The 57671-nt window shown below is 51.8% G+C and carries 59 protein-coding genes (2 of these 59 running past the window's edge); 18 read left to right on the forward strand and 41 right to left on the reverse strand.

Features of this window, described 5'->3' with window-relative positions:
- The 4 genes from EDC56_RS08820 to EDC56_RS08835 all read right to left on the reverse strand — a co-directional run.
- A protein-coding gene (locus EDC56_RS08820; RefSeq protein ID WP_123712157.1) for an aspartate kinase crosses the window boundary here: on the reverse strand, window positions 1-467 show its start. The gene continues 754 nt to the left of window position 1, outside the view; 467 of the gene's 1221 nt are visible here — the first part of the coding sequence; the start codon lies at window positions 465-467; its stop codon lies beyond the left edge, outside the window.
- Window positions 468-564: 97 nt separating this feature from the next.
- Window positions 565-3165 (reverse strand): alanine--tRNA ligase, encoded by a 2601-nt coding sequence (gene alaS / locus EDC56_RS08825; protein ID WP_123712158.1) that lies wholly within the window; start codon window positions 3163-3165, stop codon window positions 565-567.
- 119 nt (window positions 3166-3284) lie between these two features.
- Complete coding sequence (locus EDC56_RS08830) at window positions 3285-3473, reverse strand: Trm112 family protein (protein WP_123712159.1); 189 nt, start codon at window positions 3471-3473, stop codon at window positions 3285-3287.
- 103 nt (window positions 3474-3576) lie between these two features.
- On the reverse strand, window positions 3577-4416 hold the full coding sequence (locus tag EDC56_RS08835; RefSeq protein WP_211333624.1) for a M23 family metallopeptidase: 840 nt from the start codon (window positions 4414-4416) through the stop codon (window positions 3577-3579).
- A gap of 72 nt (window positions 4417-4488) precedes the next feature.
- Between EDC56_RS08835 and greB the strand changes: the two genes are divergently transcribed.
- The gene (greB, locus tag EDC56_RS08840) at window positions 4489-5007 is read left to right on the forward strand and encodes a transcription elongation factor GreB (RefSeq protein WP_123712160.1); all 519 of its coding nucleotides are present in this window, start codon (window positions 4489-4491) and stop codon (window positions 5005-5007) included.
- 8 nt (window positions 5008-5015) lie between these two features.
- Here greB and EDC56_RS08845 read toward each other — a convergent pair whose 3' ends face one another.
- From EDC56_RS08845 to EDC56_RS08905, 13 genes are all read right to left on the reverse strand, one after another.
- A complete protein-coding gene (locus EDC56_RS08845; protein WP_123712161.1) occupies window positions 5016-5843 on the reverse strand; it encodes a M90 family metallopeptidase in 828 nt (275 codons plus the stop codon).
- A 65-nt stretch (window positions 5844-5908) separates the two neighbouring features.
- Window positions 5909-6319, reverse strand: a complete 411-nt coding sequence (locus EDC56_RS08850; protein ID WP_123712861.1) for an SMI1/KNR4 family protein — start codon at window positions 6317-6319, stop codon at window positions 5909-5911.
- Window positions 6320-6367: 48 nt separating this feature from the next.
- Complete coding sequence (gene lipB / locus EDC56_RS08855) at window positions 6368-7048, reverse strand: lipoyl(octanoyl) transferase LipB (RefSeq protein ID WP_123712162.1); 681 nt, start codon at window positions 7046-7048, stop codon at window positions 6368-6370.
- A gap of 1 nt (window position 7049) precedes the next feature.
- Window positions 7050-7322, reverse strand: a complete 273-nt coding sequence (locus EDC56_RS08860) for an HP0495 family protein (protein ID WP_123712163.1) — start codon at window positions 7320-7322, stop codon at window positions 7050-7052.
- Window positions 7323-7563: 241 nt separating this feature from the next.
- Window positions 7564-8742, reverse strand: a complete 1179-nt coding sequence (locus EDC56_RS08865; RefSeq protein WP_211333625.1) for a D-alanyl-D-alanine carboxypeptidase family protein — start codon at window positions 8740-8742, stop codon at window positions 7564-7566.
- Window positions 8743-8902: 160 nt separating this feature from the next.
- A complete protein-coding gene (locus EDC56_RS08870; protein ID WP_123712165.1) occupies window positions 8903-9829 on the reverse strand; it encodes a septal ring lytic transglycosylase RlpA family protein in 927 nt (308 codons plus the stop codon).
- Window positions 9830-9914: 85 nt separating this feature from the next.
- Window positions 9915-10895, reverse strand: coding sequence for a lytic murein transglycosylase B (gene mltB / locus EDC56_RS08875; RefSeq protein ID WP_123712166.1), 981 nt, complete (start codon window positions 10893-10895; stop codon window positions 9915-9917).
- 45 nt (window positions 10896-10940) lie between these two features.
- Entirely contained in the window at window positions 10941-12086 is a 1146-nt protein-coding gene (rodA, locus tag EDC56_RS08880; protein ID WP_123712167.1) for a rod shape-determining protein RodA, read from the reverse strand.
- A 41-nt stretch (window positions 12087-12127) separates the two neighbouring features.
- Window positions 12128-13972, reverse strand: coding sequence for a penicillin-binding protein 2 (mrdA, locus tag EDC56_RS08885; RefSeq protein WP_123712168.1), 1845 nt, complete (start codon window positions 13970-13972; stop codon window positions 12128-12130).
- A gap of 100 nt (window positions 13973-14072) precedes the next feature.
- The gene (gene rlmH / locus EDC56_RS08890) at window positions 14073-14543 is read right to left on the reverse strand and encodes a 23S rRNA (pseudouridine(1915)-N(3))-methyltransferase RlmH (RefSeq protein ID WP_123712169.1); all 471 of its coding nucleotides are present in this window, start codon (window positions 14541-14543) and stop codon (window positions 14073-14075) included.
- A 5-nt stretch (window positions 14544-14548) separates the two neighbouring features.
- Window positions 14549-14887 carry a ribosome silencing factor gene (gene rsfS / locus EDC56_RS08895; protein WP_123712170.1) on the reverse strand — a complete coding sequence of 113 codons (339 nt, stop codon included), beginning with the start codon at window positions 14885-14887 and terminating at the stop codon, window positions 14549-14551.
- Between the two features lie 80 nt (window positions 14888-14967).
- Window positions 14968-15648 (reverse strand): nicotinate-nucleotide adenylyltransferase, encoded by a 681-nt coding sequence (nadD, locus tag EDC56_RS08900; protein WP_123712171.1) that lies wholly within the window; start codon window positions 15646-15648, stop codon window positions 14968-14970.
- On the reverse strand, window positions 15629-16885 hold the full coding sequence (locus tag EDC56_RS08905) for a glutamate-5-semialdehyde dehydrogenase (RefSeq protein WP_123712172.1): 1257 nt from the start codon (window positions 16883-16885) through the stop codon (window positions 15629-15631). Before EDC56_RS08905 ends, nadD begins: the two co-directional genes overlap by 20 nt.
- Before the next feature lie 384 nt (window positions 16886-17269).
- Here EDC56_RS08905 and EDC56_RS08910 point away from each other — a divergent pair, with 384 nt between their 5' ends.
- Window positions 17270-18904: a cation:proton antiporter family protein gene (locus tag EDC56_RS08910; protein ID WP_123712173.1), complete on the forward strand. Its 1635-nt coding sequence runs from the start codon at window positions 17270-17272 to the stop codon at window positions 18902-18904.
- 102 nt (window positions 18905-19006) lie between these two features.
- Window positions 19007-19981 (forward strand): calcium/sodium antiporter, encoded by a 975-nt coding sequence (locus EDC56_RS08915; RefSeq protein WP_123712174.1) that lies wholly within the window; start codon window positions 19007-19009, stop codon window positions 19979-19981.
- A gap of 83 nt (window positions 19982-20064) precedes the next feature.
- On the opposite strand, the gene EDC56_RS08920 is transcribed toward EDC56_RS08915, so the two are convergent.
- From EDC56_RS08920 to mpl, 6 genes are all read right to left on the reverse strand, one after another.
- Window positions 20065-20325 carry a DUF5062 family protein gene (locus EDC56_RS08920; protein WP_123712175.1) on the reverse strand — a complete coding sequence of 87 codons (261 nt, stop codon included), beginning with the start codon at window positions 20323-20325 and terminating at the stop codon, window positions 20065-20067.
- A gap of 110 nt (window positions 20326-20435) precedes the next feature.
- The gene (locus tag EDC56_RS08925) at window positions 20436-20882 is read right to left on the reverse strand and encodes a Dabb family protein (protein WP_123712176.1); all 447 of its coding nucleotides are present in this window, start codon (window positions 20880-20882) and stop codon (window positions 20436-20438) included.
- A gap of 22 nt (window positions 20883-20904) precedes the next feature.
- Window positions 20905-21159 (reverse strand): YkgJ family cysteine cluster protein, encoded by a 255-nt coding sequence (locus tag EDC56_RS08930; RefSeq protein WP_123712177.1) that lies wholly within the window; start codon window positions 21157-21159, stop codon window positions 20905-20907.
- A 44-nt stretch (window positions 21160-21203) separates the two neighbouring features.
- Window positions 21204-23771: an efflux RND transporter permease subunit gene (locus tag EDC56_RS08935; protein WP_123712178.1), complete on the reverse strand. Its 2568-nt coding sequence runs from the start codon at window positions 23769-23771 to the stop codon at window positions 21204-21206.
- A gap of 186 nt (window positions 23772-23957) precedes the next feature.
- Complete coding sequence (locus tag EDC56_RS08940; protein ID WP_123712179.1) at window positions 23958-24563, reverse strand: flavin prenyltransferase UbiX; 606 nt, start codon at window positions 24561-24563, stop codon at window positions 23958-23960.
- Entirely contained in the window at window positions 24560-25927 is a 1368-nt protein-coding gene (gene mpl, locus EDC56_RS08945) for a UDP-N-acetylmuramate:L-alanyl-gamma-D-glutamyl-meso-diaminopimelate ligase (RefSeq protein WP_123712180.1), read from the reverse strand. The genes EDC56_RS08940 and mpl overlap by 4 nt, the downstream gene beginning before the upstream one ends.
- A 151-nt stretch (window positions 25928-26078) precedes the next feature.
- Here mpl and EDC56_RS08950 point away from each other — a divergent pair, with 151 nt between their 5' ends.
- Together EDC56_RS08950 and EDC56_RS08955 are read left to right on the forward strand one after the other, a co-directional pair.
- Entirely contained in the window at window positions 26079-26561 is a 483-nt protein-coding gene (locus EDC56_RS08950; RefSeq protein WP_123712181.1) for a GreA/GreB family elongation factor, read from the forward strand.
- A 153-nt stretch (window positions 26562-26714) separates the two neighbouring features.
- A complete protein-coding gene (locus EDC56_RS08955) occupies window positions 26715-27032 on the forward strand; it encodes a hypothetical protein (protein ID WP_123712182.1) in 318 nt (105 codons plus the stop codon).
- An 80-nt stretch (window positions 27033-27112) separates the two neighbouring features.
- Here EDC56_RS08955 and EDC56_RS08960 read toward each other — a convergent pair whose 3' ends face one another.
- Entirely contained in the window at window positions 27113-28315 is a 1203-nt protein-coding gene (locus EDC56_RS08960) for a hypothetical protein (protein WP_148059362.1), read from the reverse strand.
- A 354-nt stretch (window positions 28316-28669) separates the two neighbouring features.
- On the opposite strand from EDC56_RS08960, the gene EDC56_RS08965 reads away from it, so the two are divergent.
- From EDC56_RS08965 to EDC56_RS08980, 3 genes are all read left to right on the forward strand, one after another.
- Entirely contained in the window at window positions 28670-29563 is an 894-nt protein-coding gene (locus tag EDC56_RS08965) for a LysR family transcriptional regulator (RefSeq protein ID WP_123712184.1), read from the forward strand.
- A gap of 187 nt (window positions 29564-29750) precedes the next feature.
- Window positions 29751-31340 carry an SGNH/GDSL hydrolase family protein gene (locus tag EDC56_RS08970; RefSeq protein ID WP_123712185.1) on the forward strand — a complete coding sequence of 530 codons (1590 nt, stop codon included), beginning with the start codon at window positions 29751-29753 and terminating at the stop codon, window positions 31338-31340.
- A gap of 289 nt (window positions 31341-31629) precedes the next feature.
- On the forward strand, window positions 31630-32253 hold the full coding sequence (locus tag EDC56_RS08980; protein WP_123712187.1) for a MarC family protein: 624 nt from the start codon (window positions 31630-31632) through the stop codon (window positions 32251-32253).
- Window positions 32254-32279: 26 nt separating this feature from the next.
- Here EDC56_RS08980 and EDC56_RS08985 read toward each other — a convergent pair whose 3' ends face one another.
- A complete protein-coding gene (locus EDC56_RS08985; protein ID WP_123712862.1) occupies window positions 32280-34010 on the reverse strand; it encodes a bifunctional protein-serine/threonine kinase/phosphatase in 1731 nt (576 codons plus the stop codon).
- 303 nt (window positions 34011-34313) lie between these two features.
- Between EDC56_RS08985 and nirB the strand changes: the two genes are divergently transcribed.
- Both nirB and nirD read left to right on the forward strand, forming a co-directional pair.
- The gene (nirB, locus tag EDC56_RS08990; protein WP_123712188.1) at window positions 34314-36851 is read left to right on the forward strand and encodes a nitrite reductase large subunit NirB; all 2538 of its coding nucleotides are present in this window, start codon (window positions 34314-34316) and stop codon (window positions 36849-36851) included.
- 26 nt (window positions 36852-36877) lie between these two features.
- Window positions 36878-37195, forward strand: a complete 318-nt coding sequence (gene nirD / locus EDC56_RS08995; RefSeq protein ID WP_211333626.1) for a nitrite reductase small subunit NirD — start codon at window positions 36878-36880, stop codon at window positions 37193-37195.
- Window positions 37196-37434: 239 nt separating this feature from the next.
- On the opposite strand, the gene EDC56_RS09000 is transcribed toward nirD, so the two are convergent.
- A complete protein-coding gene (locus EDC56_RS09000; RefSeq protein ID WP_123712190.1) occupies window positions 37435-38394 on the reverse strand; it encodes a manganese-dependent inorganic pyrophosphatase in 960 nt (319 codons plus the stop codon).
- A 402-nt stretch (window positions 38395-38796) separates the two neighbouring features.
- Between EDC56_RS09000 and ppa the strand changes: the two genes are divergently transcribed.
- Together ppa and EDC56_RS09010 are read left to right on the forward strand one after the other, a co-directional pair.
- Window positions 38797-39330: an inorganic diphosphatase gene (gene ppa, locus EDC56_RS09005; RefSeq protein ID WP_123712191.1), complete on the forward strand. Its 534-nt coding sequence runs from the start codon at window positions 38797-38799 to the stop codon at window positions 39328-39330.
- A gap of 324 nt (window positions 39331-39654) precedes the next feature.
- Complete coding sequence (locus EDC56_RS09010) at window positions 39655-40266, forward strand: hypothetical protein (RefSeq protein WP_148059363.1); 612 nt, start codon at window positions 39655-39657, stop codon at window positions 40264-40266.
- 75 nt (window positions 40267-40341) lie between these two features.
- Here EDC56_RS09010 and EDC56_RS09015 read toward each other — a convergent pair whose 3' ends face one another.
- On the reverse strand, window positions 40342-41601 hold the full coding sequence (locus tag EDC56_RS09015) for a valine--pyruvate transaminase (protein ID WP_123712193.1): 1260 nt from the start codon (window positions 41599-41601) through the stop codon (window positions 40342-40344).
- A 159-nt stretch (window positions 41602-41760) separates the two neighbouring features.
- The gene (locus tag EDC56_RS09020) at window positions 41761-42228 is read right to left on the reverse strand and encodes a DUF695 domain-containing protein (RefSeq protein WP_123712194.1); all 468 of its coding nucleotides are present in this window, start codon (window positions 42226-42228) and stop codon (window positions 41761-41763) included.
- A 273-nt stretch (window positions 42229-42501) separates the two neighbouring features.
- Between EDC56_RS09020 and EDC56_RS09025 the strand changes: the two genes are divergently transcribed.
- Window positions 42502-43671 (forward strand): helix-turn-helix transcriptional regulator, encoded by a 1170-nt coding sequence (locus EDC56_RS09025; RefSeq protein ID WP_123712195.1) that lies wholly within the window; start codon window positions 42502-42504, stop codon window positions 43669-43671.
- Window positions 43672-43802: 131 nt separating this feature from the next.
- On the opposite strand, the gene cobO is transcribed toward EDC56_RS09025, so the two are convergent.
- On the reverse strand, window positions 43803-44411 hold the full coding sequence (gene cobO, locus EDC56_RS09030) for a cob(I)yrinic acid a,c-diamide adenosyltransferase (protein ID WP_425452458.1): 609 nt from the start codon (window positions 44409-44411) through the stop codon (window positions 43803-43805).
- A 326-nt stretch (window positions 44412-44737) separates the two neighbouring features.
- Here cobO and EDC56_RS09035 point away from each other — a divergent pair, with 326 nt between their 5' ends.
- On the forward strand, window positions 44738-45172 hold the full coding sequence (locus EDC56_RS09035) for an Hsp20 family protein (RefSeq protein WP_123712197.1): 435 nt from the start codon (window positions 44738-44740) through the stop codon (window positions 45170-45172).
- Between the two features lie 83 nt (window positions 45173-45255).
- On the opposite strand, the gene EDC56_RS09040 is transcribed toward EDC56_RS09035, so the two are convergent.
- The 5 genes from EDC56_RS09040 to EDC56_RS09060 all read right to left on the reverse strand — a co-directional run bounded on the left by EDC56_RS09040 (window position 45256) and on the right by EDC56_RS09060 (window position 50327).
- Window positions 45256-45612 carry a nuclear transport factor 2 family protein gene (locus EDC56_RS09040; RefSeq protein ID WP_123712863.1) on the reverse strand — a complete coding sequence of 119 codons (357 nt, stop codon included), beginning with the start codon at window positions 45610-45612 and terminating at the stop codon, window positions 45256-45258.
- 243 nt (window positions 45613-45855) lie between these two features.
- A complete protein-coding gene (locus EDC56_RS09045) occupies window positions 45856-46275 on the reverse strand; it encodes an HIT family protein (RefSeq protein WP_123712198.1) in 420 nt (139 codons plus the stop codon).
- A 62-nt stretch (window positions 46276-46337) separates the two neighbouring features.
- Entirely contained in the window at window positions 46338-47414 is a 1077-nt protein-coding gene (gene rlmM, locus EDC56_RS09050; protein ID WP_245980673.1) for a 23S rRNA (cytidine(2498)-2'-O)-methyltransferase RlmM, read from the reverse strand.
- Window positions 47415-47546: 132 nt separating this feature from the next.
- A complete protein-coding gene (locus EDC56_RS09055) occupies window positions 47547-47831 on the reverse strand; it encodes a hypothetical protein (protein ID WP_123712199.1) in 285 nt (94 codons plus the stop codon).
- Between the two features lie 30 nt (window positions 47832-47861).
- Window positions 47862-50327, reverse strand: coding sequence for a hybrid sensor histidine kinase/response regulator (locus EDC56_RS09060; RefSeq protein ID WP_162844133.1), 2466 nt, complete (start codon window positions 50325-50327; stop codon window positions 47862-47864).
- Window positions 50328-50603: 276 nt separating this feature from the next.
- On the opposite strand from EDC56_RS09060, the gene EDC56_RS19940 reads away from it, so the two are divergent.
- The 3 genes from EDC56_RS19940 to EDC56_RS09075 all read left to right on the forward strand — a co-directional run bounded on the left by EDC56_RS19940 (window position 50604) and on the right by EDC56_RS09075 (window position 52674).
- Window positions 50604-50735 carry a hypothetical protein gene (locus EDC56_RS19940; protein ID WP_281273344.1) on the forward strand — a complete coding sequence of 44 codons (132 nt, stop codon included), beginning with the start codon at window positions 50604-50606 and terminating at the stop codon, window positions 50733-50735.
- Between the two features lie 415 nt (window positions 50736-51150).
- On the forward strand, window positions 51151-51561 hold the full coding sequence (locus EDC56_RS09070) for an ExbD/TolR family protein (protein WP_123712202.1): 411 nt from the start codon (window positions 51151-51153) through the stop codon (window positions 51559-51561).
- Between the two features lie 156 nt (window positions 51562-51717).
- A complete protein-coding gene (locus tag EDC56_RS09075; protein ID WP_148059364.1) occupies window positions 51718-52674 on the forward strand; it encodes a hypothetical protein in 957 nt (318 codons plus the stop codon).
- A 59-nt stretch (window positions 52675-52733) separates the two neighbouring features.
- On the opposite strand, the gene EDC56_RS09080 is transcribed toward EDC56_RS09075, so the two are convergent.
- Together EDC56_RS09080 and EDC56_RS09085 are read right to left on the reverse strand one after the other, a co-directional pair.
- Window positions 52734-53192: an NfeD family protein gene (locus EDC56_RS09080; RefSeq protein ID WP_123712204.1), complete on the reverse strand. Its 459-nt coding sequence runs from the start codon at window positions 53190-53192 to the stop codon at window positions 52734-52736.
- Window positions 53193-53197: 5 nt separating this feature from the next.
- Window positions 53198-54127 (reverse strand): SPFH domain-containing protein, encoded by a 930-nt coding sequence (locus EDC56_RS09085; protein WP_425452459.1) that lies wholly within the window; start codon window positions 54125-54127, stop codon window positions 53198-53200.
- A 335-nt stretch (window positions 54128-54462) separates the two neighbouring features.
- Here EDC56_RS09085 and EDC56_RS09090 point away from each other — a divergent pair, with 335 nt between their 5' ends.
- Window positions 54463-54711, forward strand: coding sequence for a hypothetical protein (locus EDC56_RS09090; RefSeq protein ID WP_123712206.1), 249 nt, complete (start codon window positions 54463-54465; stop codon window positions 54709-54711).
- Window positions 54712-54777: 66 nt separating this feature from the next.
- Here the strand turns inward: EDC56_RS09090 and aqpZ are convergent, their stop codons facing one another.
- The 5 genes from aqpZ to EDC56_RS09110 all read right to left on the reverse strand — a co-directional run.
- Window positions 54778-55479: an aquaporin Z gene (gene aqpZ / locus EDC56_RS09095; protein WP_123712207.1), complete on the reverse strand. Its 702-nt coding sequence runs from the start codon at window positions 55477-55479 to the stop codon at window positions 54778-54780.
- Window positions 55480-55633: 154 nt separating this feature from the next.
- The gene (locus tag EDC56_RS19590) at window positions 55634-55789 is read right to left on the reverse strand and encodes a hypothetical protein (RefSeq protein ID WP_162844134.1); all 156 of its coding nucleotides are present in this window, start codon (window positions 55787-55789) and stop codon (window positions 55634-55636) included.
- A gap of 234 nt (window positions 55790-56023) precedes the next feature.
- Window positions 56024-56494, reverse strand: a complete 471-nt coding sequence (locus EDC56_RS09100; protein WP_211333627.1) for an FKBP-type peptidyl-prolyl cis-trans isomerase — start codon at window positions 56492-56494, stop codon at window positions 56024-56026.
- 109 nt (window positions 56495-56603) lie between these two features.
- A complete protein-coding gene (locus tag EDC56_RS09105) occupies window positions 56604-57293 on the reverse strand; it encodes a 16S rRNA pseudouridine(516) synthase (protein WP_123712208.1) in 690 nt (229 codons plus the stop codon).
- 60 nt (window positions 57294-57353) lie between these two features.
- Window positions 57354-57671, reverse strand: the final stretch of a protein-coding gene (locus EDC56_RS09110; protein WP_211333628.1) for a mechanosensitive ion channel family protein. It continues 1242 nt past the right edge of the window; the window shows 318 of its 1560 coding nt (coding positions 1243-1560); the start codon falls outside the window, past its right edge; it ends in the stop codon at window positions 57354-57356.

Genomic DNA, 57671 nt, shown 5'->3' on the forward strand with positions numbered 1-57671 from the left:
GAGGTGTCTGAACCGCCTCGACCGAGCGTGGTAATGTTACCGTGCTCATCACTGCCCTGGAAACCAGCCACCACCACCACACGACCCGCCTTTAAATCAGCGCGCATCTTCACCTCATCGATACGCTCAATACGCGCCTTGGTGTGCGTGCTATCGGTGAGAATCTGTACCTGCTTACCGGTATAGGACTTAGCTTCTAGACCACGATCGATCAGCGCCATGGTTAACAGCGCGATGGTGACCTGTTCCCCGGTGGAGACCAATACATCCATCTCTCGAGGCTCGGGATGACTGGAGATTTCAGCGGCCAAGCCCAATAATCGATTGGTCTCACCACTCATCGCCGACACCACGACGACGATGTCATGCCCCTCGGCGCGAAACTTTGCCACTTTATTGGCTACCGCCTTAATGCGCTCTATTGAGCCCACTGAGGTGCCGCCAAACTTCTGTACTAATAGGCTCATAGCGATGCTCTACCCTGCTAAGATATCTTTCATGTCGATATTATCGTTATTCTTTGAGGGTGCCAAATCGGGCTCGCCACAGGGCGAGCCCACCACCCTACTGTTCGAGCTGCTGCTGCGCCCAAACCTTTAGCTCATCGATAGCCGCAGGCAGGGCTGCGCTATCACCGCCGCCACCCTGTGCCATTTCAGGCTTACCGCCGCCTTTGCCACCGATCGCTGTCGCCAGCTGGCGCAACATGTCGCCCGCTTTAATCGACTTAGCCTCTGCCTTAGTCACACCTGCCGCCAACGCAACCTTGCCGTCGTTGACGCCCGCTAAGACGATAGCCGCCTTACCCAGCTTGTTCTTCAGCTGATCGATAGTGTCGCGCAGGGCCTTTGCTTCCACACCTTCAAGCTTAGCAATCAGAATTTTGATTCCCGCCACTTCGAAGGCCTCACTGGCCAGATCACTGCCCGCGGCACTCGCCAACTTGGCCTGCAACTGCTGAATCTGCTTCTCCAGTTGACGGTTAGTTTGTACTAGGCCTTCCACCTTAGTCACCACGTTATCTCTATTGCCTTTAACGGTAGCTGCGATCGTCATCAGCTCAGCATCGGTTTGCTCGAACAGGGCCATGGCCTGAGCTCCGGTGACCGCCTCTAGTCGACGTACGCCAGAGGCGATACCGCTCTCGCTAACAATACGGATCAAACCTATATCGCCAGTGCGCTCGACGTGTGTGCCGCCACAGAGCTCGACCGAGAAGTTCTCTTCTCCCATGCTCAGTAAGCGCACCACGTCGCCATACTTCTCGCCAAACAACGCCATCGCGCCCTTTTGCTTCGCCGACTCCATATCAGTGAGCTCGACCGAGACCGCTACGTTAGCGCGCACCTGTGCGTTCACCATCTCTTCAACAGCACGAAGCTGCGCGGGCGTCACCGCCTCGAAGTTAGAGAAGTCAAAACGTAAGCGCTCCGAAGTGACCAACGAGCCCTTCTGTGCCACCTGCTCACCGACGACCTTACGCAATGCTGCGTGCAACAAGTGGGTCGCTGAGTGGTTGACGGCAATGGCTTTGCGTACGGCACTATTAATACTTGCAGTAACGGTGTCACCCAAGCTTAGGCTACCCTCTAGTACAACACCATGGTGCAGATGATGGCCGCCGGCCTTGGTGGTATCAGTGGCTTCGAAGCGTGCAGCATCGCTGCTGATATAGCCACAGTCGCCAACCTGGCCGCCAGCCTCAGCGTAGAACGGCGTACGATCTAGCACGATCACGGCCTTACTGCCTGCGACGACTGAATCGACACGCTCGCCTTCAACCAACAATGCAACGACTTTAGCCTCAGCCGTGCTATCCGTGTGACCGGTGAACTCTGTGCTACCTTCCATCTTGAAGCTTTGGTTGTAGTCGAGTTCGAAGCTTCCCGCGCCCTTGGAGCGCTGACGCTGTGCCTGCATCGCCAGCTCATAGCCTTCCATGTCCAGCACCAGCTCACGCTCACGCGCAATATCGTTAGTCAGGTCGACAGGAAAGCCATAGGTGTCATAAAGCTTGAACACCACATCACCGGGCAACACATTATCTTGCAAGTCATCGATCGCCGCGTTGAGAATGGCCATGCCGTTCTCCAGCGTCTTGGCAAACTGCTGCTCTTCGGCGAGGATGATCTTCTCGATCTGCGCCTGCTGCTCAACCAATTCGGGATAGGCGTCGCCCATCTCCTTGACCAGTGTCGCCACCAACTTGTAGAAGAAGGCAGAGCTAGCTCCGAGCTTATTACCGTGACGGATCGCGCGGCGCATAATCCGGCGAAGAACGTAGGCACGCCCTTCGTTACCCGGCAAGATACCGTCCACAATCAGGAAGGCACAGGAGCGAATATGGTCGGCGACGACACGCAACGACTTGTCCTCCATGTCGGTCGCACCAGTCTCTTTCGCTACTGCCTGCAGCAGCGCCTGAAACATATCGATTTCGTAGTTAGTGTGCACGCCCTGCATGATCGCAGCGATACGCTCTAAGCCCATACCGGTATCGATAGAGGGGTTAGGCAGCTCCGCCTGGCCGCTGGCCGAGCGCTCGTACTGCATAAAGACCAGGTTCCAGATCTCAATGTAACGATCGCCATCGTCATTTGGCGAGCCCGGTGGCCCACCAAAGACATCCTCACCGTGGTCATAAAAAATTTCGGAGCTTGGGCCACAGGGACCGGTATCGCCCATCTGCCAAAAGTTATCTTCATCGAGACGAGAGAAGCGCTCAGCACTCACACCCATCTCTTTCAGCCAAATATCTTCGGCCTCTTGATCGGAGATATGCACGGTGACCCAGAGTTTCTCCTCCGGCAGCTGTAACACCTCGGTCAGGAACTCCCAGGCGTACTTGATCGCTTCACGCTTGAAGTAATCACCAAAACTAAAGTTACCGAGCATCTCGAAGAAGGTGTGATGACGAGCGGTATAGCCGACGTTCTCTAGATCGTTATGTTTACCGCCAGCACGCACACAGCGCTGAGAGCTGGTCGCTGTCTTATAGGGGCGACTCTCCTGACCGAGAAACACATCTTTAAATTGCACCATACCCGCATTGGTGAAGAGTAGTGTCGGGTCATTACCCGGTACTAGCGAACTACTGGCAACACGTTGGTGCCCCTTACTCTCGTAAAACTTTAAAAAAGCCTCGCGTATTTCAGTACTCTTCATCGTCACACATCCGTCAAAATCTAAACTAGTCTAGCGGCCAACCACCGCCAGCACGGCAGTAAAAGGCCAAATTATAATGAAATCCACCGCACTCTGGGTAGTTTCTTCAGGCACCCAAACTATCGGGCCTCTTTCTCCGCCTCAGTCAAGGCACGCGCCTCGGTCTCCAGCATCACCGGAATGCCATCGCGTACAGGGTAGGCTAGGCCACTGGCATAGCAAATAACCTCAGTCTTCTCAGCATTTAGCTCTACCGGAGCCTTGGTCACAGGACAAACCAGGATGCTCAGCAATTTTTTATCGATCATCTTGTTACCTTCTCATCATGGCCGTCTATCGACGACCGATCTTTCATTGTCATGGCCGAGCAAAGTCTCGGCAACTCTCTATGCCTTTTTAGCTATCGCCTATTCAGCGCATAGCGGGCACCATTAATTGGGCATCGACACGGCGATCAAACCAGTTCATACGCCAGTCCAGATGTGGCCCTGTCGAGCGCCCCGTCGATCCCACTTCGCCCAGCAAGTCGCCCTGCTGTAACTGCTGCCCGACTTTCACATGTAGTTTACTCAGGTGTAAGAAGGCCGACGAGAGGCCGCGACCGTGATCAATAATCACGGTGCCGCCCGAATAAAACATATTCTTATGGGCAAGAGTAACCACCCCTGCCGCGGGTGCGATCACCTTCGCCCCCACCGGTGCCGCGATATCAATACCGTAATGCGGTCTAGCCGGCACGCCATTATAGACACGCTGCGAACCAAACACACCTGTAATTCGCCCCTTAATCGGCCAAATAAAGCGCTGATGCCAAGCCGTCTGATCTAAATCTGCCTCTCGTGCACGCTTCACCTGCGCCGCCTCCTCTCGAATACGTTGCAACTTCTCCTCGCTGGGCTGCATAATCGAGCGCTTAATACCTTCGATACGCTGCATCCGATACTCTCGTTTAGCCACTGGGTAGGTCTCAGCCTGCTCTACACCATTAGCATGACGAAACACCACCGTCACCCCCTCAGCCGCATCCCGGTCTAAGCCGAAGACAAACCGATGTTGCTGATCGAGCACCACTTCTCGACCATCGATAAAGACACGGCCATCACGGTCGCTGCGGCCAAAAATCACCCCTCCCTGCTGCAGTTCCCCGCTCAAGGTGATTTTTGCCAACGGCTCGTCAGCTGCGGCCTGCCCTGCCCATAAACAGATGACACTACAGATGAGGGCGACGATATAACCTTTTTGCTTGTTCAATCATTTGCTCCGAAAAATGTTATTGTGCATAGCTAATCAAACGACTTTTGACCACTCAACTCGAGAGCTGACATGGGACGCTATCGCCCACCCCGACGCTGGGGTTCAAACTATATCTCTAAATTTGGTGAGAAGGTACTCAAGGATGAGCTGCACCAGCTCTGGAAGATCGAGCGCCCCCTTGTTACCCAAGCTGTTCACGAAGCCGCCCTCAACGGTGACCGCTCTGAAAACGGCGACTACATCTACGGCAAGAAACGCCTGCGCGAGATCGATAGCCGCGTTCGCTATCTGACCAAGCGTTTAGAAGCCGTCACCGTTGTCAGTCAACCACCCAGCAACCAAGAAAAAATCTATTTTGGCGCCACCGTCACGATCGAAAACGAAGAGGGCGAGACACAACGCTACACCATTGTCGGCCCCGACGAGTTCGACCTGAAGAGCAACAAGTTGAGTATGGATGCACCGGTTGCCAAAGCGATGTTCGGTAAGCAAGTCGATGACGAGTTCGCGGTGCACACGCCCAACGGCGAACAGCTCTATTATGTCATCACCATCAGCTACCACTTTCTCGAGCAGCCGATGGAGTAGCAGCCAACTTACTCGACCGGCATACAGCAGTCACGATAGCGACGCTCACTGCCGCAAGGACAAGGCTGATCTTTTCTCGGCTGCACATCCTTTTCGATAGCCAGCACATCCTGTTGATAAAACGCACTGAGCGCGGCAAACAACTGCGGGTGTTTACGCTGCATCATCTTCGGGCGTTCAAAAAAGTACTCTGAAGTCACCGCAAAAAATTCCGAGCGATTGGTCATCGCATAGGGGTCGATGTTGCTGTCGTGCCCCTCTATCTCATGTATTTTATGCGCCACTAGCTCGAACCAGGGGATCGAGAAAGCGTATTCCTTCATCCGCTCAGGGTAGCCGTCACACTCACCGTCAGCCATATCGATAAGATGCACAAACTCATGAATACCGACGTTGCTGCGATCACGGCTATTGGCAAAGCCTTGGTAAAGCGCTGGTCGCGACAGCGCCATCCGCCCCACCATATCGCCAGTGCCGACCATGCCGGTGATCGTCGAATCTGATTGACCGCACTCATAGCGATGATTAAAGGCCCCTGGCAGCAGGTAGACCACGCGTAAATTAAAATAGTGCCAGCCAGGAAAGCCCCACACAGGAATAATCGCACTAGCGGCCACTAACAGGCAGTCTTCATCGCTCACTTCAGCCGGCGCGGCCTCGACTCTGGTCGTTTGTAGAAACAGCAACACACGCTGCTCGAAAAGCCGCTTGTCTTCAGCCGTTAATACCCGATAAAACGCTACCTGTGCAGCCAAGAACGCCGACCATTGCGGCTGCCACTCTAACGCGGCTTCGTCATTATCTCGACCGAAGAGGTGCTTAACCCAGCTGAACATACGCTCTCCTTACTGTTATTGTTAATCATCACAGAGCAAAATAAGAGGCTACTTAGCCACGCAGGCTACCAGACGACATCAGCCAACCACACACCCTTAATCCAGTGCCAAATTGTCGGCCACTCACCTTCCGTCACCTGACCATCTCGCCACAGCACTACCTCGCCCACCTCGTTGACGCAGTAATAGTCACCGCGAGACTCACACAATGGGATAAGCTCACGCGGGACACCGATAGACCAGGCATAGCTTGCCACCTCGGGCAGATAAGTGTGGGAGTTGGGGTCCGCCGCGGTCACCGGCTCATAATAGCCATAGATGACGTCACTCGCCTGCAGCAAGTACTCACGAAAGTCAGCGGGAATGCCAATCAGTATTAGCTCCTCAACGTCGACCAAATCATCGTGCTCTGGTAGTTCTAACGGTACCGAGACCGTCTCATTGACCGCACGCAACATCTCGAGGGCATCGTTCATCTTCATCTCTCACTGTCTATGATTGACCACTCAGCCAATACTAATTAGTTACTGCGAAGGCAGCGTCTTTTCCGTGCACCGCTGCGGATAACCCAACCGTTGGCTCAGCTCCTCGATCATCTGTTGCTCGACACGCGCAAAAAGATCGGCGGGCGCCTCCTCGAGAATCGCACTGACACTGGTCATCTTCATGCCAGCATACCCACAGGGGTTAATCCGCTGAAACGGTGACAAATCATTGTCGATATTTAGTGCCAGACCGTGGAACGAACACCCCCGGCGAATGCGCAACCCGAGCGAGGCGATCTTATCGCCCTGCACATAGACTCCCGGAGCGTCTGCCTTCGGTGCCGCGGCAATGCCAAAGCCCGCCAATGTCGAGACGATACTCTGCTCAATCAAATCAACCAGCTCGCGAACATTCATCGCCAGACGTTTTATATCGATCAGCAGATAGATCACCAGCTGACCGGGACCGTGGTAAGTCACCTGGCCACCACGATCAGCCTGCACCACAGGAATATCGCCGGTCGCCAACAGGTGCTCTGGTTTGCCCGCGCGCCCCTGAGTGAATACCGGCTGATGCTGCAGCACCCACAACTCATCAAGCGAGTTCGCATCACGCCTCTCGGTGAATTGCTGCATAGCGGCAAAAGTCGAGTTATAGTCGACCAAACCAGGCGTTCTGACCACGAGTGGATGGCGGCTGTTAAACGGTGTATCGGTCACGCTATATCACCATGCGAACGCGGCCAGTCGCCTGCAAGTCGGCGTGTATTGCGGCCAACTGTATCTCTCCTGTCGCCGTAATCGTCACATTCACCGAAGCAAACGTGCCCTTGCCACTGTTGCGTACAGTAAACTGACCGTCGAAGCTCTCATCATGCTTCGCCATCACCTCGCAAACAACGACCGGGAAGTCGTGCTCGGCATCGCCGATGACCTTAATTAAATAGTCACAGGGAAACTCAATTTTTGGGGGATCTTGCGGGGCCTTACTCATACCTACCTCATTAAGCGCTTAACGCATCAACGCTTAGCTCATCAATTCACTCGCTCTGCCAACATCTCAATACAGCTTTGTATAAGACACTTTATCGATATACGGCTGTGCATATATCGAGCGGCAGACTCTTTCTTTGCTCATTATACAAGAAGGGCCCTGCTAATGCAGAGCCCTTCTCCAGACAAAAGCGCGGGCAGCCTAGGCTGTCACCCGCACGTCAACGGCTAATCGTTAACGGCTATGAAAAAATACCTCGGAAAAACAAAACGATAGAATCCCATATACGATTAATAAAGCCCGACTGCTCTACCGCCTGCAGCGCCACTAAAGGCTCATTGGCCAGTTCTTGGCCATCCAGTGTAATCACCAAGCGACCCAGTTCCTGCCCGTTTTCAAACGGCGCTTTAATCACATCGTCAATCACCATGTCTACTGACAGGTTTTTACGTTGGCCGCGGGCGATCGTCAGCACTAGATCAGACTTCAACCCCAAGGCCACCGAGTCGCTCTCTCCCGACCAAACTCGTGTCGTCGTCACTTCTTCTGCTGCGCGATAAAGGGTGCTTGTCTCATAATAACGGAAACCGTAGCTCAACAGCTTTTGCGTCTCCTGCACTCGTGCCTCTTCGCTACGCGTACCCATCACAGCAGCGATTAGTCGCATGTCCTGGCGCTTGGCTGAAGCGACAAGGCAATAGCCCGCTTCCTTGGTATGGCCGGTCTTCAAACCGTCGACGCTAGGGTCGCGCCACAACAGCTTATTTCTGTTCGGTGTGCGGATGCCGTTATAGGTAAATTCACGCTCCGAGTACATCTCGTAGTCTTCAGGGAAGTCTCGGATGATGCCCTTCGCTAAACGCGCCATATCGTGTGCAGTACTGTAATGCCCTTCAGCAGGTAGACCGCAAGAGTTAACGAAATGGGTGTTAGTCATGCCCAATAGCTCAGCATGCTTATTCATCACCTGTGCGAAACCGTCTTCGCTGCCGGCGAGGTATTCTGCCACTGCAACACTCGCATCATTGCCCGAGGAGATGATAATGCCGCGATGCAAGTCACCAAGCTTGACCTGCTTACCGACCTCGATCCACATCAGTGATGAACCCTTAAACTTTGGGTTCGATGCCCAGGCGTTACGACTAACCTTTACCAAGTCATCTTTGGTGACGTTACCTTGCGCTTCCTCATAGGAGAGCACATAGCTGGTCATCATTTTAGTTAAGCTCGCCGGCGGTAGTCGTTCATCAGCGTTTTTTTGCGCCAACACAGCTCCGCTGTCGGCATCCATCAACACCCATGACTTCGCAGCCAAATTTGGCTCAGCAGGGATAAGGGAAGGTGACGGCGCCGCTACGGCGGCAACCGATGAGATCACACTGGCACAAACGAGTGTGCAAACCGATAATAACTTAAGCATATTCATCTTCAAATTTGTTAATTGTTTCTGGACCGACAAGCCCACAATGAAAGTTGTATTATTGTAGCCGAATCGGCTACGACTAGTAAGCGCCAAAGCCCGTTAAACTATGACCATAAATTCAACGACAGATTCAACCTTGGCCACAGCATACGCGCTATCAGCGCGTAATTAAGTGACCTGCTGCAAAACCCGCCGCCTGCAGCTTAGCCTGTATTGCTGGCGCCGTCTGCCGACTACTCAGCGGCCCCACTCGCACACGATAAAGCGTCGTCGTGCCCGACTGTGTCGCTGACACCTGTACTGGCTCACTCACCAGCGGTCGAATCGACGCCGCTAATTTATCTGCACTAGCACGATTAGACACCGCCGCGATCTGCAGATAAGGCTGTGCTTTCGCCACAGGCTTGGCAGTGGCATGCGCAACGGCGCCGGCTGTCACCGGCGTTGCCTTCACTTGAGTTTTGGCCCTCGCCTTCGCTGCCTGTTCACGCTGCCACTGATCGGGATCGACATACTCGACCTCCACCTGTGCAACCCCCTTATCCACATAACCTAGCTTAATTGCCGCAGCATAAGAAAGATCAATGATTCGCTTCGAGTGAAATGGCCCACGATCATTTACCCGCACAATAACCTGTTTGTTATTAGCCAAATTCGTGACCTTAACGTAACAGGGGATCGGTAAGGTTTTATGCGCAGCGCTCATCGCATATTGGTTGTAAGTTTCACCATTAGAGGTCTTGCGACCGTGAAATTTAGCACCATACCACGAGGCACCGCCCCGCTCTTTGTACCCCTTTGGGCTCGCTAACACCGAATACTGTATTCCCGCGACTTTATAAGGCGAGCGGTTACCCGCACGCTTGATCGCCTCATGTTTCGGTGTGGCACTGATCAGCGTATGCGCCTCAGGTCGATGTGAGGGCGCACTATCCCTGCCCGGGGTGATGGGTTCATCCCGTATTCCCGACGAAGGTGTCGAGGTGGGTGTACTCATACAGCCACTCATTAACGCCGTTACGATGGCGACAAAAATGAGGCCATAATTGACTTTCACAGGAGCGATCACACCAAAAACCTTCATACAATTTTGCTCTTCACTAACCAAAGACAGCGGGGAAACAGCCGGCTATACAAACAAATAACGCCGTTTCGAGAGCTGGCATACATCAAGGTTTGATCAAAACAGCGATTTCTTGACTCAATTGGTAGACGGCCATCGCATAAAGTTGGCTGTGATTGTAGCGAGTGATGGCGAAGAAGTTAGGCAGCGCCATCCAATACTCATCGCCGTCGGCACCATCCAGCTTCCAGATATTCGCTGGCATATCTTTCGCTAGTCGCGCGTGAGCGGTATAGCCCGATGCCGTTAATTCGCCAACGGTAAAGCGTAGCTTCAGCCCGGTGTTCACCTTGCTGGCATCGGCACCTTTGGCCACCGCGACACGTTCTACTACAGGCTCACCCGCTTTCCAACCATGCTCTTTAAAGTAATTGGCCACGCTACCGATGGCATCGCTGGGGTTGTTCCAGATATCGATATGACCATCGTGATCAAAGTCGACGGCATAGTGACGATAACTACTCGAGATAAACTGTCCCCAGCCCATCGCCCCGGCGTAAGAACCCTTCAGGCTGCGAGGATCGACGCCCTGCTCCCGCGTTAAAATCAGGTAGTGCACCAACTCGGAACGGAAAAACTTCGCCCGAGGTGGGTAGTCGAAAGCCAGTGTCGACAGCGAGTCCAGCACCCTGTAGCGACCGGTGAAACTGCCGTAACGGGTCTCGACACCAATAATTGCAATGATGATTTCCGCAGGCACACCGTAAACCTGCTCGGCACGATCCAGCTCCGCCTTGTATTTTTTATAAAACGCCGCGCCTCGCTCGGCACGATCGCCGCCGAGGAAGATTTTACGATAATCTTTCCACGGTTTCACTCGCTCCGCCGGGCGAGAAATCGCATCGATAATTGACTGCTGCTTCTCCGCTTCACTAAACAGCTCCGTTAGCTCCGCACGTTCAAAGCCGTGCTCGGCCACCATCTCATCGACGAAGCCTGCCACCTGTGGGTTACTGGTATAATCTGCCTGCACCGATAGACTCGGTAGCAATAAAGCCCCTGCAACTAGCCAATTTTTTACGCTCACGTTTTCTCCTACCTCGCATTACGCGGTCAATTCATTGTGAAATATTTAGCGCAATAGCCGCTTCTTATCCGTACTGATCGCCATCAATATGCCAAAGCCCGCCATCAGCGTCACCAGGGCAGTACCACCTTGGCTGACCAATGGTAATGGCACGCCGACGACCGGTAGCAACCCAGAGACCATGCCCATGTTGACCAACATATAGACAAAAAAGGTCAGCGTTATACTGCCCGCTAAGAGACGCCCAAAAGTATCCTGCGCCATGTAGCCTATATGCATACCCTTCAGAATAATCAGCATATACAAGCCCATCAGCAGCAGCACGCCTCGCAAACCAAACTCTTCGGCTAAAACCGCGATGATAAAGTCAGTGTGACTCTCCGGCAAAAAGGACAAGTGCGATTGCGTGCCTTCGAGCCAGCCCTTACCATACCAACCGCCTGAACCAATCGCCGTCTTTGATTGGATAATGTTCCAGCCTGCGCCCAGTCGATCCGACTCGGGGTTGAGCATGGTTAAAATGCGCTGCTTCTGATAATCGTGTAGTACAAAGTGCCACGCCGGATAAGCGCTCGCCGCCACAATAGCGACCGCCGCAGCGATATAACGCCAGCTCAAGCCGGCAAAAAACAAGATAAATAAGCCCGAAGAGGCGATAAGAATCGACGTCCCAAGGTCTGGCTGCTTGGCAATTAATAGCGTCGGCAACATGAGGATAATCAGGCTAACAATGACGTGACTAAACTTCGGCGGTAGCGGACGAGTTGAGAAGTACCAGGCCAGCGTCATCGGCACCACCAACTTCACCACCTCGGAGGGCTGAAAACGCGTCACTCCCAAGTCGAGCCAGCGCTGCGCGCCCTTGGCACCCACACCGATCAACAGCACCGCAACCAATAAAGCGATACAACCCACATAGGCAAAGGGCGCTATCTGCCGATAAAACGACAGCTTAAACTGTGCAACAACAAACATACCAAAGTAGGCAACGCCGAAGAATACCGCCTGACGCTTCACATTGGCGATCTCGCCGCCGGAGCCACTATAGAGGACAAACAGCCCCCCGAAGCTGACAATTAATAATAAAATCAATAACTGCCCGTCGATATGTAGTCGTCGCAACAGGCCGGTATTAGCAGAAAAAGAAGAATCATTAGCGCCCATCTGACGCACGAAATCACTGTTCGACATTGATCACGCCAACACGATAACAAAGAACACTAACGAGTAATTTACAGGTCACTACGCAACTCTCCTTGATCATTAAGTAGGTAAGCATTCATTACGGCGAGCGCTTTCGGGCCCGCTACCGAGCCACCGTGCTCACCGTTTTCAACAATCACGGCAACGGCTATTTTTGGGTCGTCTGCTGGAGCATAGGCGATAAACAAGGCGTGGTCGTGCTGGCGCTTTTCATACTCATCCCGGTTATACAACTCGCCCTGAGGGATACTTACCACCTGTGCAGAACCTGACTTACCAGCCAGGCGATAAGGTGCTCCTTTTAATCGACGCCCTGTGCCTCTGGCTCCGTAGATCACCTCTTCCATCGAGCCGAACACGACATCCCAATTGCTATCCTTGTTCAGCTTAACATCGCTACGCTCCGCCGCCGCAGGGTGAGATGAGTTCATTACCAAACGAGGCACCAGTTGATGCCCTCGATTCGCTAAGATCGCCGTCGACAGCGCAAGCTGCACCGGGGTCGCCAACATATAGCCCTGACCAATCCCTGTCAGCAGTGTCTCGCCTGGATACCAAGACGAGCGGCGATTCTGTCGCTTCCATTCTTTAGTCGGCATCAAACCGCGGCGCTCACTCGGCAAGTCGATACCGCTATATTCGCCCAGGCCAAATTGATGCGCGAAAGCCGACATCTTATCGATGCCTAACTTGTGAGCGAGGATGTAATAGTAAACATCGCAAGACTGCTCCATCGCCATATTGAAGTTAACATGAGTACCGTGCCCCCAGCGCTTCCAGTCTCGATAACGGTGCGTACTATTGGGCAAGCTATACCAACCGGGATCGTTAATCTCGCTCGTCGCCGTCACCACGCCCTCTTCGAGCCCCGCAAGACCAACAATCGGCTTCACCGTTGAGCCTGGTGGGTACTGTCCCTGCAAACTACGGTTAAACAGCGGTAGGTCTAGTGAGTCACGCAACGCCTTATAATTTTTGCTAGAGATGCCGTTGACGAAAAGATTAGTGTCATAGCTCGGCGTCGAGACGATAGCAATAATACCGCCGTTGCGTGGGTCAATCGCGACGATAGAACCCCGCTCCTCGCCCAGCGCCTCAAAGGCCGCTCGCTGCACTTTGTCATCAATATAGAGCTGCAGGTTTTTACCGGGTACTGGGTCGACCTGCTCCAGTGTACGTAACACCCGGCCACGTACATCAGTCTCTACATGACGATAACCCACAGTGCCATGCAAGCTGTCTTCGTAGAACTTCTCTAGCCCGGTTTTACCTATAAAGTCCGTGGCAGCATAGTTATCGCGATCGATCTTCCCCTGCTCGCGCTCATTGATACGCCCCACGTAACCGATAGCGTGGGCGTAGAGTTCACCTTCGGGGTAGTAACGGCTGAGCGAACCCACCACCTCGACACCATCGAAGCGATATCGATTAACTGAAAACTTAGCTATTTCCGCCTCAGTCAGTTTAAAGCGCAGCGGTACCGGGCTAAAGCCTCGATGCTGCTTTAGCCGCTTATAAAAGCGCGCTACATCGTCATCATCGATATCCAGCAGCTGCTGTAGCTCACGCACAGTAGCATCGAGATCTTTGATCCGCTCACGAGTTAAGGAGAGATTATAAGTGGTACGGTTTTCCGCCAGCAGCACGCCGTTGCGGTCGGTAATCAGGCCACGTTTGGGGCTAATGGGTTGTACATGAACACGGTTGCGGTCCGATTGCGTCGAGTATTTTTCATAATCGGTAATTTGCAGGCCGTAATAACGATAGATAATGACGGCGCAGGCAGCCAAGACCAACAGCCCGGCCACCAGTAATCGACTGCTGTAGAGACGGCGTTCACTAATAACGTCTTTAATTTGATCTCTATGTGCCATAACCGCTCTGCATCTCGATTGACTCGGCGAACCTCTGTATCGGTGCTACGCCATTCTAAAGCGACTAATCATTACAGAGATCGTGTTAAAAAACCATGCATTAAGAACGATGATAGGGATGACCTTGATTGATCGTCCAGGCGCGATAAACCTGTTCGGTCAATAACACCCTAACTAACGGGTGAGGCATGGTGAGGGCCGATAACGACCACTTCAGATCCGCTCGTTGCAGACAGTCCCTGCTCAGACCATCTGGACCACCGATCAACAGGCAGACATCGGGCGAATGCATCTGCCAATCGGCAAGATTAGCCGCCAATTTTTCTGTGCTCCAACTCTTCCCGAGCACATCGAGCGCCACGACCTTGCTGCCTGCCGGTACCTGCGCCAGCATTTCCTTGCTTTCACTGGCAATAGCACGGGCGAGATCAGCGCCCTTACCGCGCTTACCTAGAGCGATCTCGATAAAATCGAGCTTAAACGTCGCCGGCAGGCGCTTGCGGTACTCGGCGACCCCCTCTTCGACCCACTTAGGCATCTTCGAGCCGACCGCAATGATACGAATACGCACGGCGGTTATTCTTCCCCTGGACCTGCACCTGACCACAGGCGCTCGAGGTCATAAAGCTCTCGTGCATCTGGCTGCATAATGTGCACAACCACGCTACCAAGATCTACCAGCACCCAATCACCCGTCTCTTGGCCTTCGACACCCAGCGGCATAAAATCGCGTTTTTTGAATTCCATCGCCACGTTGTCACCCAGCGACTTCACATGTCGGCTCGAGGTGCCGCTGGCGATAACTAGGCAGTCGGTGACGCCGGTTAAACCACTGACATCTAGACAAACGACATCTTTGGCCTTGAGGTCATCAAGAAACTCTAGCGCCAACTCTTTAATCTGTTCTGTGTTCATATATCGATCTCTTTCACTTCGTCGCTCTCACAGCGATAATTTTAGTTCAGCGGCACAGCCGCCCATTCGCATCACACCGGCTACCCCGCTTCGAGGTAGAGCCCGTGCTGTTGTATATAGCGAGTCACTGACGGCAATAGCCAGTCCCTCGTCGATTCTCCTGTCGCTATCGCCTGTCGTATCTGCGATGACGAAATATCATAGGGCGTTAGCTCAACGACCAATACCTTGCCGGCGACACTACCGTCCAAACCCTTGACGTCCGTCTCCAGTCGCGTCGCTAGCCAATCCCTCAGCTCCCCATCGGGCAGCTCGCTCATCGACCAACCAGGGCGAGCACAGATGACCAAGTGTGCGTAATCTGTCAGCGCCTGCCAACGGTGCCAGCTACTCAGATTCAATAGCGAATCCATACCCGCGCAAAACGCCAGCCAGACATCATCTCCCTGCTCGCGCCGCATCTCAGACAGCGTCTCCACAGTATAGGAAAGCCCTGAGCGCGCAAACTCTCGGCAATCCAAGCGCAGCTGTGGATAACTCGCTATCGCCAACTCGAGCATCGCAAGACGCTGCGCATCACTGGCCTGCGGCCGAGCGCGGTGGGGCGGCCTCGCCGAAGGCATCAGCCCCAGCGAGTCCACGGCCAACAATCGCTGCAGTTCAAGCGCCGTTTGTAAGTGACCGTTGTGAACAGGGTTGAAAGTACCGCCAAAGACGGCGTGGCGCCCCGTCACAAGCGGCTTATCGCCTAACGTGACCATCGCCGAAGACAACATATTTCTGCGAGGTCAAACCCTCGAGCCCCACCGGGCCTCGAGCATGAATCTTGTCTGTCGAAATACCAATCTCTGCACCGAGGCCATATTCAAAGCCATCGGCGAAACGAGTCGAGGCATTAATCATCACCGAACTCGAATCGACCTCACGCAGGAAACGACGTGCACGGGTGTAATCTTCAGTAACAATGGCGTCGGTGTGCTGAGAGCTGTACTGATTAATATGTACAATCGCCTCATCCATCCCCTCAACCACCTTGATCGATAACACGGGTGCCAAATATTCTGTCATCCAGTCCTCTTCCGTCGCGGCGACAGCCTGCGGCAAAATGGCGACCGTCTCAGCACAACCTCGTAGCTCGACCCCTTTTTCGGCATAACAGGCGGCGAGACGCGGCAGTATATCGGCAGCAGCATTTTTCGCAACCAATAGCGTCTCCATCGTGTTGCAGGTGCCATAGCGGTGTGTCTTGGCATTCAAGGCAATCGCCTCCGCTTTATCGAGGTCCGCCTTGTCATCAATATAGACATGGCAGATGCCGTCAAGATGCTTAATCACCGGCACGCTGGCATCGCGACTGATACGCTCGATCAATCCCTTGCCACCTCGCGGCACAATGACATCGACATATTCAGGCATGGTGATCAGTTCGCCGACAGCTTCACGATCGGTTGTCTCTACCACCTGCACCGCCGCCGATGGTAGCCCGACACTTTCCAGCGCTGTCGCTATACAGGCGGCAATCGCCTGGTTGGCGTTGATCGCCTCACTGCCACCGCGCAAAATGGTCGCGTTGCCCGACTTTAGGCAGAGGCTGGCAGCCTCGACGGTGACGTTAGGACGTGACTCGTAAATGATACCAATGACACCAAGGGGGACGCGCATCTTGCCGACCTGAATACCGCTGGGCATGTACTTCATGTCGCTAATTTCAGCGATAGGATCGGCCAGTGCCGCAACTTGTGATAAGCCTTCTAGCATGGCATCAAAGCGTTCGTCGGTAAGCGCGAGACGATCGAGCAATGCGGCATCAAGCCCGTTACTCTTACCACGCTCAAGATCGATCGCATTGGCGGCAAGAATCTGCTCTTTCGCCAATACCAACTGTTCAACACACGCGGTCAGGGCACTGTTTTTTTGTTCTGTCGACGCCTTCGCCATCGCGCGCGAGGCATTGCGAGCCTCACTGCCGAGGGAGGCCATATAATTTTTTACATTCATCGAGGGTGCTCAAACTGTCACTGGGAAAAATTTGGGGACTGACACGCTCACCATTATCTCATCAATAACGGCGAGATGACATCAATAGAGGGTGATTGATCGACAACCAATTCAGACTCTCCTGTACAGACACAAGGAAAGTGCAGATATCTCCCTGCCACTGTGCATAATTTCTCACAGCTATGGTATTGTCGACTGCAACATCGCCTTAACATAACAGCAACACTATTGACAACAGCAACAGGCAATACTGTCGCTATAGCAGAGGATATGATCACTATTTCGATATTTTTGCAGAACAACGCCGGATTACAACACGCCGCAACGACGCCAATTGGCTCGATAGTACACCCCCTCATTTAGCAGTAAGAGTAAACAGCCCCCTTGGACATTCTGAATTTTGCCCTCATCTTAGGCCTCGCTCTCTGTAGCGGCCTGCTCTTCAAACGACTTGGCCTCCCCCCCATGATCGGCTACCTGATCAGTGGTTTCGTGCTCGGTGAGCTGCCACTGGAAACCCTGTGGCTAGACCCTCTTGCTGAAGTCGGCATCATCTTACTACTGTTTACCATCGGCCTTAAGTTAGAGCTACGCGCACTGGCGATGCCGCAGATATGGGCGGTGACCGGCATACATATGGGTCTCTCCATTGCCGCCTTCACCCTTCTGCTCAAAGGTCTCGCCCTCGCTTTCGGCAGCCCCTACCTTAATGGCGACTGGACGAGCCTCGCCACAATCGCCTTCGCACTGTCCTTCTCTTCGACCGTCTTCGCCGTCAACGTCTTAGAGGAGCGCGGTGAGAGCAGCTCGTTACACGGTAAGATCGCCATCGGCATCCTGGTCATGCAAGACCTGATCGCCGTCACCTACCTCGCCATCAACAATGGCGTCATGCCGAATGCCTGGGCCTTCTGCATCCCACTCATCATCCTTGCACGACCACTGTTACTTCGCATCATGGCCTTCTGCGGCCACGGCGAGTTACTGATACTACTCGGCTTCGCCTACGCCTTTGGCGCCGTCGCACTATTTAAGTTTTCCGGTATCAAGGGCGACCTTGGCGCCCTGTTTATGGGTGTTGTGCTCGCCGGTCACGTCAAGACCCGCGAGTTGGCAAAGTCTCTGCCAAAATTCAAGGAACTGTTCCTTGTCGGCTTCTTTCTCAGTATCGGCAAGGCGGGCTTCCCCAATGCCGATGCCTGGGCGCTAGCAATCATCGCCACCCTCGTCGTCTACGCCAAGCCAGTCCTCTACTTTTTACTACTCAGCCGTCTCAAGCTGCGCGCACGCTCCTCGCTCTTGAGCTCGCTCGTACTGACCAACTACAGCGAGTTCGGTCTTATCATCGCGACGATGGGCGTTAGTACCGGCCTCATTGACCCGCAATGGCCCGCCATCATCGCCCTATCGATCATGCTGAGTTTTACCCTCTCTGCCCAGCTCAACAAGATGGCGCACAGCAGTTACGACAAGCACGGCACCACACTGCGCCGCTTCGAAACCGAGCGTCGCCTGCAACAACAGCAGCCCGTCGACACCGGCCGCGCCGAGATCCTCGTCTTCGGTATGGGCCGTGTCGGTACCGGTGCCTACGACTATCTGCGTGAGCACTACGGCGATGTCGTCTTCGGCCTCGACGAGAGCGCCAAGCGTGCCGTTGTGCACACCACCGCAGGCCGTCGTGTTTATCAGGGTGACGGTACCGATAGAGACTTTCTTGTTCGCTTAGATCGCAAGAAGGTCAAGCTGATCATGTTAGCGATGACCAATCACGCGGAGAATATCCGTGCCGTCACGACGCTACGTGGACTCGGCTACAGCGGTACTATCGCAGCCACCGCCCACTACACCGACCAACAAAATGAACTGCGAGCCATGGGGGTCACCGCCTTCAATCTCTACGCCGAAGCCGGCACCGGCTTCGCCGAACACGTGCACGCCGAACTCAACGAACGCGCCCACCATAAAGACAAGAGTGACGACCATCCACTGCCAGAAAACCCACCCTCACTCAACTGAAGCCTGACGCAGATTGAGCAACGCTCACCCGACAACACTATCGGGTGAGCTACGGAGTGGTTATAATGCGCGGCTCACTCACTTTTGCTCGAGAGGTTTTCTGTGATCGCATTGCTGCCTGCGGCTGCCGCCATACTAGTTGGCTTTATCGTCCTCGTTTGGAGTGCCGATAAATTTGTCCTCGGCGCCTCTAACACCGCCCGTCTATTTGGCTTGCCACCCATCATCGTGGGTGTCGTTATCGTCGGCATCGGCACCTCAGCCCCCGAAATGCTGGTCTCCGCCATCGCGGCAATGCATGGCCAGACAGGGCTATCGATTGGCAACGCCATCGGCTCAAACATCACCAACGTTGGCTTAATCCTTGGTTTCACCGCCATCTGCTACCCCCTTGTCGTCCACTCCCGCATGATCAAACGGGAGATTCCCGTCTTACTCGTCGTGATGGCGGCGAGCCTGTGGTTCCTCTCCGATGGCCACCTCGCTTTTTTCGAGGGTAGCATCCTACTCATCACCATGTTTCTGATGATTGGCTACTCAACCTGGGAGGCAATGAGCCATAAAGACGACCCACTCAGCCAAGAAATCGTCGACGAGATCCCAGAGGAAGTAGGCAAAGGCGCCGCAATATTTTGGCTCATTATCGGCATCACCCTGCTCATCGCCTCCTCAAAAATACTGGTCTGGGGCGCGGTAGAAATCGCTCACCACTTCGGCATCAGCGACCTGATCATCGGGCTCACCATCATCGCTATCGGCACCAGTCTGCCGGAACTGGCAGCCACCTTTGTCGCCGCTCGCAAACAAGAGTACGAGCTCGCCGTCGGTAATATTATTGGCTCGAACACCTTTAACTTACTCGGCGTCATGGGCCTACCCGGTATTATCCACCCCTCCACTTTCGCACCCGAGGTACTCACCCGCGACTACCCGGCAATGATCGCCCTAACGTTATTGTTACTGATTTTTTCTATCAGCTGGCGTCGCGGCAAACCCGGTGGCATCAATCGCTTCGAGGGTGGAATACTGCTCCTCGGTTATATCGCTTATATGGTTTACCTTGGTATGACTGCTTAAACGAGAAACCAAAACGCGATAAAAAAAGCCGCCACCCAACAATGGGTGGCGGCTTTTTTATTCCTCTATAAAGTAACCTTGCACTATTTCAGTAGCGCGTGATCCTCCGGTAACTTACGCGAGATCCACAGCGCCAACTTATGCTTAATGTTAGGCTCGCTTACCTGCCCCTTCGCCAATGGCTGAATCAGGTTGTCATGCACCAATAGCTTATAAATATATTCTGCCTTTAACTTGGCCGAATCTGTCGCCTCAAACCTTGCGACACCACGCTGCTGTGCATAGGCTTCACCAACGCGTAGCGCCTCTTTCAATAAGCCCAGTTCATTCTTCAATTTCTTCATTGGCGACCTCTTGTTATTCACCCATCACTACCCCGTACAGATAACCCGCGGCACCTATTAACAACCTCAGTATAGCCAGCAAAAGCAGGCATAGGCTAGGTGATTAATAGCTATAAGCGATTTGTGGCTGGCTGCGGCGTCATGTCATAGACCACAATCTTAGACAGCAATGGTTTTATCTCCGCCGCCACTATCTGCCGGTGAGGCTCGCTGGCCAAATAGTGATCCATCGCCCGAGGCGAGGCAAAGTGCATCGTAATCGCCACGTCAAAGCTATCGTCGACCAACTGACGTTCGCTTGGCAGGGCAGGCCCTACGGTTAAATCGTCTACGCCAGGAATGTCGGCCAGCTTATGCGAGGCCGCAATAACTTGAGCCACACCACTAGGGTTACCTGCATCCTTCAGCCACAGCAGAACTATGTGCTGTACGGGCTTAGCCTGGTCGGTTTTTACTCGCTCCGTTTTTTTAACCTGCTCTGCATGCAATGTCGAAAGGGCGGAGCCGCCAAGCAGCAGCGCCAGTAGTAGGCAATATAATCGAACACGCTTAGACATATCATCATTCCTTGATTAAAAACTAACTTTGCGTCGCCACTTCCAGTGTTGCAATAATTGTTAGCGCCTGGGCACGACTATCGCCGCAGACCTCATGCTCCGCTGCAAAGCCGGCACAGGTCGCAGGACGTTGAGGCTGACCGAATAAGCTGCAGCGGTGCAGCGCGTCAAGGTGTGGACAGCGCTCGCCCGCCGCCTTACCCAGTGGCAGCGCTGGCAGAGAGACGCTGATGCTCGGGGCGATACAGCACGCCCCACAATTCGTTCGGCATTGCATCTCGCGCCCTCTCGGCCTTATTTTGGAAACCTAGCTTAACACTACTAGCCCCGACTATCTGGACCAAATGGCTTAAACCAAATTAATAGCCTCGGCAATAACAATAAAGCCCCCATCAGCGCCGCGAACATCGCGAAACTGGTCAATAGACCGAAATAAATACTGGGTGTAAAGTTCGACAACACTAACACCGAAAAACCAATCACAATGATCGTCGAGGTATAAAAAACCGCCTTACCGATGCTGCCATGTGAGCGGTACATCGCCGCGATATAATCGCCGTCATCGCTAAACTCACGCTTAAAGCGATGGATATAGTGAATGTTGTTATCCACACCAATACCGATACCGATCGCCGCAATAGTAATCGTCATCATATCGAGGGGAATACCTAACAATCCCATACCACCGAGTACTAACAGTGCCACTAACATGTTGGGCGCCACACCGATCAACGCCAGCTTCAGTGAGCGAAACAGCATCAAGAACATCAGCGTAATGGCGACAAACACCGCCGCCAATGTCAGTATCTGTGAGCGAAAGAGGCTCTGCAGCATGTTGTTATACAGAACCAGCATACCGGTCAGATGAACCTGCTCAGGCTCTAGATCGAATTGCGTAACAATGTCGTGATGGATTTTCTTCAACAGTTTGTCACGCTGCAAGGTCTCACTGCCCTCTTTTATCCTCAGGCTAATCCGCGCCTGATGCTGTTCTGCATTATAAAAAGGCGTCACCAACGCATCCTGCACCGCCTCCGGCATTTTGTTATGCACCAAGCTCAACTGAATATCATCGACGTTACCCATGATATCGCCCATGATTTCGTAGAGTGTCGCCAACGACAAGACTTTGCCCGTCTCCGGCAGCGCATCGAGATAGTCATGCACCTCAGTAATCTTGCGCATGCCGGCGACGGTGAACCAAACATTGCCGACATGCTTATCGCCATCGCTGGCGAAGGCATCACCTTCATCGGCAAAGTCATCACCAAACAACTCGTCGAACTCATCATCAACGCTAGCACTATCATCGTTAGCGACAGCTTCTGTCACGGGTGCCACCTCACCCTCCACCAACCCTGCCAACACCAACTGCTCATGACTGGCGTCGATAATAACGTCGAGCGGGATAGTGCCGCCCAGCTCACGATCGATGGTCACCATGCCACGGTAGATCTCCGTGTCTTCATGAAAGTAATCGATGAAGCGATTCTCAACTTTCAGCTGGCTGATACCGACAACACTGACTACCAGCGCCAATAGCGTCAACCAGGCAATGGCACGACCGTGGTGATCGGCCATCACCGCGAAGCGGATCGTCATCGGAGCACTGCTGCCGGCGCTGGGTGCGTCGGCACGACGGCCCATCAACAATAGGATCGGCGGCAACAATACGAAGGAGAGCAATAGAGCGACGCCAACGCCGATACACATCATCCAGCCAAAATCGATCACCGGCCGAATACCACTAGCAACCAGTGAGGCGAAGGCGACCAACGTCGTTAAGGTAGTATAAAAGCACGGCTTAAACATTAGCGCTACGGTTTCCAACAGCAGCTGACGCTGACTGCGCTCGGGAAAGCTGCACTGTAACTCACGGTAGCGAACGATCAAGTGAATCAAGATCGCCAAATTAACGATTAATAGAATCGCCACGAGATTTGAAGAGATGACGGTCAAACGCCAATCCAACCAACCAAACAGTCCTAACAAAGAGGCGGCACTTACCGAGCAGATCAGCAGCGGCGTCACAATCCAGCGCGCAGCACGAAAAATAATCCACATGATCACCACGATAAAAAACAATATTGCGCCGCCGAAGACGGCAAGATCGCCCTTGACGAAATTAATCATATCAACGGCGATCATCGGCACTCCGCCGAGAAACATCGTGGCATCGCTGCGATAGTTATCCAGCAGTGCCCGTACATCGCTGACCAAGCGCTGTTGACGCGCTCCAACCACCAGCGAGTAATCGGCAAACTGAGTCTCGACCGCTTTCAAACGTGTGGCATCCTCGGGGGATAAAACACCTTCACGGCGCTCAAGGCGCAGCTGTTCACGCTCTTGCAGCAACTGGAAATAGTGGGCATCGCGGCGCAGGTTTAACTGCAGCACCGTTACGGTGTGATCCTGGTTGACCAACAGATCCTTGTAGATAGGGCTCTGTGCAAACTCGTTCGCCACCAAGCGCTTATCGATATTCGGCGACTCGATGGTCGGTAGGGATCCGGTCAGATCGGTGACGCTAACTTTCGGGCTGTAAAGCAGCGGCACATCGAGGATACTGTTAACCGCGTCAATGCCCTCGACCGTCAACAGGGCATCACGCAGCTTATGCAAGCGGGCTAGGGTATCGTCATCATAGAGCGGCGTGCTGGGCTGATAAGTGACCATAAGAAATTCTTGTGACTGATATAAGCGACCTATTTCACGGGCATAAGTGAGGTCCTTATCGCCTTCCAACACGAGCGAGTCCGCCGAGGCATCAAACTCCGTGTGTCTTAGCCCCAACATGGCGATAACCAGTAAAGCACCAACAACGACGAGCGTTAGCAACGGTCGCTGTAGGACGGTGCGGTCATAGCGTTGAATCAAGGTGGCAGCCATAGTGTTCCTTTTTAGGCATAACAGAGGGTAGACCTAGCAAGCTTCTTAGTCAGAAGCCATAAAGTGTGGACCAGGTCGCATAATGGCGGGCGATTATAGCCGACTACCGCCAATATTACAGCTAGTTAAATTGACTCGACGCAATTTCCAATTTCACTCGCCGAACCGACCTATTCGGTCATCGCTCTACTCAACACCATCCCAGGCGGGCAGTAACGTTTGTGCGATACCTAGCTGATCAAGAATGCGTGCGACAATAAAATCGATCATCTCCTGCACGCTGCTCGGCTGCTGATAGAAACCAGGCGAGGCCGGAATCACCACCGCCCCCATCTTGGTCAGCTTCAGCATATTCTCTAAATGAATCTGCGAGTATGGCGCCTCGCGGGGCACAATAATCAACTGACGACGCTCTTTCAGCACCACATCGGCAGCTCGTTCAATAAGGTTATTACTGGCACCGCAGCTGATCGCCGACAGCGTGCCGCCACTACACGGGCAGATGACCATCGCATCGAGCGGGCTCGAACCCGAGGCGACCGGTGCCAGCCACTGCTGGCGGGAAAAGATGCGCAGCTGGCCAGGCGCCAGTTGATACTGCTGATCAAGCTGCGACTGCAGCTCCGTTAGTTCACGGGGCCAGCGCAACTCGGTCTCTATCTCAATGACCTCAAAGGCGGCCTCCGAGACCATCAGCTGCACCTGATGCCCCCCCTCGAGCAGGCACTGCAACAGACGAACGCCATACTGAGCGCCAGAGGCGCCGGTTATCGCCAGTGCAATCTGTTTCATGAGGCCTCCCGTGCCGCCAAACGCGTTAACAACCGCTGATGTAGTCCCTCAAAGCCGCCGTTACTCATGATCACCACTTGTTCGCCAGCCTCGAGACGCGCTGCCAAGACATCGAGCAACGCCTCCGTCTCGCTAAAGACATTATGTTTCGGCCGATCCGTCGGCGACAGCAGCGCCTCCAAATCCCAGCCTTGCCCCGACGGCTGATACCAAAGCACATGGTCCGCAAGATCGGCACTGCCGATCAGTCGTGCCTGATGTACGCCCATCTTCATAGTATTTGAGCGAGGCTCGATCACCGCAGTGATCGGCGCATCACCCACTTGCTTACGCAGGCCCTGCAACGTTGTCTCAATGGCCGTCGGATGATGAGCAAAGTCATCGTAGACCGTCACCCCGGCGACTTCGCCAATTTTCTCCATGCGTCGCTTCACACCGGCAAAACGATTGAGCGCTTCAATCCCCTGACTTGGCACCACACCGACATGGCGCGCGGCCGCAAGGGTCGCCAGCGCATTACTCACACTGTGTTGACCGGTCATCTGCCAGTCGACGACGCCCTGCTTCTCACCTTGCAGATAGACCTCGAAACGACTGCCGTCCGCCGACAACAGCTTTGCCTGCCAGTCACCGTCACTGCCGAAATGCTGTACTGGGGTCCAGCAACCTTGGGTAATCACCTCATCGATCAGCGGTGTTTGCGTAGGGGCGATGACCAAGCCATTACCCGGCACCGTCCGCATGAGGTGGTGGAACTGACGCTGAATCGCGGCAATATCATCAAAGATATCCGCGTGATCGAACTCCAGATTATTGATGATCAGCGTGCGCGGTTGATAGTGGACAAACTTTGAACGCTTATCGAAAAAGGCACTGTCATATTCATCGGCTTCAATGACAAAGAAAGGCGTCTCACCGAGGCGTGCCGAGCAGGGAAAGTCTTTCGGCACACCGCCGATCAGGAAGCCCGGCGCCATATTGGCACACTCCAGCACCCAGGCCAGCATCGCCGTGGTTGTGGTCTTGCCATGGGTACCGCTCACCGCCAGGACCCATTTATCTTGCAACACATTTTCGAGCAACCAACGCGGCCCCGAGGTGTAGGGTATATTGTTGTCGAGAACATACTCAACGCAGGGGTTACCCCGGCTCATCGCGTTACCTACGACGACGATATCCGGCCGCGGTTCCAGCTGAGCCGGGTCAAAGCCCTTGATCAGTTCGATGCCCTGCTCTTCCAGCTGAGTGCTCATCGGCGGATAAACGTTGGCGTCGCTGCCAGTCACAGTATGGCCTAGCTCTTTCGCAATAACGGCCAGGCTACCCATGAAGGTGCCACAGATGCCCAAGATATGTACGTGCATAGTAATTACAAGCCCTATTAACAGGCGGCTAGTGTAACCTAAGGATAGGGGAAAAAAAATCATCGAGACAGCCAACTATAATGACGCCATGAATCGATCAAAGTCGATCAAAGCGCTATGCTAGTGCACCATCCATACAAACGATCAGAGCATGAATAAAGAGCATTTACTTCAACACATTATCGCAAGCCTTGAGGCCCTCAAGCAGGTTGCCATCGACGCGGCGATGCAGGCCTACCGCAGCGCAACCGATGACGAGAATGTGGCCGAGAACAAATACGACACCCTCGGCTTAGAGGCCTCTTACCTCGCCCAGGGGCAGGCGGAGCGGGTCGATGCCTGCGAGGCCGATCTCGCCGCCTACCGCCAGCTGGCCCTAGCACTGAAAGAGCAGCACACCGTGATCGCCCTCGGCAGCCTCGTGCGCCTCATCGACGACGAGGCGCATTCACAATGGTTTTTACTTGGCCCCGCCGCCGGCGGGCACAAAGTGGTCTTCGAGGATAAAACCATCATGCTCATCACTCCGTCCTCACCCCTCGGCAGAGAGCTACTCGGCAAAGAAGTCTTTGATGAGGTTGTCACGACCGTCGCCACTAAGCGCTCTCACTTCGAGATTGCTGCCGTGAGCTAACTCAAATAACTAACTAGCACAAAGCATTACTCAGCGAAGGCGCTACAATCACCCAGACTATTTACCACGACTAGACACAAGCATTTCATCGAACCATTAATCACAGGCCGCTAAAGTCTGTGCCGTTAACCAGCACCCGACCGAGCAGCCACTATGACACGACCGACACGCCATCTCCTCACCGCCCTGCTGCTCTTACTATTTGCGGCAAGCATAGCGACGTGGCTGTTCACTGGCTCAATCTTCGGCGTCGGATTATTGCTCATGTCGCCCATCGTTGGGCCCACCACCCTGCTGCAAGGCGATTACACGCTCGGCTTTAAGCTCGGTTATCTGCTCAGCATCGTATCCTGTCTCGCCCTGATGGTGCAGGGCTGGCGTACACGACAACGCATCACCGGCAAACTGCTCGTGATCATCGGTCTCTGCGCCTGGTGTTATATCGGCCTAATCGGCCTGGCGTCGCACTAGCAAAATAGGTTCGATAAAAAATAAAAAAGCCCCCGCCGAGTAACGACGAGGGCTCTTATTCACGATAACGCCGTGCTGCTTTAAGGTAGCTGCAAGTCTAGGGTCAGTTCTAGCTTATCACGGCCATACCAGCCCACAGTTTCAGCCCACTTATATTTTCCTTCAACTTCAAGCAGCACACTCTCCCTCTTATAACTCGCATTGAAGTTCAGGTAAGTGTCAGCGTCAGCGTCAGCGTCAGCGTCAGCGTCAGCGTCAGCGTCAGCGTCAGCGTCAGCGTCAGCGTCAGCGTCAGCGTCAGCAGTATAATCATAAAGATACACACCATCCGCCAACGACTCTAGCGCAACTTCGGTAACGCGGCCTGTTGTACCAAACCGTCCATCGTAGGAGTTTAGCGCAAATTGCTGCCCTGAATCATCCTCCCCAACAACGGTTAACCGATGCCCATCGAAAGGCGTCGTCTCTTCCTCGTCATCGGTGGTCAACTCAAAGGTGCCGCTATAATTTTGCAACGTAAAACAGTTCGGCTTTAAATCGGTCGGCGCCTCTACGAGAGCATCAACAACCGTTTCAGGCGAGTCATCATCAACCTCCCCAAAAGCAGTCTCTATCGCCGCGGTCTGTATATTAATATTACCCAAACTGAGGTCTGCCTTTACCTCTGCGGCAACCCTATAACCGCTCAACAGCCACGAGTTGGTATAGCTGCCTGTTTTTACATAATCATATTTAGCTGATTCTGTTTCTGTCGCGTCCTCAATCTCAGCATACCGACGGTAATCTCCTTCAACCTTCATCCGTAGCGATAAACGATCTTCCTCAAGGGAGACCCACGTCTCCTTCGTTCGATGACCATCAGCTGACTCCGTCACCGGCTGATGAAAACGAGCATTATCATCAAGACGAAAGCTCAGCTGATCAAATTCATCATACCCCGCACTATTAACCCACCCTGCCGGCCTAAGCTGACAAACCTGCATGCGATAGCCCTCGTCATCGGGCTCAATGATAACGCTCGACAAACCATAGATCTGTTTCTCACTGCGACCTCGATCACCTTCATCAATTCGCCGCGTCCCCTCACTAGCGAAGATCCAAACGCCCGTCAAGCCATCGGCTGTCGATAGCGGTTGTAGTCCATCCAAACTGTAGGCCCCTCTCCCATCATCTATGGGCTCCGCCGGTGCAGGCCCTGGAGGCGGTACCGAGGACGGTGAGCCACCACCTCCACCACAGGCCGTCAACATTAACACTGTTGTTATTGATGCTATCTTTTTCATTATTGTATCCATTAAACATTACGACGAAACACTATTTTTATAAGCGCATAGTAACACATGATGAAAGAAAAAATTAGAGACAACATAAATCGTTATTTTAAAATACATAAAATCACAGAAACCAGGTGATTTAAAATCCCCCATCATCGAAACAGCAACAATGAAAAATCAGAATTTTTCGCCACCAACAACTACAAAATTAGATCTTTAACAACACATCTTCTACCTCATCGAACAAGACAGCCCAGTCGTCGCAACCAACCGTCAACATAGCGTTTCTTTATTATGTTCTACATACTGCTAACATTGTTCATAAAGTAATAAAAAACAAAATAACAATAAGAAGAGAACAATATGGATTGGGATGACTTACGTTTTTTTTTAGCCGTGGCACGCAGCGGCACTGTGAGCGGTGCCGCCGATAAAATGTCCGTGAACTACACCACTGTCAGCCGTCGACTGAAACAGTTTGAAGAGCGCTTGGGGATGCCTCTGTTCGACCGGTTACAGAACCGCTACACCCTGACTGACGAGGGGCGAAATCTACTGCAATCGGTCAGCGTCATCGACCATGAATTCGAGAAAATAGAGCGCCAGCTACTCGGTCAGGATGAGCGCCTACAGGGCGTCATTCGCATCGATACCACCGATCATATCGCCGAACTACTGATGCCACACTTACAGCAGTTTATGAGCCAGCACCCCGGTATCGAGCTGCAGATTATTACCAACGCTAAAACCATCGACCTGAGTAAACGCGATGCCGACATCAGCCTGCGAGTCACCGATAAACCCCCCTCGCATCTGGTCAGCAAACGCGTCGGTCTGGTTACCGCCAACGTCTACGCCTCTTCCCACTATCTCGCCACACACCGACAGTGCCAACAGCTGAGCGACCACAACTGGATCGGCTGGGACACTTGCTATGGCGGTGGTGCTGCCGCACGGCTGATCGAGAGCCTGATGCCTCAGGGAGCCAGTATCTCATGCCGTGTTAATTCCGGCATGGCCTTACGTCAAGCAATCCAAGCCGGCATCGGTATCGGCCATATGTGGGACTTCGTCGCCGAACAAGAAGGCGGACTGCAACGCGTCGACAATAACTTCCCTACCTACAAGCTAGGGCTCTGGCTGCTGATCCATCGCGATGTGCATCGCTCGGCCAGAATGCAGGTTTTTATTACTTTTATCGAAGAAATATTGCATCGTTATTTCGATGACAATGACGGTTGCTTAGTCAACCAATGATCGCATTAAAGTCTTTCTTAGAGACTTTTTCTGCTGTGCATTTTTGCAGAAATAATCGGCTGAAACACCTAATTGTGCTGCGTCCACCTTGCTCTACACTGTGAATCAAGCTGGCCAACCGCCCCGGCGTTATGCCCAGCTGATAACAACAATAAGATCTCAACGTAGAACTCTACAAGGACCCATTATGCGCAATACCTCTCGGTTATTAACCACTACCGTCCTACTAACAGTTTCGCTTTGCTTCTCGCAGTCACACGCCGCACCGATCAATCTCGGTGTCATTGGTGACAGCGTTTCCGCTGAATACTATCTCGATGGTTACGACGACGGACTCATCAAATCTGATGTCGGCACCAGCTTCGACACCAGCCTATTCGCCCGCGATGACGTCTGCACCGACAGCAGCCTCGGCGACCTGCTCGACCTATTTATGGGGCTCGTTCCCATGTATACCGACTTCCCCGCACGCAGTTGGTTGCAAATCCTGCAACAACAGCGCCCGAATATGTTCAATTTCGGCCGCTATACCGACGATCCTGATTTCTTCGGTGAACCCCGCCTACGCGGCTACGAATACAACTTTGCCCGCGTCGGCGGCACTGTAGTCGCACCAGGGTTCAGCCAGCCGGAGATGGCCGTGCAAGTCGCCCAGATGTTACCGTATGCTCAACGCGGCGAGTTAGACGTGGTTTTCGTCAATATCGGCAGCAACGATTTTGCCGCCAGGGAGCTCAAGGGCGGCTCATTCTGTAACCAAGGGTGGCAAGACTTCCAAGGACAACTGGTCGAGCAAATGTTTAGCGGTATCGATCAGCTGATCAGCGCCGGCGTCAGTAAAATCATTATTGGCGAGCTCCCCCTCGGCACCGCCACTAGCACCAGCGAAACCAACGACATCATCCTCAGCCGCATCATCGAGACCAATGAGTTAATCAAGGCCGAAGCGGCACAGCGAAATCTACCGGTAATTGATGGTTACGCCTTCAGCCAGGACCCAAGCCGTATCGACGCCGAGGGCAATGTCTCGATTGGCGACTATATTATTCCCGTCGGCTCCAAGGGCAGCATGGACGATGCCATCGCCAGCGGTTATGCCGGTAACGGTGAACTCGGCAACTGCGCTTCAAACGGACGCTGCGGCACACTAAAGACCACACTGAAATTCTTCGCGACCGACGGTCTGCACCCCAACACCCCGATCCAAGGATTAATCGCCAACGAAGTGCTGCGTTCGCTCAATGAACGTTACGGATACAATATCGACCTGCTCAGTGATGCAGAAATCCTCGCCGCCGGTGGCACTTTTGAACCCGACAACTGGCTGCAGATTCGCCAAAAGGGTAACGACGATTGTCTCACCGTCAAGAGTAATCACGTCAACCTTACTGTCGCTGCCTGCGATGCCAGCAACCCACTGCAACAGTGGCAGATGAACAGACAAGGCGATCGCTACCAGATCAGCCTCCGCAACAACCCACTCGGCGCAACAGATGGTAGCTGTATTACCGAGAGTGGCCGCTACTTTACGCTGCAAAATTGCAACGATACAGCCAATCAACACTTCGACATTTATGGCGGTGACGAGAATAAGAATTGGTTTCTTAAGGCTGACTCACGCAACGCCTGTCTCTACCAGCACGATTGGTACAAGGGCGGTAAAGTCTTCGGCGGTACCGCTAACTGCGGCCTCTACTACAGCTGGAATTACATGCGCTGGGGCTTTGTTCGACAGGGTGTAGGCAGCCCTGTTACCCCCAGCTCATTACTGCCATAGCAGCATCGCCGACGCGGCCAAGGCCGCGCCGGCACGTTGATCAAACACCTCAAACCAACTCCCTCTGCCTATGAGCAGGCCAGCGTATCAATAGCGAACTCACCCGTGAAGCTGCCTCGCTGAGCCCCGCTCATTACGAACACTAAAGAAATTTCAAAACACTCGACTATCTTGCACGGGCAAGCGTGCGCTCTCATTAAGATGACAGCATTAATAGCAGATAAAGGCGCAACACTGTGATAGCTTTGGCTTAACATTCCGCTATCCACTACTGATCAGGCTGTCGACCATGGATCATCTATTCACACAATTTGTTACTGTCTTCCTCGGCTTCTTCGCCATCATGAACCCAATCGCCAACACCGCCGTATTCGTCGGGCTAACTAGTCAGCAAGACAGTAAGATGCAGGCCAAGATTGCCTTTAAGGCACTGCTGACCTCCTTTTTAATCATCATCGCCTTCGCCCTGCTCGGTAAGGCTATCTTCCAGCTATTCGGCATCACCCTGCCTGCCCTGCGCATCACCGGCGGCATACTGGTGTTCTTGATCGGTTATCAGATGCTACACGGTGAAAGCTCACGCCTGCATCAGCCAGGCGAGAGCGGTGATGATGATAGCGACATGGCCATCTCACCGCTGGCCGTGCCTATTTTAGCGGGACCAGGGACCATCGCTACCGCCATGAACTATTCCGCCACCGGCGGTTGGGAGGCCGGCATCATCACTGTCGCCACCTTTGCTTTACTCTGCACGATCACCTATTTGTGCTTCATTTTCGGTCAGCGCATCGTCGCCTTCATCGGCAAGGACGGTCTCAGCATCATCACTCGATTAATGGGACTGATCTTAGCTGTTATCGGCACGCAGATGCTAATTGAGGGTGTCTACGGCGCCGTCAAAGCTTTCTCATAAGTTTTAAAATGCAACTTTGGCGCGCATCAACCTAACCAAAAATACAGCGTCGCCAATTGCAAACACGCCAATACGCCCGCCGTCGCCTGCCAGAAACGCAGCGGGTTGCGTTCTATCCAGGCTGTCGAAACCTGCTTCATATACTTAGGATTGGGGTTAAACAGATCGTACTCAAACTCTGAGAGGTCCTGGTAACGTAGCTCTGGGCTGATACTCAGCGCCCGCTTCAAAGCGCCGTCCAACCATACCGGCACCAGCGGGTTATAGTGGAAGCAAGGCACGTACTCCAACGCCATAAACTGTTTTAAGGCCGTGCAGTTCGCTAGCTTGCCCTCGTACGGCTGCACCCCTGCCAACATTTCATAGCAGATCACCGCTACCGCAAATTGATCCGATAACGCACTCGGCTTGCGATTAAGTGTATATTCCGGCGCCGAGTAATGCAGCGTCCCCAGCGCCGCCTCACGCTGAATCGGCACTGCAATCTCGGCAATTCCGGCCACCAGGCAGGAGCCAAAATCGACAATTTTCACGCCGCCATCAGCATCAAGCAAGACATTATCGGGCTTGAGGTCCTGGTGCAGTGTATCTTTACGATGAATCGCCCTCACCCCGCGAATTAGTGAGCGCACAATTTCTCTCACCTCGTCGACTCGGGCATCGCCCTGCTGGTCCTTGATCCACTGACCAACCGTGCGCCCCTCGACATACTCGGTAAGATAGTAAAGACAGGTCTTCGGCGCATCGCGTTTGACGACCTTAACCACGTGCGGGTTATCGATGCGCGTGCCAATCCAGCTCTCCATGATAAAGCGCTCTATGTATGCCGTATCATCCTCAAAGTTGACCGAGGGTGTCTTCATACAATAGCGGGTATCTGTCTCCACATCGGTGACGATATAAAGCTGACTCTTATTGCTGGCGTGAATCTCACGCTCGATACGGTAGCCATCTAAAATCATCCCCGGCGACAAAAAGGGCGGGAAAGGCAGGTCGGTCAACCTGACATACATGTCGTTGGCATCCCCCTTCGGCAAGGCGTCGACACGCACAATTTGGCAGCTCAGATTATCAGTACTACCCAGTTCCAGCGCCAACCGAATCAACTCTGCACAGCGGGCTTCATACTCCTCGGTAGGTGCCTGCGCCGCCGCCAACAGTTCACGGTCTCTCAACACATCATGAATACCATCGGTGGTCAGAATGTAGACGTCCCCCTCCTCGATATCATGATGCATATAATCAACTTCGAGCCGTATATCGAGCCCCATAGCACGGGTCAAATAGGACTGCTCGGGGGTAATACGAGTGGCGTGATCTCTCGTGATCTGCTCAATATCCCCCCCTCGAACACGGTACACGCGGCTGTCACCGACATGGAATATATGGGCGACACGAGACTTCAACACCAAGACACTCAAGGTACTGACATAGCCCCTCTCTGCTCGAATAAAGCGCTGCCCCTGTCCATAGAGCCAACGATTAAGCGCAATCAGCACCTGCTGCGCGGACTTTTTAACCGACCAAGATTCCGGTGTTGCGTAATAATCGCCGAGGAAGTTGCGAATACAAGTCTCACTCGCTTCCTTGCCTGCCTCCGCTGCACTAACACCATCGGCAATGGCAATCACCGCACCTTTGGTTGTCAGGGAGACGTCTGCAGGAATGCAGATGCCGATACTGTCCTCATTCTGTGGCTTCACCCCGGCAGCGCTCTGCTGAGCCGCCGAGAGTGACAACTGGCCATCTAAATGCATCTTGAACACCTGCTTATTGTTATCGATGAGCACTAGCCTAACAAATGCTCTATCGTCTGCGCAGCCTAAAGTTGTTAAATCATTAAAGAGGCACAAGGAGGATACCCCTACAATATTTCGGGGCATCACCGCACCGCAATGGAGCACAATAAGCATCCCACCCCCTGTGTATCGTGAAATCGTCGCCCCAAGTTAGCTCACGAGCTCCACTTCAATAGCCTGAAGCTGGGATGATCAGGCGTTGGCACGAGCTTTGCTTTAGTAATAGAAAATAATTTATTTAACCAGACAGCAGGTTCCTCCATGAGTACTAAAATCAAACTCGTCTTGGTCGGTAACGGCCCCGTCGGACATCAGTTTCTAGAGACACTGGTCGATAATGGTAGCATTGGCAACTTTGATATCACCGTCTTTGGCGAAGAGCCCCGCGCCGCTTACGACCGCGTTCAGCTGACCAAATGGTTTGAGACCCGTACTGCTGAGCCTTTAAATATGGTGAGTGAAGGTTTCTATGAGAGCAATGCCATCACCTGCCACCACAATGCTGAAGTCACCGACATCGACCGCGACAATCAACAGGTCATCATCGCTGACGGTCAGAGCTTCCCCTACGACAAACTGATTCTCGCCACCGGCTCCTTCCCCTTCGTGCCCCCGGTACCTGGTCACGATCGCGAGAACTGCTTTGTCTACCGCACGATCGAAGACCTTGAGGCGATCACCGAGGCTTCTAAAAAGGCTTCTGTCGGCGTCGTCATCGGCGGTGGTCTGCTTGGCCTAGAAGCGGCAAAGGCACTAAAAGACTTAGATTTAAAAACACACGTCGTCGAGTTTGCTCCTCGCCTCATGGCGGTGCAGGTCGATGACAATGGCGGCAAGTTGCTGCGCCAAAAGATTGAAGATTTAGGCGTGGGCGTACACACCGAGAAAAACACCCAGAACATCGGTGATGGTGAAGAGTGCGTGCACAAGATGATCTTTGCCGATGACAGCGAGTTGGAGACGGACATCATCGTCTTCTCTGCCGGTATCCGCCCTCAGGACGCGCTGGCAAGATCCAGCGAGCTAGAGATCGGCCCCCGCGGCGGTATCGTTATCGACAACGACTGCCTGACCTCCGATAAAAACATCTACGCCATCGGCGAATGCGCTCTCTGGGAGGGTCGTATCTACGGTCTTATCGCGCCCGGTAATGACATGGCTCGCGTCGCTGCCGGCCATGTCAGCAGCAACGGAGAAGCTCAGTTTACCGGTGCCGATATGAGCACGAAGCTGAAGTTAATGGGGGTTGACGTCGCCTCGATCGGTGATGCCCACGCCAATACCCCTGGCAGTAAGTGCTATACCTACATCGACGAGCAGGCAGAAGTCTACAAGAAAATCGTTGTCAGCGAAGACGGCAAGCACCTACTCGGTAGCGTATTGATCGGTGACGCCGAAGACTACAGCAGCTTGCTACAGTACTCACTCAATAAGATTGAGCTGCCAGAAAACCCCGATAGCATGATCTTACCCAGCTACGACGGTAGCAGCGGCGTTGCCCTCGGTGCGGACGCCCTGCCCGACTCTGCACAGATCTGTTCCTGTAACAATGTTTCCAAAGGCGACATCAACGGCGTCGTACAGTCTGGTTGCTGCACCATTGGCGAAGTTAAAGACGCCACCAAAGCAGGGACGACCTGTGGCGGCTGTGTAGCCCTTGTCGGCCAAGTCATGAATGCCGAGCTTACCAAGCTTGGCGTCGAGGTGAACACCGACCTCTGCGAACACTTCGCCTACACCCGCCAAGAGATGTATCACCTGGTCCGCGTCGGCAAGATCAAAACTTTCGATGAGATGCTCGAAAAGCACGGCAAAGGCAAGGGCTGCGATATCTGTAAGCCGACCACTGCCTCAATCCTCGCCACCTGCTGGAATGATCACATTCTCGACGAGCCCCTCGGCGGCCTGCAGGATACCAACGATCGCTTCCTCGCTAACATGCAGAAAGACGGCACCTTCTCCGTCGTGCCGCGGATGCCTGGTGGTGAGGTCACCGCAGATGGTCTGATCGCCATCGGTCAAGTCGCCAAAGACTTCAACCTCTACACCAAGATCACCGGCGGCCAGCGTGTCGACCTATTTGGCGCCACCGCCGATCAACTGCCTCTCGTCTGGGAAAAGCTAATCGCCGCTGGCTTCGAATCGGGCCACGCCTACGGCAAGTCACTGCGTACCGTAAAATCTTGTGTGGGTTCCACCTGGTGCCGCTACGGCGTGCAGGATTCGATGGGACAGGCCATCGACATCGAGAACCGCTACAAGGGGCTACGCTCCCCGCACAAACTTAAGATGGCCGTCTCAGGCTGTACCCGTGAATGCGCAGAGGCACAGAGCAAAGACGTTGGCATCATCGCTACCGAGAAAGGTTGGAACATGTATGTCTGCGGCAACGGCGGCATGAAGCCACGTCACGCCGACCTGTTTGCCTCCGACCTCGATGATGAGACGCTGGTGAAGTACATCGACCGCTTCTTCATGTTCTACATCCGTACCGCCGACCGACTACAGCGCACCAGCACTTGGATGGATAACCTGGAGGGCGGCCTCAGCTACCTGCAGGATGTTGTGATCAATGACAGCTTAGGCATCTGCGACGAGCTAGAGAGCGAGATGCAATCTGTCATCAACACCTATCAATGCGAGTGGAAGACTGCCATTGAAAACGAGAGCAAAGTGAAGCAATTCCGCAGCTTTATCAACAGCGACAAGAAAGACGACAACATCGTCTTCATCGAAGAGCGCGGTCAGATTCGCCCCGCGACGACTGTTGAAAAAGCCGACCTCATCGCCAAGGCGTAAGCCGCACCACTAATTTGGAGAATACTATGAGCTGGACTACCGTTTGTAACATCGACGACATCCTTCCTAACGCCGGTGCCGCGGTCATCGTTAACGATAAGCAGATCGCCATCTTTCGTGTCGATGACGAACTCTATGCACTCGATAACCACGACCCTCTCTGTGGTGCCAACATCATTGCTCGCGGCATCGTCGGCAGCCTCAACGATGTCACCGTTGTCGCCAGCCCACTCTATAAGCAGCACTACTGCCTTGAGAGCGGTAAGTGCCTGGAGGAGGACGTCAGTCTAGCGACCTACCAGGTTCGTACCAATGGCGACAGCGTCGAGCTCCTCGCCGCCTAGGCAAGCGGCAACTAAGCGGTAAGCTTTGCCAGTCGGTCTCTCCCCACAGAGGCTGGCTGGCGCCTCCTGTTATATCCTCCCCCTCTTTCCGTCCTGCAACAACCTAAGTCTCGACGATGAAGTCATCTCACCGCTAAAGCGGAGCAATATTCACGCAACCACAACGCCAACGATGTTTCTATTAGGCACAAAAAAAGCGACCCTTGGGCCGCCTTCTGGTTAACCGTGAGGGCCTCAGCTTAAGCTGAAAGTACCTCTTGAATCACAGGCATCAGCTGCTTCTTGCGAGAGATCAGCCCCGGCAAAAGCATCCAGTTATTTTCCGCCGCAGCACCATAGGCGGTACCGGCGAGCTCGGCTTCAGCATCCGAGTAGATAACCAGGTGCGACTGCTTGTTCTTGGTGTCGACTATGGCAAAAAAGATGAAGTCGAGGCCCTGCTTGGCCTTCTCGCCTGTCATCTCTTCTAGAAATGCCGCCTGACGCTCGATCAACTGCTCTGGCTTCAGTGTCTCAGCAACGCCAAAGCCGACTTTCTTGCCATTGATTTCGTAGTGCTTGAAATCCCCCTTGAGCACGTCGTAGGTCGATACATCGGCAAGATCAGACTTTGCCTCTAGCATCGCAGTACCAAAGGCATACAAATCGTCAATACCGGCAAACTTAGCCAACTTCTCCGCGAAAGGCTTATCCTGTGGACATGTCGTTGGCGACTCAAAAATCAATGTATCAGACAGGATACCGGCCAGCAGCACACAAGCGGTGCTCTTAGTCGGCTGCTTACCCATCTTCTCGAAACGATCGGCTAGAATAGTCGCTGCACTGCCCCATGGACGAATATCGACCGACATTGCCGTGTTAAAGGTAATTGGCTGATCTTGAATCGCGTGGTGATCAATAATTGCCACAATGTCTTTGTTATCAACATCTTTGTGCAGCTGTGTCTTCTGGTTAAAATCAACCAAACCGACCGTTTGCCCCTCTTCTTTAGTGATCATCTTCGGCAGCTCAGCACCGCAGTAATCCATCACGAAAGCAGTCTCTTTGTTCAGTTCACCTGCGCGACGCGGCTCTCCACCAAATAACTCAGCTGCACCAATGGCCGAGCCAATAGTATCGCTGTCGGGGCTAAGATGGCCCAACCAAACGAGGTTCTCTGTGTCGTTATTTTCCGGGGTTTCTAGATCAAAAAAAGCCATGATACTTGCCTATAGAATTCTGCAGATAAATAGGGTGTCACACACCTAATAACTAGGCGTTATTTTAATTGACGCAATTATAGCCAAAAAAAACATTTTCGTAACGTTAAAGTCGTTTTAAAACGCCAAATTAACCAGCTACGCCTCACCGATACAGAGGAATCAGCTAAAAAACCCGCCCCGCTCGCCGTAAAAAAAGCACGACACAAGCCTCGTAAACGCTTGTATGCAAAAGCACCTGCCTAGCCGCGGCCGCCCCCCCCCCACCAACGACATTAAAAGCGGACCAAAATAACAAGCCAGCATGCCATATAAACAGTAAGGTAGAAGGCACACTGAGGCGGACTCGCCTTGGTCTATAATTCAACGTCACCTGTTTTTCATCCCAGTTAAGGAGGTCATATGAGTTTTAATAGCATACCCGCAGGCAAGGACCTGCCAGAGGACATCTACGTCGTCGTAGAGATTCCCGCAAATCACGCCCCGATCAAATATGAGATCGACAAAGAGGCAGACTGCCTCATGGTTGACCGCTTCATGGCCACACCCATGTTCTATCCTGCTAACTATGGTTACATCAACAATACCCTCTCCGCCGATGGCGACCCCCTCGATGTACTTGTCGTGACCCCCTACCCCGTCGCCCCTGGTGCCGTTGTGCGTGCCCGCCCTGTTGGCATGTTAAAGATGAGCGATGAGGCCGGGCAAGACTCTAAGCTCATTGCCGTTCCACATAGCAAGCTCTCCAGCGCCTATGACGGGGTAAAAGAGTGTAGCGACCTCCCGCCGCTCCTCATCAAGCAGATAGCCCACTTCTTCGAGAATTATAAAGACCTCGAGATAGGCAAGTGGGTCAAAGTCGAAGGCTGGGCAGATGCCGCAGCAGCTAGGGCCGAAATTATGGCCTCTGTTGCCGCCTATCAAACAAGCAAATAGTTAAACATAAGGCACTCTATCTGCGAAAAACTACTGCACTGCACGCAACAAAAGGCCCTCCGACCAAAGCCTTTTGTTGCAACAAAAATATAAAGTGACAAATCATTATCGACAACAAAATAAAATAAAAAGCCTTTAAATAGGCACTAAAGTACCACTAGGAAAGCTCTATATAGGTTTTTTGTATAACTATTCGACAGTTTGTCATGAAAAATTAAGAAACGCTTTTCCTAAGCTGACAACTGCTTATAATCCCGCCCAGCTATCGAAATATCGCACAAGCAAGTGATTATTCAATCATCATATTTCAAAAAGGGATTTGTCGTGTCTAAAATAGTAAGTCGCCTAAGCCTCATCTTCTTCATCGCCACCCTCTTCGCCTGCGCAACGCCCCCGGAGCGGACCGAGGATATGACGCCCGTCGCACCTGCTACCGCCATCACCGCTCCACCGCAAGGCCTTGCACAGGTTATCTTTTTACGCCCCAACCGTGGCATCGTCACCGAGAGTGATATTGCCTTATACCGCATTGCACGCGAGCGCACACCGATCGCTCCACTCCCCGAAGGCTTCCAGCTGGTGCACAATATCAGCCCAGGCAACCATACCTTTATGGGCTACCAGAACGGCAAGGCTCACTTCATCGAGGCATCACTCGCTGCTGGTAAACGTTACTATATCCTCATCGAGCCGATTAACAGCAAAGAGAACGCTCTACTCGCCGTTACTCAACAACTACGCGATCAAGAAAGCTTTAAACAATGGCTATCACTACCCGCGATTAGCAGCCAACTACCGAATAGCGTCGATTGGTACCAACAGCATAACGATAAAGTCGACAGCGCTCAGGTCGTCTCTTGGCAGCGCTGGCAACAAAGGGATAGCGCCGATCAGCGCAAGTTCACTCTGAACAGTCAGGATGGCATCAGCCCTTAACATCTAATCCTTAACACCTCCGCGTGAAGGCAGTATTGATCGCTACCGCAAAAATCGATAGCTTTTGGCTGTCTCTTAAGCCTCTGCGTAAGCCTTGGCAACCTCTTCGGCAATCAATGCAACCCCCGCCTCAACAACGGCAGCCTCTTGCGCATAAGAGACACGAATACACTCATGCTTATGCTGCCACTCCTCCTCTAAACCGGGGAAAAAGTTATGCCCCGGAACCACCAACACACCGCGCTGCTTCAACCGCTCGTAAAGCTCTTGCGAGCTTATTGGCAAGCCCTCAAACCACAGCCAGAGAAAAATCGCTCCCTCCGGCTTGTGAATACGATAAGGCAGGTCGGCCAGCGCCTCCCTGAACCAAGCTACCGTCTGTTGCGCCCGCTGCTGATAGAACGGCTTCACCACCGTTTGGCTAAGGCTCAACACTTCACCACTAGCGAAGAGCTCACTCGCCATCGCCGGCCCCAGGTTGCCGCAGGCTAAACTCAATACCGTATTAGCATTGCTATAGGCTGTGGCAATCTCCTCTCGAGCGACGATAATACCGGTTCGCACTCCTGGCAGCCCCAGCTTGGAGAGGCTCAACACCACAATGGTATTATCGTTCCAGTGCGCCTTAGCATCGGTAAATAGAATATTGGGGAAAGGCAGACCATAGGCACCATCGATGATCAAAGGAATGTCATTTTCCTTGGCGATACGATCGAGCAATTCAATCTCGCTATCCGTCAACACATTACCTGTAGGGTTGGTCGGACGTGACACGCAGAGCGCAGCAACAGAGTCGTCGATATGCAGCTCATTGAAATCGACACGGTATTTAAACTGGTTATCATCGAGCAGCTCGATCTTCGGGCGAGTCGCAGAAAAGAAGTTTTCTCCTAAACCAATTTCGCTATAACCAAGGTATTCCGGCGCCAGCGGCAGGTGAATAGTCCGTTTACTGCCGTCAGCCATCTCACCAGCAAACATATTGTAAAGAACAAAAAATGCCGACTGACTGCCGTTGGATATAGCGATATTTTCACGATTTATCGGCCAGCCAAGCTGATCGCTCAACAGCGTCGCGACCTGCTCACGAAACTGCTGTTCTCCCTGCGGGGACTGATAAATACCTAACAAGCTATGTCGCTTCTCATCGTCCGCCACAATCGCCTGCAAGCGCTGGGCAAAAACTTCCTCTAACTTCTCTAGACGTGCCGGGTTACCACCGCCCATAAAGAGCATGTCAGGGTTCTCGTTGAGGGCATTACCTAAATCAGCCATTAACTCTACAATACCGGAGTGGCTATTAGTAAACTTTTCCCCGAACACAGACAACTTCATGACAACCTCAAGCTATATCAAGCAAAAGCTCAATCAAGTAAAAACTTAATTAAGCAAAAACAGGGGGATCCCCCTACGCAAAAAAAAACAATTTATCGAGCTTATCATTAGCGGCAACGCCGCAAGTAGCCACAGAATACTACCGCTAATCAGTTACTATTATGGCGCATTATCAGCAGAGAACTGCTTAAGATAATCTTCCGCCATCTCCCACTCCATATCGGGGTCGATAGTGTAACTAAAGGGGCGAGGGTTCTCCTCCGCCTCAATAAGCTGCTGAATCAGCTTATCCGCCATTGCCGGGTTGTACACACGAAACAGTAGCTCACGTGTCTTCCGCCAAGTAATTCTCGCCAACGGCATAGCATTACCGCCGGCCCGCAGATCTGTCTCTAGTTGCTGACAGAAAGGCTCTATCTCCTTAGACTCACTATCAAGCGTCATACCCTGAGCATCTTCCGTCTGTAAATCGAGGATGATTGACAGCTGCCAACCAAACAACTGCCGCTCAGCCTTATCAATCGATGCCAGTGAAGTATTCACCGCCGCATAGACCTTCGCCCCCTCATCTTCTCGTTGAACGACAGTATAGGATGACTCTGGTACTACAAACTTCGTGTTACTCACGTCGCGGTCTCACTCTCTGTTATATATTGCCCGAACGAAGGCACAACACCCCCGCAATATTTGTCGCGGATTATACGCGCTATGCTCAGCTGAGACCACTCACCACAGGGACGGCTGGCAAGCGTCAACATTACAATCGACAGAAAAAACAACTTTCACTAGCTATTTTTAAAATTTTCAGTCATTTACCTCTCGCCCAGCATAGCCTAAAAGATATTTTTCGGTAGAATGGTGCCATCAAAATAAGCAGCACACCTATAAGGAAATATAACCATGACTGCCAAAGAACCCAATATAACCAATAATCCGAATGATAGCGCCATCGCTAACTACAGCACGCTGCTGCAGTCACTGTATTCCTGTCTTTCCGACTCCGCTGGCTTTAGCCAGTTTCTCGGTGAGCTTTGCAGTCACTTCAACTGCCATGCGGTCAACCTCACCGGACTCAACATCTCTCCGAGATTGATGACATTCGGCTGGTCCTTCGGTATTCCCAAAGCCGTTGAGAACTTTTATATTGAGCAGAACCTCATTGCTCACGACACCTTGATCGAGCTGGCGCTGCACCAGCCTGCCGGCGCCTTTTACGGTGCCAACCACATCGACCCCGAAGCAAGGTTCTTAAACAAGTTAGATGACAGCTTAAAAATGTGGATGGAGAGTGAGAATATCGTCGATGTCGCTGGCATGTTAGTCTCCAATAACGACGACAGCGCCATCATTTTAACGCTCTATCGCAACAAAGAGGGTGGCGGCTATAGTCATGATGACATCGCCAAGTTGAACCTGCTGGCCCCGCACATTCGCCAGGCAATCACCCTACACCAACAACTCTACTTCCAGTCTGTCGACAATATCTCGCTGAAAGCAGCACTCGACAGCGCGCCACAGGCCAGCATCGTCTTGAGCCCATTACTCGAGATTATTCATGCCAACAGCAAGGCTAAAGAATGGGTAGAGCAGGTCGAGCACCTCGATATCACCAACAACAATCGTGTTTTCTTCAATAACAAGGAGAAAAACTCCGAGTTTCAAAAGCACTGCTATCAACTGCTACACGCACTGGGTGACGCGCAACTGTCTTCGGTTGCAGTCTTCTCCATCGACGACCCCTACGGCTTGCCGATTCGAGTAACGCTAACCCCCATCGGTACGGATGACGAGGGAGAAGGCTACAAGGCCTTACTCATGCAGTTCTTTGATCCGAACAGCAGTGACCTACCACGCAGCGCAGAAATCCGTAAGGCTTTCTCCCTCAGCCCGTCTGAATCGCGTGTCTGCGAGCATTTAGTGCGCGGCTTCAGTGCCAAAGAGATTGCCCAGAAGATAGATCGCAAGGAGTCGACGATCAGAGACAATATCAAGTCGATCTTTCTCAAGACCGGTTACAACCGGCAGGTCGAGGTGGTCGCAGCCATCTTACGTACTATCCCTAGTCACTGACCCTAAGTGCCCAATGACTTTTGCCTCCGTGGCTAGAGTCTTAGTCAACAAAAGCCTCCTCGTTGCCGTGATCATAAGATCAAGGCAACGCTGGAGCCATAATGCTTTCTTCTCGACAGCCCGCAACCGACTCAGTAATCAACGCCTTTTCGCGCTTTCACGCCAGCACGGAACGCGTGCTTCTGATCATTAATTTCCGATACCGTATCCGCCAGCTCTCGAATCCCCTTACCGCCACCTCTACCAGTAATAACCACCGATTGCTCGTAGGGCCTCTGTCGGATTGCACTTAATACCCGCTCTTCATCGAGATAGCTATAAGCCAACATATAAGTCAGCTCATCCAATACAACGAGATGGTAGCTCTCGTCCTGCAACAGCTTTTCCACATGTAACCACGTCGCCTCAGCCGCAGCAGTATCGGCACTGCGATCCTGCGTATCCCAGGTAAAGCCCGTCGCCATCTGATGGAAATATACCTCGGGGTGCTTGTCGCGTATAAAAATCTCCTCACCCGAGAGCTGTACGCCTTTGATAAACTGCACAATGCCTACTTTATAACCATAACCTAAACTGCGCATAGCCATGCCAAAAGCCGAGCTGCTCTTACCTTTGCCATCACCCGTCAGCAAAATACAGACACCACGCTCGATATCTGCCGCCTCTATATTTGCATCGACATTTTCTTTTTGCTTAGCCATGCTCTTCTTATGCTTGGCCTGTTTTCTCTCGTCACTCACTTTCGTCATCCTCATTCACGACTGTCGACTAGCGCACACAACCACACTGCGCCCCTGCTTAATTTACCACGAAGTATATCCCACCCCCCCCGCTCTCACCATCATATTGAAAAATATAGCTAAAGGCTTATTTTTACACACACCTGAGAAAATATTTAAAAAATAATTTCACATAAAACTTGAAACCCAATCAACCAGCCACATATTAGTAGGTAAGGATGATTCATAGAATATCCTGATAGATAGCGCTATCTAACTCCATTAAAGATTCTGTAAATAAATGTATTTACAGTCTAAAACCTTGCTTATTATTAAGGAGGCCTATTATGGCTACCGCACTATCTTTTGCTCCATTGTTTCGTCAAAGCATCGGTTTCGACCGTTTCAACGATCTTTTTGAAACCGCCGCAACTGAGAGTAAACAAAAAAGTTCATTTCCACCTTACAACATTTTAAAAACAGGTGAAAACGACTACCAGATTACTATGGCTGTTGCTGGCTTCAGTGAGAAAGACATTGATATAACGCTGGAAAAAGACACCTTAAAGGTAACTGGAAAAACCCAACAAGAGAAACGACAAAAGGTCGAATATCTCTACAAGGGTATCGCTGAAAGAAGCTTTGAACAGAGCTTTCGTCTCGCCGATCATATGAAAGTCGTTGAGGCTGACATGACTCACGGTATACTAACTATCTCACTATTGCGTGAGGCACCCGAGGCGAGTAAGCCACAAATGATCGCTATCAATCAGCGCAGCTAAAATCTGCCAAATACCTGATACCTTGCTTAGATCGGCCGACGTCATAATGACGCCGGCCGATTGCCGTTGCGTAAACCAAAAAACTAACTTGTTACATTCTCCGGCCCCCAGAAGGCCCGCATCAAAATGATTTTTCCAGCGTCATTAAATTTAAAAGTGTCTATAACATCAATGGTCATACCCACATCGGCCATGGTGATACGAAACGCAAACGCAACTTCATTGGACGCAACTCGTACCTGACCCTGCAACTCACCCTCAATACTCATCCCAGTAGCCCCCTTATAGAACTCGCGTATAGCGGCGATCCCCTCGTGAGCATCACTACCGACAGGGTCTTCAACTATCGCATCTTCAGCATACAGATCAACGATCGCATCGAGGTCACGTGCTTTCAGCGCCTCGAGGTAGGCGGCAGGTACAGCTGCTAAATCTTTCATAATTAACTCTTTCTTATTGTTACTAGTAGGGATGCCGTAAAGTACATTGCTCGTAAAGTACATTGCTCATAAAGTACAGTGCTGTTGCCACAACGTCCTTACGCGCAGTTAGCGCTCATTAGAGTGCTAACACGAAGATAATAATGAAAAGCGACCACGACAACGGATACTGTCATTATTTTAAAGCAGACCTCACCCTATCGGACGAGAATCCCCGCTTCACAATCAAATTCACAACCAATCTTATTCTGCGGCGCTAGTCTCGCCACTTGCCTTTAGTGCGCGACGAATTGCCTCTGCAGCCGACCCTAAGTCTTCTGTCTCCGCCATCTTGGCACGACTAAAGTCAAAGTCACCCAGGGTATTGATAGGCAGCAAATGCACGTGGGTGTGCGGTACTTCTAGGCCTGCAATCGTCAAGCCGACACGCTCAGCTGGAAAAGCCACTTTTATTGCCTTGGCGATCTTCTGCGAGACAATCATCAAGTGTGCCACCAAGTCAGCGGGAAGGTCATCGAAATGATCGACCTCATCGATTGGGATCACTAACACGTGCCCAGGCGAAATAGGCTGAATGGTCATGATTGCCACGACCTTGTCATCACGCCAAACGAAGTGCCCCGGTAACTTACCTTCGATAATCTGAGTAAATATTGTTGCCATGCTGATTCCTTGTTTAGCCTTAGTTAGGGGGTAATACAGACAATGTATATATGCCACAAAGTTTAATCAACGAGACGCACCATGACGGTTATCTCTTCGCGATCATGATAAAGCTGCTTTGCACACCAGGTGATTTTTACACCGTTAGCATCACAGTTTTCCTGTAGCCTATCGAGCAACTTACAAACCTCTAGGTAGCGCTTAGCCATTGGTAGCTTGAGGTTAAAGACACTCTTTCGACACCAGCGATTGACCAACCAAGTCGACATCAGATGGATCACTCGAGCTGGCTTATCGGCAATATCACACACCATCCACGCTACGGCACGTGGCGGCTCAAATAGAAAACCATCGGCTTCGTGATGCTCCACCTGGCGTGTCAGCATCAACTCATTGTTCATCGGACCATTGTCGACGGCCATCACTTTCAAGCCACGCTGCACCAGCTGCCAAGTCCAACCGCCGGGCGCGGCCCCTAGGTCGACGGCCCAGCTTCCCGCCTTCAACTCCTCCCCCCAGCCATCGGCAGGCAGAAACCAGTGCCAAGCCTCTTCCAACTTCAACGTAGAACGACTCGGGGCTGCTTTGGGGAAGCGTAAACGAGGGATACCGCCTAGCCACGGAGCATCATTACCCGGTAAACTCATGCCAACCCAAGCTCGATCACCCGCAGTAAAAAGCATGTGCAATCGGTAACGCCCACTGGCTCGCAAGGCACCAAAACTTTTAAGCTTGAGTTGCAAAGGCTTCTGCAGCCCTTTACAGAGCTTACTGAGGCTATTGCCCTCATTAGTATCCGGCGTCTCTAACCACAACTCTTTACAACGTGGGAAGCGCCCCGCCGCCTGCGCCAAACTCGAGACTCGATCCTTTACCGGTAAATCTTTCACTTCATCAATCGCCGCAAACCACTGTCGGGCAAAAATCATCGTGGCAAACGACAAGGTCTCGATGAGCTTCATCACCGTTGCAGGCTTTGATGCCGTAAACACCACGACACCACTACGTTTATCGGTTTTACAGTAGCCCGTGACGCCTATCGTCGCTGCTCTATCGATAATTTCAGCGCTGCACTCACCTTCAAAGCCACTACGACAGAGTAAAATAACATGATTAAACGATGGCACTTGTTGCGACACAGCAGACTCCAGCAGACGACAAAAAATTGGTAGCTATTGTAGCACCGCTGACTGCCTTGCCGGTAGGTCGCAATGACTTAACCTTGGCACAAGAGGAGAAGTTAGTGCTTACCAGCAAAAAATCCTCCTCCCTCATGTTTTCGTCGACGGGTAGACCGGCGCCCTTGGCATCAAGATCGAGATACTAACCTGGTTGTTAGCGGCAACCTGTAAACTCGCTCTTTCGTGCAATATTGATCGCCACAGCACCTGCAGTGCCTGTGCACTCACTACATCCAAGGCAATGAGTGCTGTTAGGTATCCCTCCAGCCGATAGCGCATTGCGGGACTCACGTCGGCACCGGCCTCAATAATGCGCTGTATTACGCACAACTTTTCTTCAACAACAATAACCTGCTGCTGCCTCAGCTCTTTCATAGCGACCTCCAATTACACGATTCCCCCTACTCAACTTTTCCCTTGAGTCTGACTCACCCTCTCCGATCGAGGTACTGACGCAGGCTTTGACAGCCATTTTTTCAACACAACCTCTAACTGTTCAGAATGCAGAGGCTTGGTTAAATAATCATCCATCCCCGCGGAAAGGCAGCGCTGGCGATATTCGCTCGACACATGAGCCGTCAATGCCACAATAGCATGGCGATGACCACCATCGAGTGCTCTAATGACCTGCACAGCGGCAAAGCCATCCATAATAGGCATCTCACAGTCCATAATAATCAAATCATAAGCCTCTACCGCCGAGCTCACCCTGGCCACCGCCTGCTCACCATCGGCAACTAGATCCACGCTAATTTTATAGCGTTGCAACAGGCCACAAATCACCTGCTGATTGACGATATTGTCCTCGGCCACCAGCGCACGTTTGCCAGGGTAAATTTGTGACAACTTCTCTTTGCGAGCTCTCACCGGTACCTGCTGAAGGCGACAGGGCAATAACGGTAACCAAAAATGAAATTTCGCACCACTATTATCGCTACCACTTAACTCAATACGCCCTCCCATTAGCTCTATTAACTGGCGGCAAATCGCCAAACCCAGACCACTACCACCAAAGCGGCGAGCAATACCACTATTGCCCTGCTGAAAACTATCAAACAAGCGCTCCCGCTCACCCTCCGCAACACCGATGCCGGTATCGCTCACTTCAAAGAATAAGCAAGCTTGCTCATCCGTTGTTACCCACACCGATAGCGTCACCATGCCACTGTCCGTAAACTTAATGGCATTAGAAAGTAAGTTACCGATTACCTGCCGCAGTCGAGTAGGATCGATCATGACAAAGGCGGGTAGTGAGGGGTGGTAATCCAACAGCAAAGCCAACCCCTTACTCTCTGCACTCACCTCAAAAGGAAAGCTTACTTTGTGTAGAAACTCGCTAAAATCAACGTCACAGTAGTCCAGTTTCAACTGTCCGGCATTCATTTTTGAAACATCTAGGATATCATTCAGCAACACTTCTAAATTCTCACCACTGCTCTGCAGCATATCAATATAATGCTGCTGTTCCACATTCAACTTAGTGCTTTTTAGAAGCTCAGCAATGCCGACTAGCCCATTCAGCGGTGTGCGTATTTCATGGCTCATTTTAGCCAAAAACTCATTCTTAGTCTTATCCTCAGCCTTAACTAACAAAGCCTGCATTGCCAACTTTTCCCGACCGCGTCGATCGGACAAAATTTTCTGCGAAACACCAACAGCAAAAAAAATCGACTGCGCCAACATACCAAACTCATAACTATGGCGAATTAGTGTCGCCGGTGGCATGACACCCAAACTACTAAGGTGGGTGAGCAAGCACAAGGAAATAAAACACAGGTTGCCTAAGGCAAACACCCACAACTGTTGCCGACCTAGCCACCAAGCATACGGACCAATAAATAACAGTATCAACATGGTCACCCCGGCCAATAGCATCAGGGGCCCCATCAAAGACTCTACCGGCAGAAACAACAGCGCGAACAAATGTACAATACCGGCATAAAACAACAGCGCTAACAATTTATCTACCCAAGGCATCAGCTTACTACTATCGAAGTAACTGCGACTAAAGGCAATAAAAGCGACCAACATCCCCCCTACAGAGAGACTATACATATGGGTATTCAGCCAAACGTAGCCCGGAAAAAAATAAGTAATATAACCACTGCAGGTCGCCACTATTAACGCAGAAAGAAATACAAAAGCTAGATAAAAAACCCCGTCACGAGAGTCTCGAACATAACCCACAAAGACACAGAGAAACAACATTATCCCCATCAACATGCCCAATATCACATTGGAGGTCGTCCCCCTCATTAACGAGTCACTGGCGTAGCTAACAGGATCAAATAAATAAGGATTTAGCTCGATTAAATAAGGCGTTTTTATACGACTATACACCGTTTGCTCAGCCTTAGCGGCCACCTGAACAGGAAAAGCATAAAGGCGCCCGTCAATCGGGTTAGCCTCCTTCCGACTCAAACCAAGCTGGTAATCTACAGGGACTCCCGACAACGCGCGACTATAAACATCCAGCTCCCAAAACAATATCTCGTTAAAGTCCAACACCAAAGATTGACTGTAATAACTCTCATTACGCAACTTAAAACGCAGCCAGTAAATACTACTCTCCTGCAGTTTTAGACTGTTCGGGTAAGGCAGAAAACGCTCATCTAAACGACCGCTGCGTACGTCATCAATATTGATAGTCCCCTCTTCATCAATAAAATACTCGAGCTGCGGACGCAGCCGCCGTGACAACTTTGAACCATCAAGTACAATCGTAGACTTTTCTGACTGAGCATGCTGCTCAAGAGCCAAAGCTAAGGCAGCATGTAAATTCGGAGAAAAGCAGATGAAGCAAAAAAACAATAGGCCAATAACAACAAGGAAAAAACTCGCCTGTTTTCTCTTAAAGTTAATAATTTTCATCGAATAACTTCCCTGCATCAATATTATTATTTTCGTTTTATCTATCAGCAAGCCTTAACTACGACAAAATCCCCCTCTTGGATATCATCATCGGCCACGATAAATTTACTCGCTATGCTGCTTTATTACAGCGCTATTTTTTTTAGCAGCCTTATTCAATAAAGCTGGCGCCACACTCCCTGTGTGCTGATTCGTAAATAAGCTTTTATATGCCCTAGTATTAGGTATAAGCAGGGTAATAACAACAATGTTGACGGTGCAGAAAATAGAATTCCAATGAAGAAAAATATCCCGGTGGTGACAAAAAAATGGCTTGCATCAGAGAGGCTACCACTGCAGGCGCATAGCTTAGGAAAGAAAAAGCCTGCACTAAAGCTAAGCCTATCGACGATAAGCCAGCATATCTAGCTACCCCATATCGGCAAACTGGCAACGGATAAACTACAACTCGACTCCAACAGAGTCGCTGCCACAGCCCCCCCCTTTCAACATGAACAGCCTATTGCTCATATTATTAATCGATTGCTTTGATGGCTTAGCCTGCAGACAAGGCCCAGCTCTATCAGCAATACTATAAAAAAAGGTATTGCAGTAGCTCCCCCTGAGAAGCTGGTCAAAAAATAGCCACCGAAGTAAATCAACACAAACTGTTACCGAGACACTTGCCAGGGTAACGAAATCGAGCATATTAGTTACACCAAGAGAGAGAAAAGTGACGGTTCTGTAAGCTAGGTAGTACTACCTAGGGTGACGCTTTAATTCCTTCGGCTATGGCGATAAGATAGCCGCACTATTTAGTGATAATTATAACGGAGCGATAATAGTGAGAAGTTTACCAAGACGTCAGGCTGAAGAAGAATCTGAGATCGATCTAACGCCTATGCTCGACGTAGTATTTATCATGCTGATATTCTTTATCGTGACGGCTTCCTTCATTAAAGAACAAGGTATCGAGATCAGCCGCCCCGATGCGAACCAAGAACAGTCCACACCGACTGAGAATAAAAATATCGTTATCCAAGTAACTGCCAGTGATGAAATTTGGATGGAGGGCCGCCGCATCGATCAACGCGCTGTTCGTGCCAATATCACACGTATGAAGGCGGAAAACCCTGAGGCCTCCGTGATCATTCAGGCACATAACAAATCGACCGCAGATGTATACACACAAATCGCCGACTCAGCACGCAGTGCCGGAATACCTGGCGTATCACTGGTCACCAAGGGAGACTAGCTCGCTTAGCGCTTGCCAGTAACGATAAAAAGCCGAGTATATTCTCGGCTTTTTTGTGTCCCGTGTAGACAAGCCTGGCTCGACTTGCTGCTTGCAGCGACGGCAAACTCCGCTTAGGCTAGCTACTTAACATTGCCACATAAGCACATGCCTGCCATGCACACCCTCATATCTTGTATCAAAGCCCCCGCTAAGCGACACCTCTTCTCTACCACAACGCTCGTCATCGCCGTCTTTTGCAACAACTGCCTAGCAGCAGAGATCGATAGCTTCAGCGCTCGAGACGCTTACCCTAGCGATGCACTCAGCGCCATCAACAGCGAGCTAAATCGACGATTCAATAACGCTCTCAAGCAAGCCAACAAGGCACCCAGCTGCCAACCTAAAATACTCTACGATGCACTGAGATATCACCTTGCTGGCGAACAAGACAAGCTCGTCGGTAACGACATTGTCAGTCAGCTAGGCCAACTCCCTAACATCCCCACCGTTCTAGTGCAGCGCAAGACATCGGTCTACCGCGACATTCCTATCTGGTCCGGTATAGACCTCTATACCGGTGGCCTGGGTGCAACCATGCGCATCGACAACTTCGTCATCGGTACCGATAAAATTGGCCACTTCCTCGCCCAGGGCTGGCAATATTTCGCCGAGACTCAAGTTCAGCACAAAGGTCTCGATGAAATGATGCATTGGGGAGAGCAAACCGAGGACAGCTATTACGGTTTCTGGACCACGGGCATTTACTCCCACGCTGATCTAACGGCCAACTTCAATGGCTACCGTTTCTGGCAGCGTATCATCGCACCAGTAAGTGATCCCTTACATCAGTTTCACACACCGTATCTAGCCTGTGAAAATGGGCAGTGGGTGAAGCAGCGTAATATTGACATGGCAGACTATATCGATGGCGCTTGGGATGAGGGCAATAACTGCCTTGAGTTTTCTAGCCAGAGCATAAAGAAAAGCGTAGAGGAAAATATCGCGCTACTCAGTGCACACAATAAGCAGCAGCTCAACTGCCCCATTCAGCCACAGAGTTGTCAGCACGCCGTTGATAAATACCAAGGCTACGCCAAAGACTTACTACAGACAAAATGCCTCAAACAATAAAGCTTAACCGTTGCTATTAAAGGAATAGCAACGGCAAGCTAAGCTTACCGCTACCCGGTTCAACTCTTCGGGTCGACCAGACGAATCAATAGCTCGCTACCCTCGGAACCGTAAACCTCAACCAAGTCACCCGCTCGCAGCGCACCCTGAGACCGAACCTTCCAGTAAGTGTCACCGATCTGTTGCCGGCCACTACCTGTGGGCAAATCTTGATCGAGCTGCCAGCGACGCCCCACTAACTGTTGAGTACGGTTATTCAGCTGCGGTTGATCAGTGGCGTTGTTAAAACCTCTAAAGTATTTCCAATAAGCCACCGTCGCAACGACAGAGACAACAGCGAAGCAGAGTAACTGTAGCTGCCAGCTCAGTGCCGGCTGCAACCATAACAACAGCGACGTCATCACCCCCGCCACCGCCATGCCGATCATAAAGCCACCGGCGCCAAAGACCTCTAAGACTAACAACACCACAGACAAAATGAGCCAATGGCTTGGGCTTAACTCTAGCAAAGACTGCATGACGGCTACTCCTTGTCGGTTGCCTGCTGCGCCTCTTTGATCAACTCACCAATGCCGGCCACCGAGCCAATAACACTGCTCGCCTCTAACGGCATCATGATCACCTTGCTGTTGTCTGCAGCAGCAACACTACCCAGAGCTTCAACATACTTCTGTGCGACGAAGTAATTAATCGCACGACTATCGCCCTGCTGTATTGCTACCGATAGCATGTTCGTCGCCTCGGCCTCAGCCTGAGCCAAACGTTCTCTCGCTTCGGCCTGTCGCTTCGCCGCCTCTAACTCACCCTCTGCCTTGAGGATCGCGCCTTGCTTGAGTCCCTCTGCCTCCAGGATTTCTGCTGCCCGCTTGCCCTCCGCCTCTAGTATCGCCGCTCGCTTATCTCGCTCAGCCTTCATCTGATTAGCCATCGATTCGACCAGGTCAGCTGGTGGAGCAATGTCTCTGATCTCAATACGCGTGACCTTGAGCCCCCAAGGGTCGGTTGCTTCGTCGACCTTCTGCAATAACAAACCGTTAATCTTATCGCGATTAGAGAGCATGTCATCAAGCTCCAGCGAGCCTAACACTGCGCGAATGTTGGTCATCATCAGATTTCTCATCGCTCGCGTTAGATCATTTACCTCGTAAGAGGCACGCACAGGATCTAAGATCTGGAAAAAACACACCGCATCGGTCGTCACCATCGCATTATCCGCCGAGATCACTTCCTGCGGCGGAATATCCAACACTTGCTCCATAACGATCACTTTATTACCGATCGTATCGATAAATGGCACGATGATATGCAGGCCTGGTGTTAACGTCTTGGTGTATTTTCCGAAGCGTTGAACTGTCCACGAGTAACCTTGCGGCACCATCTTTGCCCCTGCTAAAACCACCGCAACAGCAAAGCCAAGTACCGCAATAACCAAAATCGAACTAATATCTAACACTATGCACATACTCCTATCTGAACAATAATTAGTCGCTAACCGCTGTATCGAGACAACCTCGCTAGCACCATAAAAACTTCCCTTGTTGCCCTATCATTTCACAGCGGCCCCATAGATTCTATCTTCAATAACGCCTTAAAGCCGATAAAATATCGCTTTCCTCATTTTGACAGATAGATAAATACTCGATATCCCGCCTAACAAACTCGGGCAGTTGCGAGCCCTTACTTATAACGAAAGATAGGAAGGTAATCGACTACTATCAGCTAACTATATTGGCCTAAGCATACTCGGACTGTGAGAATCATGAACGAGATTCTGCGCAAGGAGGCCCCATGAAACTCAAGATGATACTAACCCTAGCTCTACCCTTAATCAGTCTGATCATAACCCCGACACTGTTCGCAAATAGTGACGAAAATATTAGAGCCTGTAAAAAAATCAACAGCAACATCGCTCGCTACGAAGCCAAACGTAGAAAAGGCGGCAGTGCCAAGAAAATGAATCACTGGCTGCATAAAATCCATCTCTACGAGGATCAATACAGTGAAAAAGACTGCATGAAATATCGTCGCTGGCTGTAATAAAAAATAAAAAGGCGCCTGTGTTTCCACTGGCGCCCTCCTTAATCAGCCCTATAAACCTGCAGTTTAAGCCTGCTCATCACCACCTAGGCAGCGATAGGTAATTCCAGCCAGTGCCGCACCGAAAATGGGTGCCACCCAGAACAGCCAAACTTGATCCAACGCCCAATCACCCACAAATAGCGCTGGAGCAAGACTACGCGCCGGGTTAACAGAAGTGTTGGTCACTGGAATGCTGATTAAGTGAATCAGCGTCAACGCTAAACCAATCGCAATCGGCGCAAAGCCAGCTGGCGCTCGCTTATCCGTGGCGCCAAGAATAATGATCAAAAACATAAAGGTCATTACCACTTCACACACTAGCGCTGCGATCAGCGAGTACCCACCAGGCGAGTGCTCACCATAGCCGTTGGCAGCAAAGCCATCGCTCAGGGTAAACCCTGCCTGCCCTGACGCAATCACATAGAGAATCGCCGCCCCGGCTATACCACCCAAGACCTGCGCCACCACATAGGGAACCAGCTCTCGCGCAGGAAAACGACCGCCGACCAATAGACCAACAGAGACTGCGGGATTAAGGTGGCAACCAGAGATATGACCAATGGCAAAGGCCATCGTCAGGACGGTTAAACCAAACGCCAGAGAAACCCCCAGCAGACCAATACCCACATCCGGAAACGCCGCTGCCAACACTGCACTGCCACACCCGCCCAATACCAGCCACAGGGTGCCAATAAACTCAGCCGTCAATTTCTTCGATAAATTCATGCCATTCGCTCTTCAAGTTATTGTTTACTAAAGTCACACTTTGAGTTAATTAAAGTTAACAATATTACGTATGGCAATTTAAGCGTTGATCCACATCCAAGCAGACGGCATCTGTTGATAAGTGACTCCGATTAAAATCACAGCGAAAGCAACACTACAGGCAATAGGCACGTGAGCACTCGATAGTAAAATCCATGAACTCAAGTCCTCGAAAGAGGTAATAGCCACCACCGATGAGTGCTAACAATATGATAAGGCAGAGAAAGGCAATGATGCATATACGATGGTTAAACAGAGAATGATTAGACATCGCGAGGCTCCCTATTAAAGCCCGAGCAAAAACGACGACACGCTCTTCAAGGGGCTATTATAGCCTCTTCATAACAGTATTATGACGGGTTAGTTAGCGCGTTTTATTATGATTAAGAAGATACTGGACTATAGATAACTAGCTTACGGTAGGGCAAAAAGTATAGCAGGGGGACTAATTAAGTAAGAGGCCTATCGCGCATAGGCTCAGCCCACACGCGATAGTAGGCAACGATTAATGTGCGTGGCCGTGCTCAAGCTCTTCGCTAGTCGCTTCACGAACCGCTTCAACGGTACCGCTGAAACAAAGTACCATACCGGCAAGCGGGTGGTTACCATTAACCGTGACGTGCTCATCATCAACTTCAATAATCGTCACGTTCATGGTCTCACCGTTGGCACCGCTAGCAGTCAACGGCATGCCTGCAACCAACTCACCTTCGAAGCCTTCGAAGGCTGACCTTGGCACCTTTTGAATCATATCTGGATTCAGCTCACCGTAGCCCTGTTCTGGCTGTACGGTGACAGAGAAGCTATCGCCCGTATTTAAACCGGCCAGCGCATTCTCTAACCCAGGAATAATATTACCCGCACCGTGCAAGTAATTAAGCGGCTGCTGCCCCTCTGAGCTGTCTAGCGTCTCTCCCTCTTCGTTACGCAGGGTGTAATGGATAGAGATAACACTGTTAGCATTGACTATAGACATCAATCGCTCCAATAAGATAAATGTTTGCCGATTATAGGGGGCGGGCCGAAGCACTGCAACCATGAGAGGAGAAGCTGGGACTGGCACTCCAGGTATACAAGCTGCGGCACTAAAACAAAGCCACCTCTTCCGAGGTTAGAGCACGGTATTCCCCTGGCGCGAGACCATCATCAAGTGGCAGTAGGCCAATGCTTTCTCGGTGCAGTTCCTCCACCCGGTTACCGAGTGCTGCAAACATTCGCTTCACCTGGTGATAGCGCCCCTCATGTATTGTCAGCAGCCCCTCATGGCTACCGGTTATCACAAACTCTGCTGGGCGTGTAGTGACATCGTCGTAACGCAGGTAAACCCCTTCAGCAAACTGCTGCACATAGTCATCTGTTACGGGATCGGCAGCGGTGACTCGATAGCACTTACCGACTTTTTTCTTCGGCGAGGTAACACGGTGACTCCACTGACCATCACTGGAGATTAACAGTAGGCCAGTGGTATCTAAGTCTAAGCGGCCTGCAACATGTAGCTCGCTACAGTCTTCATCCGTCAACAAATCAAACACCAGTTGGTGATGCCCATCACTCGATGCACTCAGATAGCCTGCCGGTTTATGCAGCATGAAATAGCGCTCGCCCCGCGCCTCCACGATCTCATCGTCGAGACGAACAACAGCCTCTGCTGTCACACGACTACTGACACTGACAACCCGCAGGTCATCGATCGTCACTCGACGCTGACTAATCAGCTTGCGAACATCTTTACGGCTATAACAACTATTATTACTGATAAAACGATCAATTCTCATAGTCACGGATTATGCCATAAAGGGCTTTATGCAGCGATCAGTAACCAATAGCGCCGCAGCTTAAACTGCGCCTTCGTCTTTAATTTGTGTGGTTTTGTAAATATGCACATCGCGCTGCGGAAATGGAATAACAATGCCTTCCTCGTCAAAGCGCACCTTCACGGCACGTGTCACATCCCAATACACCGGCCAATAATCATCCGGTTTCACCCAGGGGCGCACCACGAAGTCGACGGATGACTCACCGAGCTGGTGCACTTTAACCATGGGTTCAGGGTGCTCCAACACAAGTGGGTGCGCCAGTATAATCTCTTCGAAAATAGCCTCTGCTTTCTCAATGTTTTCGCTATAACCAATGCCAAAGGTCATATCGACACG

This window comes from Sinobacterium caligoides (genome assembly GCF_003752585.1).
GTDB classification, from domain to species: Bacteria; Pseudomonadota; Gammaproteobacteria; order Pseudomonadales; family Sinobacteriaceae; genus Sinobacterium; species Sinobacterium caligoides.

Coding starts and splice junctions, on each gene's coding strand:
- alaS (WP_123712158.1), bottom strand. CDS start 3,165: ATGAAGAGTACTGAAATACGCGAGGCTTTTTTAAAGTTTTACGAGAGT.
- EDC56_RS08830 (WP_123712159.1), bottom strand. CDS start 3,473: ATGATCGATAAAAAATTGCTGAGCATCCTGGTTTGTCCTGTGACCAAG.
- greB (WP_123712160.1), top strand. CDS start 4,489: ATGGGACGCTATCGCCCACCCCGACGCTGGGGTTCAAACTATATCTCT.
- EDC56_RS08845 (WP_123712161.1), bottom strand. CDS start 5,843: ATGTTCAGCTGGGTTAAGCACCTCTTCGGTCGAGATAATGACGAAGCC.
- EDC56_RS08850 (WP_123712861.1), bottom strand. CDS start 6,319: ATGAACGATGCCCTCGAGATGTTGCGTGCGGTCAATGAGACGGTCTCG.
- EDC56_RS08860 (WP_123712163.1), bottom strand. CDS start 7,322: ATGAGTAAGGCCCCGCAAGATCCCCCAAAAATTGAGTTTCCCTGTGAC.
- EDC56_RS08865 (WP_211333625.1), bottom strand. CDS start 8,742: ATGCTTAAGTTATTATCGGTTTGCACACTCGTTTGTGCCAGTGTGATC.
- EDC56_RS08870 (WP_123712165.1), bottom strand. CDS start 9,829: ATGAAGGTTTTTGGTGTGATCGCTCCTGTGAAAGTCAATTATGGCCTC.
- rodA (WP_123712167.1), bottom strand. CDS start 12,086: ATGTCGAACAGTGATTTCGTGCGTCAGATGGGCGCTAATGATTCTTCT.
- mrdA (WP_123712168.1), bottom strand. CDS start 13,972: ATGGCACATAGAGATCAAATTAAAGACGTTATTAGTGAACGCCGTCTC.
- rsfS (WP_123712170.1), bottom strand. CDS start 14,887: ATGAACACAGAACAGATTAAAGAGTTGGCGCTAGAGTTTCTTGATGAC.
- nadD (WP_123712171.1), bottom strand. CDS start 15,648: ATGGTCACGTTAGGCGATAAGCCGCTTGTGACGGGGCGCCACGCCGTC.
- EDC56_RS08905 (WP_123712172.1), bottom strand. CDS start 16,885: ATGAATGTAAAAAATTATATGGCCTCCCTCGGCAGTGAGGCTCGCAAT.
- EDC56_RS08920 (WP_123712175.1), bottom strand. CDS start 20,325: ATGAAGAAATTGAAGAATGAACTGGGCTTATTGAAAGAGGCGCTACGC.
- EDC56_RS08925 (WP_123712176.1), bottom strand. CDS start 20,882: ATGTCTAAGCGTGTTCGATTATATTGCCTACTACTGGCGCTGCTGCTT.
- EDC56_RS08930 (WP_123712177.1), bottom strand. CDS start 21,159: ATGCAATGCCGAACGAATTGTGGGGCGTGCTGTATCGCCCCGAGCATC.
- EDC56_RS08935 (WP_123712178.1), bottom strand. CDS start 23,771: ATGGCTGCCACCTTGATTCAACGCTATGACCGCACCGTCCTACAGCGA.
- EDC56_RS08940 (WP_123712179.1), bottom strand. CDS start 24,563: ATGAAACAGATTGCACTGGCGATAACCGGCGCCTCTGGCGCTCAGTAT.
- mpl (WP_123712180.1), bottom strand. CDS start 25,927: ATGCACGTACATATCTTGGGCATCTGTGGCACCTTCATGGGTAGCCTG.
- EDC56_RS08950 (WP_123712181.1), top strand. CDS start 26,079: ATGAATAAAGAGCATTTACTTCAACACATTATCGCAAGCCTTGAGGCC.
- EDC56_RS08955 (WP_123712182.1), top strand. CDS start 26,715: ATGACACGACCGACACGCCATCTCCTCACCGCCCTGCTGCTCTTACTA.
- EDC56_RS08960 (WP_148059362.1), bottom strand. CDS start 28,315: ATGAAAAAGATAGCATCAATAACAACAGTGTTAATGTTGACGGCCTGT.
- EDC56_RS08965 (WP_123712184.1), top strand. CDS start 28,670: ATGGATTGGGATGACTTACGTTTTTTTTTAGCCGTGGCACGCAGCGGC.
- EDC56_RS08970 (WP_123712185.1), top strand. CDS start 29,751: ATGCGCAATACCTCTCGGTTATTAACCACTACCGTCCTACTAACAGTT.
- EDC56_RS08980 (WP_123712187.1), top strand. CDS start 31,630: ATGGATCATCTATTCACACAATTTGTTACTGTCTTCCTCGGCTTCTTC.
- EDC56_RS08985 (WP_123712862.1), bottom strand. CDS start 34,010: ATGCATTTAGATGGCCAGTTGTCACTCTCGGCGGCTCAGCAGAGCGCT.
- nirB (WP_123712188.1), top strand. CDS start 34,314: ATGAGTACTAAAATCAAACTCGTCTTGGTCGGTAACGGCCCCGTCGGA.
- nirD (WP_211333626.1), top strand. CDS start 36,878: ATGAGCTGGACTACCGTTTGTAACATCGACGACATCCTTCCTAACGCC.
- EDC56_RS09000 (WP_123712190.1), bottom strand. CDS start 38,394: ATGGCTTTTTTTGATCTAGAAACCCCGGAAAATAACGACACAGAGAAC.
- ppa (WP_123712191.1), top strand. CDS start 38,797: ATGAGTTTTAATAGCATACCCGCAGGCAAGGACCTGCCAGAGGACATC.
- EDC56_RS09015 (WP_123712193.1), bottom strand. CDS start 41,601: ATGAAGTTGTCTGTGTTCGGGGAAAAGTTTACTAATAGCCACTCCGGT.
- EDC56_RS09025 (WP_123712195.1), top strand. CDS start 42,502: ATGACTGCCAAAGAACCCAATATAACCAATAATCCGAATGATAGCGCC.
- EDC56_RS09035 (WP_123712197.1), top strand. CDS start 44,738: ATGGCTACCGCACTATCTTTTGCTCCATTGTTTCGTCAAAGCATCGGT.
- EDC56_RS09040 (WP_123712863.1), bottom strand. CDS start 45,612: ATGAAAGATTTAGCAGCTGTACCTGCCGCCTACCTCGAGGCGCTGAAA.
- EDC56_RS09045 (WP_123712198.1), bottom strand. CDS start 46,275: ATGGCAACAATATTTACTCAGATTATCGAAGGTAAGTTACCGGGGCAC.
- EDC56_RS09055 (WP_123712199.1), bottom strand. CDS start 47,831: ATGAAAGAGCTGAGGCAGCAGCAGGTTATTGTTGTTGAAGAAAAGTTG.
- EDC56_RS09060 (WP_162844133.1), bottom strand. CDS start 50,327: ATGAAAATTATTAACTTTAAGAGAAAACAGGCGAGTTTTTTCCTTGTT.
- EDC56_RS19940 (WP_281273344.1), top strand. CDS start 50,604: ATGAAGAAAAATATCCCGGTGGTGACAAAAAAATGGCTTGCATCAGAG.
- EDC56_RS09075 (WP_148059364.1), top strand. CDS start 51,718: ATGCACACCCTCATATCTTGTATCAAAGCCCCCGCTAAGCGACACCTC.
- EDC56_RS09080 (WP_123712204.1), bottom strand. CDS start 53,192: ATGCAGTCTTTGCTAGAGTTAAGCCCAAGCCATTGGCTCATTTTGTCT.
- EDC56_RS09090 (WP_123712206.1), top strand. CDS start 54,463: ATGAAACTCAAGATGATACTAACCCTAGCTCTACCCTTAATCAGTCTG.
- aqpZ (WP_123712207.1), bottom strand. CDS start 55,479: ATGAATTTATCGAAGAAATTGACGGCTGAGTTTATTGGCACCCTGTGG.
- EDC56_RS19590 (WP_162844134.1), bottom strand. CDS start 55,789: ATGTCTAATCATTCTCTGTTTAACCATCGTATATGCATCATTGCCTTT.
- EDC56_RS09100 (WP_211333627.1), bottom strand. CDS start 56,494: ATGTCTATAGTCAATGCTAACAGTGTTATCTCTATCCATTACACCCTG.
- EDC56_RS09105 (WP_123712208.1), bottom strand. CDS start 57,293: ATGAGAATTGATCGTTTTATCAGTAATAATAGTTGTTATAGCCGTAAA.